Source organism: Pseudomonas sp. GW822-FHT04H02, from assembly GCF_058800645.1.
The window spans coordinates 282009-326997 of sequence record NZ_JBXAMM010000001.1 but is presented as its reverse complement, the minus strand read 5'-3'; the positions used below and the strand labels follow the sequence as shown (position 1 = coordinate 326997).

At 66.1% G+C, this 44989-nt stretch carries 51 protein-coding genes (1 of these 51 running past the window's edge); 19 read left to right on the top strand and 32 right to left on the bottom strand.

Features of this window, described 5'->3' with window-relative positions; all coding sequences use genetic code 11:
• Positions 1-113 precede the first annotated feature (113 nt).
• Positions 114-971 (bottom strand): SDR family NAD(P)-dependent oxidoreductase, encoded by an 858-nt coding sequence (locus AC1RMG_RS01605; protein WP_015635082.1) that lies wholly within the window; start codon positions 969-971, stop codon positions 114-116.
• Between the two features lie 161 nt (positions 972-1132).
• On the opposite strand from AC1RMG_RS01605, the gene AC1RMG_RS01600 reads away from it, so the two are divergent.
• On the top strand, positions 1133-2083 hold the full coding sequence (locus tag AC1RMG_RS01600; RefSeq protein ID WP_493168101.1) for a LysR family transcriptional regulator: 951 nt from the start codon (positions 1133-1135) through the stop codon (positions 2081-2083).
• Here AC1RMG_RS01600 and AC1RMG_RS01595 read toward each other — a convergent pair.
• From AC1RMG_RS01595 to AC1RMG_RS01565, 7 genes are all read right to left on the bottom strand, one after another.
• Positions 2080-4554, bottom strand: a complete 2475-nt coding sequence (locus AC1RMG_RS01595) for a TonB-dependent siderophore receptor (RefSeq protein WP_019094193.1) — start codon at positions 4552-4554, stop codon at positions 2080-2082. The genes AC1RMG_RS01600 and AC1RMG_RS01595 overlap by 4 nt on opposite strands.
• A 103-nt stretch (positions 4555-4657) precedes the next feature.
• Positions 4658-5629 (bottom strand): FecR family protein, encoded by a 972-nt coding sequence (locus AC1RMG_RS01590; protein WP_065363575.1) that lies wholly within the window; start codon positions 5627-5629, stop codon positions 4658-4660.
• Positions 5626-6147 carry a sigma-70 family RNA polymerase sigma factor gene (locus tag AC1RMG_RS01585; protein ID WP_492618268.1) on the bottom strand — a complete coding sequence of 174 codons (522 nt, stop codon included), beginning with the start codon at positions 6145-6147 and terminating at the stop codon, positions 5626-5628. The genes AC1RMG_RS01590 and AC1RMG_RS01585 overlap by 4 nt, the downstream gene beginning before the upstream one ends.
• A gap of 110 nt (positions 6148-6257) precedes the next feature.
• Complete coding sequence (gene hemB / locus AC1RMG_RS01580) at positions 6258-7232, bottom strand: porphobilinogen synthase (protein WP_015635078.1); 975 nt, start codon at positions 7230-7232, stop codon at positions 6258-6260.
• Between the two features lie 286 nt (positions 7233-7518).
• The gene (locus AC1RMG_RS01575) at positions 7519-8115 is read right to left on the bottom strand and encodes a hypothetical protein (protein ID WP_492575814.1); all 597 of its coding nucleotides are present in this window, start codon (positions 8113-8115) and stop codon (positions 7519-7521) included.
• Positions 8112-9014, bottom strand: coding sequence for a PhzF family phenazine biosynthesis protein (locus AC1RMG_RS01570; RefSeq protein WP_125063400.1), 903 nt, complete (start codon positions 9012-9014; stop codon positions 8112-8114). Before AC1RMG_RS01570 ends, AC1RMG_RS01575 begins: the two co-directional genes overlap by 4 nt.
• A gap of 217 nt (positions 9015-9231) precedes the next feature.
• Positions 9232-9936: a glutathione binding-like protein gene (locus AC1RMG_RS01565; RefSeq protein ID WP_401154790.1), complete on the bottom strand. Its 705-nt coding sequence runs from the start codon at positions 9934-9936 to the stop codon at positions 9232-9234.
• A 227-nt stretch (positions 9937-10163) separates the two neighbouring features.
• Here AC1RMG_RS01565 and AC1RMG_RS01560 point away from each other — a divergent pair, with 227 nt between their 5' ends.
• A complete protein-coding gene (locus AC1RMG_RS01560) occupies positions 10164-10838 on the top strand; it encodes a histidine phosphatase family protein (RefSeq protein ID WP_169894142.1) in 675 nt (224 codons plus the stop codon).
• On the opposite strand, the gene AC1RMG_RS01555 is transcribed toward AC1RMG_RS01560, so the two are convergent.
• The 4 genes from AC1RMG_RS01555 to AC1RMG_RS01540 are packed head-to-tail and all read right to left on the bottom strand — an operon-like array spanning position 10839 to position 14355.
• Entirely contained in the window at positions 10839-12128 is a 1290-nt protein-coding gene (locus AC1RMG_RS01555) for an NAD(P)/FAD-dependent oxidoreductase (RefSeq protein WP_493168096.1), read from the bottom strand.
• On the bottom strand, positions 12125-12871 hold the full coding sequence (locus AC1RMG_RS01550; protein ID WP_011060582.1) for an amino acid ABC transporter ATP-binding protein: 747 nt from the start codon (positions 12869-12871) through the stop codon (positions 12125-12127). The genes AC1RMG_RS01555 and AC1RMG_RS01550 overlap by 4 nt, the downstream gene beginning before the upstream one ends.
• Positions 12868-13524, bottom strand: a complete 657-nt coding sequence (locus AC1RMG_RS01545; RefSeq protein ID WP_011060581.1) for an amino acid ABC transporter permease — start codon at positions 13522-13524, stop codon at positions 12868-12870. Before AC1RMG_RS01545 ends, AC1RMG_RS01550 begins: the two co-directional genes overlap by 4 nt.
• 60 nt (positions 13525-13584) lie before the next feature.
• Entirely contained in the window at positions 13585-14355 is a 771-nt protein-coding gene (locus AC1RMG_RS01540) for an ABC transporter substrate-binding protein (RefSeq protein WP_220224129.1), read from the bottom strand.
• Positions 14356-14526: 171 nt separating this feature from the next.
• On the opposite strand from AC1RMG_RS01540, the gene AC1RMG_RS01535 reads away from it, so the two are divergent.
• The 5 genes from AC1RMG_RS01535 to AC1RMG_RS01515 all read left to right on the top strand — a co-directional run bounded on the left by AC1RMG_RS01535 (position 14527) and on the right by AC1RMG_RS01515 (position 18363).
• Positions 14527-15303 carry an IclR family transcriptional regulator gene (locus tag AC1RMG_RS01535; protein WP_011060579.1) on the top strand — a complete coding sequence of 259 codons (777 nt, stop codon included), beginning with the start codon at positions 14527-14529 and terminating at the stop codon, positions 15301-15303.
• A 526-nt stretch (positions 15304-15829) separates the two neighbouring features.
• Positions 15830-16885 carry a permease gene (locus AC1RMG_RS01530; protein ID WP_404673284.1) on the top strand — a complete coding sequence of 352 codons (1056 nt, stop codon included), beginning with the start codon at positions 15830-15832 and terminating at the stop codon, positions 16883-16885.
• A gap of 86 nt (positions 16886-16971) precedes the next feature.
• Positions 16972-17223: a type II toxin-antitoxin system HicA family toxin gene (locus AC1RMG_RS01525; protein ID WP_019094202.1), complete on the top strand. Its 252-nt coding sequence runs from the start codon at positions 16972-16974 to the stop codon at positions 17221-17223.
• On the top strand, positions 17220-17561 hold the full coding sequence (locus AC1RMG_RS01520) for a type II toxin-antitoxin system HicB family antitoxin (protein WP_072451388.1): 342 nt from the start codon (positions 17220-17222) through the stop codon (positions 17559-17561). The genes AC1RMG_RS01525 and AC1RMG_RS01520 overlap by 4 nt, the downstream gene beginning before the upstream one ends.
• Positions 17562-18021: 460 nt before the next feature.
• Entirely contained in the window at positions 18022-18363 is a 342-nt protein-coding gene (locus AC1RMG_RS01515) for a DUF6124 family protein (protein ID WP_053157594.1), read from the top strand.
• Positions 18364-18415: 52 nt separating this feature from the next.
• Here the strand turns inward: AC1RMG_RS01515 and mnmH are convergent, their stop codons facing one another.
• The 3 genes from mnmH to AC1RMG_RS01500 are packed head-to-tail and all read right to left on the bottom strand — an operon-like array spanning position 18416 to position 20995.
• Positions 18416-19516: a tRNA 2-selenouridine(34) synthase MnmH gene (gene mnmH, locus AC1RMG_RS01510; protein WP_493168093.1), complete on the bottom strand. Its 1101-nt coding sequence runs from the start codon at positions 19514-19516 to the stop codon at positions 18416-18418.
• Positions 19516-20550: a selenide, water dikinase SelD gene (gene selD, locus AC1RMG_RS01505; protein ID WP_015635068.1), complete on the bottom strand. Its 1035-nt coding sequence runs from the start codon at positions 20548-20550 to the stop codon at positions 19516-19518. The genes mnmH and selD overlap by 1 nt, the downstream gene beginning before the upstream one ends.
• Before the next feature lie 43 nt (positions 20551-20593).
• Positions 20594-20995, bottom strand: a complete 402-nt coding sequence (locus AC1RMG_RS01500) for a nuclear transport factor 2 family protein (protein WP_493168091.1) — start codon at positions 20993-20995, stop codon at positions 20594-20596.
• Between the two features lie 262 nt (positions 20996-21257).
• Here AC1RMG_RS01500 and AC1RMG_RS01495 point away from each other — a divergent pair, with 262 nt between their 5' ends.
• Positions 21258-22214: a nucleoside-specific channel-forming protein Tsx gene (locus AC1RMG_RS01495; RefSeq protein ID WP_015635066.1), complete on the top strand. Its 957-nt coding sequence runs from the start codon at positions 21258-21260 to the stop codon at positions 22212-22214.
• An 87-nt stretch (positions 22215-22301) separates the two neighbouring features.
• On the top strand, positions 22302-23330 hold the full coding sequence (locus tag AC1RMG_RS01490; protein WP_493168089.1) for a purine-nucleoside phosphorylase: 1029 nt from the start codon (positions 22302-22304) through the stop codon (positions 23328-23330).
• Positions 23331-23707: 377 nt separating this feature from the next.
• Here AC1RMG_RS01490 and AC1RMG_RS01485 read toward each other — a convergent pair whose 3' ends face one another.
• The 3 genes from AC1RMG_RS01485 to AC1RMG_RS01475 form a co-directional block, all read right to left on the bottom strand.
• Entirely contained in the window at positions 23708-24664 is a 957-nt protein-coding gene (locus AC1RMG_RS01485) for a quinone oxidoreductase family protein (RefSeq protein ID WP_053157584.1), read from the bottom strand.
• A gap of 41 nt (positions 24665-24705) precedes the next feature.
• On the bottom strand, positions 24706-24879 hold the full coding sequence (locus AC1RMG_RS01480) for a DUF1427 family protein (RefSeq protein WP_493168087.1): 174 nt from the start codon (positions 24877-24879) through the stop codon (positions 24706-24708).
• 410 nt (positions 24880-25289) lie between these two features.
• Positions 25290-26063, bottom strand: a complete 774-nt coding sequence (locus tag AC1RMG_RS01475) for an AraC family transcriptional regulator (protein ID WP_041117284.1) — start codon at positions 26061-26063, stop codon at positions 25290-25292.
• 224 nt (positions 26064-26287) lie between these two features.
• On the opposite strand from AC1RMG_RS01475, the gene AC1RMG_RS01470 reads away from it, so the two are divergent.
• Complete coding sequence (locus tag AC1RMG_RS01470; protein ID WP_011060569.1) at positions 26288-26515, top strand: DUF6555 family protein; 228 nt, start codon at positions 26288-26290, stop codon at positions 26513-26515.
• Between the two features lie 49 nt (positions 26516-26564).
• Here AC1RMG_RS01470 and AC1RMG_RS01465 read toward each other — a convergent pair whose 3' ends face one another.
• The gene (locus AC1RMG_RS01465) at positions 26565-26735 is read right to left on the bottom strand and encodes a metallothionein (protein WP_041117282.1); all 171 of its coding nucleotides are present in this window, start codon (positions 26733-26735) and stop codon (positions 26565-26567) included.
• Between the two features lie 132 nt (positions 26736-26867).
• Positions 26868-27635, bottom strand: a complete 768-nt coding sequence (gene glcC / locus AC1RMG_RS01460) for a transcriptional regulator GlcC (protein WP_041117280.1) — start codon at positions 27633-27635, stop codon at positions 26868-26870.
• 231 nt (positions 27636-27866) lie between these two features.
• Between glcC and glcD the strand changes: the two genes are divergently transcribed.
• From glcD to AC1RMG_RS01440, 4 genes are read left to right on the top strand one after another with little or no spacing between them, the layout of a single operon-like run.
• Positions 27867-29366, top strand: a complete 1500-nt coding sequence (gene glcD / locus AC1RMG_RS01455; RefSeq protein ID WP_041117278.1) for a glycolate oxidase subunit GlcD — start codon at positions 27867-27869, stop codon at positions 29364-29366.
• Positions 29366-30430, top strand: a complete 1065-nt coding sequence (gene glcE, locus AC1RMG_RS01450; RefSeq protein ID WP_410037522.1) for a glycolate oxidase subunit GlcE — start codon at positions 29366-29368, stop codon at positions 30428-30430. The genes glcD and glcE overlap by 1 nt, the downstream gene beginning before the upstream one ends.
• 3 nt (positions 30431-30433) lie before the next feature.
• Positions 30434-31651 (top strand): glycolate oxidase subunit GlcF, encoded by a 1218-nt coding sequence (gene glcF, locus AC1RMG_RS01445; protein WP_041117273.1) that lies wholly within the window; start codon positions 30434-30436, stop codon positions 31649-31651.
• A 23-nt stretch (positions 31652-31674) separates the two neighbouring features.
• Positions 31675-32082, top strand: a complete 408-nt coding sequence (locus tag AC1RMG_RS01440; protein WP_493168083.1) for a heme-binding protein — start codon at positions 31675-31677, stop codon at positions 32080-32082.
• 7 nt (positions 32083-32089) lie between these two features.
• Here AC1RMG_RS01440 and AC1RMG_RS01435 read toward each other — a convergent pair whose 3' ends face one another.
• Both AC1RMG_RS01435 and AC1RMG_RS01430 read right to left on the bottom strand, forming a co-directional pair.
• Positions 32090-32542, bottom strand: coding sequence for a DMT family transporter (locus AC1RMG_RS01435; protein WP_493168080.1), 453 nt, complete (start codon positions 32540-32542; stop codon positions 32090-32092).
• Positions 32543-32544: 2 nt separating this feature from the next.
• Positions 32545-33048 (bottom strand): DMT family transporter, encoded by a 504-nt coding sequence (locus AC1RMG_RS01430; protein ID WP_015635054.1) that lies wholly within the window; start codon positions 33046-33048, stop codon positions 32545-32547.
• Between the two features lie 113 nt (positions 33049-33161).
• Between AC1RMG_RS01430 and AC1RMG_RS01425 the strand changes: the two genes are divergently transcribed.
• Positions 33162-34106, top strand: coding sequence for a LysR family transcriptional regulator (locus tag AC1RMG_RS01425; protein WP_493168078.1), 945 nt, complete (start codon positions 33162-33164; stop codon positions 34104-34106).
• A gap of 180 nt (positions 34107-34286) precedes the next feature.
• Here AC1RMG_RS01425 and AC1RMG_RS01420 read toward each other — a convergent pair whose 3' ends face one another.
• Complete coding sequence (locus AC1RMG_RS01420; RefSeq protein ID WP_161467262.1) at positions 34287-35585, bottom strand: Nramp family divalent metal transporter; 1299 nt, start codon at positions 35583-35585, stop codon at positions 34287-34289.
• A gap of 178 nt (positions 35586-35763) precedes the next feature.
• Here AC1RMG_RS01420 and AC1RMG_RS01415 point away from each other — a divergent pair, with 178 nt between their 5' ends.
• Complete coding sequence (locus AC1RMG_RS01415) at positions 35764-36219, top strand: thiol-disulfide oxidoreductase DCC family protein (protein ID WP_493168076.1); 456 nt, start codon at positions 35764-35766, stop codon at positions 36217-36219.
• 18 nt (positions 36220-36237) lie between these two features.
• Here AC1RMG_RS01415 and AC1RMG_RS01410 read toward each other — a convergent pair whose 3' ends face one another.
• From AC1RMG_RS01410 to folE, 3 genes are read right to left on the bottom strand one after another with little or no spacing between them, the layout of a single operon-like run.
• The gene (locus tag AC1RMG_RS01410) at positions 36238-36765 is read right to left on the bottom strand and encodes a DUF3833 domain-containing protein (protein ID WP_493168074.1); all 528 of its coding nucleotides are present in this window, start codon (positions 36763-36765) and stop codon (positions 36238-36240) included.
• 24 nt (positions 36766-36789) lie between these two features.
• Positions 36790-37317 carry a chalcone isomerase family protein gene (locus tag AC1RMG_RS01405; protein WP_265578118.1) on the bottom strand — a complete coding sequence of 176 codons (528 nt, stop codon included), beginning with the start codon at positions 37315-37317 and terminating at the stop codon, positions 36790-36792.
• The gene (gene folE / locus AC1RMG_RS01400; protein ID WP_019093528.1) at positions 37318-37878 is read right to left on the bottom strand and encodes a GTP cyclohydrolase I FolE; all 561 of its coding nucleotides are present in this window, start codon (positions 37876-37878) and stop codon (positions 37318-37320) included.
• 421 nt (positions 37879-38299) lie between these two features.
• Between folE and AC1RMG_RS01395 the strand changes: the two genes are divergently transcribed.
• Together AC1RMG_RS01395 and AC1RMG_RS01390 are read left to right on the top strand one after the other, a co-directional pair.
• Entirely contained in the window at positions 38300-39085 is a 786-nt protein-coding gene (locus AC1RMG_RS01395; protein ID WP_019093529.1) for a hypothetical protein, read from the top strand.
• Positions 39086-39239: 154 nt separating this feature from the next.
• Entirely contained in the window at positions 39240-39818 is a 579-nt protein-coding gene (locus AC1RMG_RS01390) for a DcrB/PsbP domain-containing protein (RefSeq protein WP_236187128.1), read from the top strand.
• 13 nt (positions 39819-39831) lie between these two features.
• Here AC1RMG_RS01390 and AC1RMG_RS01385 read toward each other — a convergent pair whose 3' ends face one another.
• The 5 genes from AC1RMG_RS01385 to AC1RMG_RS01365 all read right to left on the bottom strand — a co-directional run bounded on the left by AC1RMG_RS01385 (position 39832) and on the right by AC1RMG_RS01365 (position 43808).
• Positions 39832-40548: an alpha/beta hydrolase gene (locus tag AC1RMG_RS01385; protein WP_053157559.1), complete on the bottom strand. Its 717-nt coding sequence runs from the start codon at positions 40546-40548 to the stop codon at positions 39832-39834.
• Positions 40549-40610: 62 nt separating this feature from the next.
• Positions 40611-40985, bottom strand: coding sequence for a hypothetical protein (locus AC1RMG_RS01380; protein ID WP_173476943.1), 375 nt, complete (start codon positions 40983-40985; stop codon positions 40611-40613).
• A 118-nt stretch (positions 40986-41103) separates the two neighbouring features.
• Complete coding sequence (locus AC1RMG_RS01375; RefSeq protein ID WP_072451401.1) at positions 41104-42216, bottom strand: succinylglutamate desuccinylase/aspartoacylase family protein; 1113 nt, start codon at positions 42214-42216, stop codon at positions 41104-41106.
• A 103-nt stretch (positions 42217-42319) separates the two neighbouring features.
• The gene (locus AC1RMG_RS01370; protein ID WP_011060550.1) at positions 42320-43099 is read right to left on the bottom strand and encodes an ABC transporter substrate-binding protein; all 780 of its coding nucleotides are present in this window, start codon (positions 43097-43099) and stop codon (positions 42320-42322) included.
• A 274-nt stretch (positions 43100-43373) separates the two neighbouring features.
• Complete coding sequence (locus AC1RMG_RS01365) at positions 43374-43808, bottom strand: rhodanese-like domain-containing protein (protein WP_011060549.1); 435 nt, start codon at positions 43806-43808, stop codon at positions 43374-43376.
• 103 nt (positions 43809-43911) lie between these two features.
• Here AC1RMG_RS01365 and ftrA point away from each other — a divergent pair, with 103 nt between their 5' ends.
• On the top strand, positions 43912-44901 hold the full coding sequence (ftrA, locus tag AC1RMG_RS01360) for a transcriptional regulator FtrA (RefSeq protein WP_053150520.1): 990 nt from the start codon (positions 43912-43914) through the stop codon (positions 44899-44901).
• A gap of 45 nt (positions 44902-44946) precedes the next feature.
• Here ftrA and cobF read toward each other — a convergent pair whose 3' ends face one another.
• On the bottom strand, positions 44947-44989 hold the final stretch of the coding sequence (gene cobF, locus AC1RMG_RS01355; RefSeq protein WP_015635042.1) for a precorrin-6A synthase (deacetylating). It continues 719 nt past the right edge of the window; 43 of the gene's 762 nt are visible here — the last part of the coding sequence; the start codon falls outside the window, past its right edge; the stop codon is at positions 44947-44949.

Here is a 44989-nt window from a genome sequence, read left to right as displayed (position 1 = left end):
CCTTCTGCTCCGGAACCCCTGTTTGACCTTGTCCGAGCGCTCGCCCGACCCGCGCGTGCTGGAGCGCTACTTCCGCGAACGGGAGATCTCCCCGCAGAGCGCCGCCCCCTCCCTCAAGCCCCGATGAAAGGCTGCTTGATCTGCCCCCAGCGCCGGGCGAACTGCTCCGGCGTGGCCGCCGCGATCCGCTTCAGGTCCCGGGGGTAATCCACACCGGGGGCCTCCTGGGGGCGCCAGGCACTGAACTGGCCATTGCTGGCCCGCAGGATGTAGCCGCTGTCCTGGCACTGCTCGCTGACCAGAAACAGCACCCCCGGCGTCACCCAGTCCGGCTTGAGTTCCGGCGGCTCCTCGCTGACGCCCCACATGCGGGTCTTGGCCACCGGCGACACCGCGTTGACCCGGATCCCGTGCTCCGCCCCTTCCTGGCCCAGGGCATTCATGATCCCGACCTGGGCCATCTTGCCCGCGCAGTAGGCCAGCAGCCCCGGCTGGGCATATTCCGGGTACAGCGCACGGTCGGAGGTGGTCAACAGCAGCCGCGGTGCGGCGGACTGCCGCAGATGGGGCCAGGCATGCCTGGCCAGCCAGATGGGCGCATACAGGTTGATCCCCAGCATGCGCTCGAGAAACCCGGCGTCGGTCTGCTCCAGCGCCTGGTAGCCAACCCAGCCGGCGTTGTGAATCAGGATATCCAGGCTGCCAAAGGCCTCCAGGGTGCGCTGCACCAGCCCCTGGCAACCGGCCTCGGTGCCCAGGTCGGCGGTGTCGGCCAGCGCCCTGGCACCGCTGGCCCGCAAGGCCCGCACCGCATCATGGGCGACACTGTCATCCGCCCCGCTACCGCTGCCGTCACTCCCGCAATCGCTGATCACCACCTGGGCACCACGACGGGCCAGGGCCCGTGCATAACTCAAGCCCAGGCCGCGCCCGGCGCCGGTGACAATCGCCGTTCTGCCGCTGAAATCCATGCTCTTCCCTCCTGTGTGAATTCCAGGGTAACAGCATGAAAATCAGTGACTTAATACTAAATTCCAGGTTCTGTGAGAGGTTTTTGATATCAATGAATTCGCTGTGAAACCATGAGCCTTGGGGTTTACAGTCCCAAAGCCCCCAGCCAGGAAGCATCGCCATGATCGAAACGCGCCTGTTGCGCCAGTTCATCGCCGTCGCCGAAGAACTGCACTTTCACAAGGCCGCCACGCGCCTGCACATGGCCCAGCCGCCCCTGAGCCAGGCCATCGCCCGCCTGGAGGAAAAACTCGGTTTCAGCCTCCTGCGGCGCAATCGTCGAGGCGTGGCCCTGACCCCGGCCGGGGCGGATTTTCTGCACAGCGCCCGGCGCACCCTGGCTACCCTGGAACAGGGCATCGAGCAGGCGCGCCATATTGCCCAGGGCCTGGCCGGCAGCCTGCGCGTCAGTAGCCTGTCACTGGCCGGCTACCCGAGCTTGCTCGCCAGCCTGCGGGGCTTTCGCCAGGCCTTGCCCGAGGTGCGCCTGGAACTGCGGGAACTGCCTTCGGCCGAGCAGCTCAAGGGCCTGCTCGGCGGCGACATCGACCTGGCGTTCATGCGTGAGCTGCCGCTGCCCGAAGGGCAGATAGCCTCGCGCCTGATCCTCGATGAGCCGATCGTCATCGCCCTGCCCCACGACCACCCCCAGGCCCAGGCGCCAGAGGTGGACCTGCGGGAGCTGGCCAACGACGACTTCGTGTTCACGCCCCAGGCCCTGGGCAGCGGCTACCACAACCAGTTGATGGCGCTGTGCAGCGCGGCCGGGTTCACCCCGAAGGTGGTCCAGGAAGTGGCCCGGGTCCAGACCCAGCTGGGCCTGGTGGGCTGCGGTTTCGGCGTGGCCCTGGTGCCCCGCTCGATGGCCGATGCGGTGCTGCAGGGCAGCGTCGCCTACCGCCCGCTGCGGGCCATGGGCACGCAGCCAGGGCCAAGCATCGGGCTGTACATGAACTGGCACCGGGACAACCCTTCGCCACAGCTGCAGCGTTTCATGGCCTTGCTCGACGCCGGGCTCCCAAAGCCTGAAGCGGCCGTGCAGAAGGCCTGCGCGGCCGCCACCAGGCCTTAGAAGTCGGCCTTGACCGACAGGGTGAGGTTGCGCGGGTCACCGTAGAAATTGCCGAAGCCTTCGGTGCCGATGGTGGTGTAGTAGCGCTTGTCCAGCAGGTTGTTGCCGTTCAGCGCCAGGGACCAGGTGTCGTCGATGCGGTAACCGATGCGGCCGTTCCAGATCGCATAGCCGGCCTGGCGGATGTGGTTGCCGCTGGTGGGCGAGACTCGGTAGTTGTCACTCTGGGCGTTGACCCCGGCCCCCACGGTGAAGCGCTCCAGGGCACCTCCCAGCTGATAGTCGCCCCAGACCCGCAGCAGGTGGCGCGGCACGTAGGTGGTGAACGGCAAGCCGTTGTTGGCGCTGTTGGCATCCTCCAGGGTCTTGGTCTGGGTGTAGGTGTAGCCGGCCAGCACTTGCAGGCGTTCGATCACCTCACCGCTGAGCTCCGCTTCAAAGCCCTGGGCGCGGACCTTGCCCGAGTTCAGCGAGCAGGTACTGTCCGGGCAGGCCGGGTCGTCCTGCTGCGCGTCCTGCTGGATGGTGCGGAACAGGCTGAAGGCGCTGTTGAGGCGGCCATCGAACCACTCGCCCTTGATCCCCAGCTCGTAGCTCTTGCCCACCAGCGGCTTGAGGGAGGCGCCGTCCAGAGTCCGATAGCTGCCCTGGGGGGTGAAGATGCTGGAGTAGCTGGCGTAGGCCGTGAGGTTGTCGTTGAGGTCGTACAGCACCCCGGCGAACGGCGTGACCTCGCCGGTTTCCTTGGATCGGGCACTGCTGGGCGTGCGCGTATCGCGCCAGTAGGCCACCGAATCGTTCTGCGACTTGTACCAGCTGACCCGGCTGCCCATGACCAGGGTCAGCGGGTCGGCCAGCTTCAGGCGCACAGTGGAATACAACCCTTGCTGCTGGATCCGCAGATCAGTGGGGCCGCCCCGGGTGGAATTGCTTTCGTAGTAGCTGTCGTCGGGCTTGGGCAGGTGGTGATCGGGGTCCAGCACATTCTGCCGCTGGGGCAAGCCGGCCACGGCGTAGAAGTCGTCCTTGATCGAGCGGCTGGCGTTGGCGCCGAAGGTCAGCTCGTGCTCCTGGCCAAAGGCCTGGAAGTGCCCGTCGACATAGGCATCGAAGCCGTAGTCCACCTGGTCGTAGTCGTAGATGCTGCCCAGCATCAGGGTGCTGGAACGGCTGGCCCCCACCGGCACCGAACCGCTGGGGAAGGCGTACTCGATATCCTGGGTATTGCGGGTGTAGACCCCGGCCACCTTCAGCGCCCAGTCGTCGTTGAGTTGCTGGCGCAGGTCGGCGAAATAGGTCGCGCGCTTGCTGCGCGAGTTGTTCCAGGCGGTGTTCAGGCAGGTGGAACGGCCCAGCTTGAGGTCGCTGCCGTCGCTGTAGCGCGGCAGGCCGCCCCAGCACGGGCGCGAGTCGACGTCTTCATAGGCCATGCCCAGGCCCAGGGTGGTGGCGTCGCTGAGGTCGAAATCCAGGGCGCCGTAGTAGACCTGGTCCTTGCGATCGCCCAGGTCGTAGAAGTACTGCCGGGTCTGCTGGGTCACCACCGCCCGGCCGCGGACGGTACCGGCATCGTTCAACGGCCCGCCGGTGTCCACCTGGGCCCGGTAGTTGTCCCAGCTGCCGGCGGACATCGTCAGTTCGGTGTGCGGCGTGGCCTGGCCGCGCTTGCGCACGAAGTTCACCGAGCCGGCAGTGCCGCCCGCGCCCTTGAGCATGCCGGCAGCGCCGCGCAGGATCTCCACCCGGTCATAGAAGGCCATGTCGCTGCTGAAGCTGTCGGCCTGTACGTAGCTGCTACCCATGTCCAGGGGCACGCCGTCGTACTGGTACTGGCCGGTCATGCGAAAGCCCCGGGAGTAGAAATACTTGCCGCCCATGGGCGAGTCGTAAAGGGTGATGCCCGGGGTCTTCTCCATCACCTGGTCAATGGTGTTGAGGTTCTGGTCATCGAGCATCTTGCGGGTGATCACGGTCACCGACTGCGGGGTTTCCTTGAGCGAGTGCTGGCCCTTGCCGATGGTGACCGCGCCGGTGGTGTAGGAACCGGAATACTCGGTGGTGGCCCCCAGTTCCTGGCCCTGCACCTGGGTGGTGCCCAGCTCCAGAGCGCCGCTGCCCTGGGGCACGGGGCGCAGCACGAAGCTGCCGTTGCTCTGTGGCTCGGCCTGCCAGCCGCTGCCGGCGAGAATCCGCGCAAAGCCTTCCTGTACCCCGTATTCACCCTTGAGCCCCGCCGAACGCAGGCCGGCGGTCTGCCGGGCATCGAAGGAAATGGCCGCGCCGGCAGCGCTGGCGTAACGGCTCAGCACCTCGGTCAGGTCACCGGCGGCAATATCGAAGCGGCGTACCGCGGTCTGTTCGCTGGCCGCCACTGCGGTCAACGGCAGCAGTGCCGCCCCGTAGACCGCCAGTGCGCCCCAGAGCCCGACCTTGATCGCCTGGGCCAACTTCGACTTGTGAACATCAGACATGCTTTGCCTTCCCCGCTAACGAAAATGAATCCACTGGGGGATAAGCCGGACCAGGAGGGGCAAACATGCAAAGGCCCTTGAATTTTTTTTTCGCCCCGCGGATTCAACCCACGCGGCTATCGGAAACCCGTACCCAGTAGCGGGTGTAGCGCTTGATCTGCAGGGAGAAACCGCTTTCCAGCGCCGCCAGGGCGCGGTCGGTGTCATCGATGGGGAAGGCCCCGGAGATCTTCAGCCCGGCAATCTGCGGATCGCACTGCACAACCCCGCGGCGGTAGCGCGACAGGTCGGCCAGCAATTCCCCCAGGGGCCGGTCGATGGCGATGATGCTGCCCTGGCGCCAGGCACCCACCGCGGCATCGTTGGGCCGCAGCGCGGCAAAGCCCCCGGCGCTGAACGCCAGTTGCTGGCCGGCCTCGACCCGACGCGGCGCAAGGCCTGCGCCCAGGCTGACCTGCACCGCGTGCTCCAGCACCGCCACCTGCTCCTCACGCTCATCGCTGCGCAGCACGAAGCGAGTGCCCAGGGCCAGCACCTCGGCGTCCCGGGTGAAGACCCGGAACGGCCGCTGCAAGGGATCGGCAGCGGTGCTGACCAGCATCTCGCCCCACAACAGCTGCACCTTGCGTTGCTGACTGTCGAACTGCACGTTGATCGAGGTGTTGGTATTGAGCAGCAGCGAAGTGCCGTCCGCCAGGCGCACTTGCCGGCGCTCGCCGATCTGGGTCCGGTAGTCCGCCAGCAGTTGCTGGGCGCTGTCGCTGCGCCAGCCCAGCCAGCCCAGGGAACCGGCCGAGGCCAGCACCACCAGGTTGCGCATCAGCTCGCGGCGCGAGCGCCCTGCCCCGCGCAAGGTGGAACCGGCCAGGCCGCCGGGCAGTGCCGACATCTGCTCGCCCAGTTGCTGCATGCGTTCCCACGCCTGGCGGTGCAAGGGGTCGGCGGCCAGCCATTCGCGCCAGGCGGCCTGCTCCTGCTCGCTGGCGCTGCCGGAGCGCAGTTGCGCGTACCAGCGTGCCGCTCCGCTGATGGCCTGGCGCTCGCCGACGCTCAGTTGCAGGCCGGCGAAACTCATGACAGCTGCATCCGCATCTGCATCAGGCAGCAATGCTCCATGGCCTTGGCCATGTAGTTGCTCACGCTGCGCACGGAAATCTGCAGGCGCTCGGCGATCTGCTCGTAGGTCAGGCCGTCGCACTGGGACAGCAGGAAAGCCTGTTTCACCTTGGGCCCCAGGCCATCCAGCAGCCGGTCGATTTCCATCAGCGCCTGGAACAGCGCGCTCTGCTCCTCCGGCGACGGATGCTCGCCCTCGGGCACCAGGGCCAGGGCTTCGAGGTAGGCCTGCTCCAGGGAACGCCGGCGAAACAGATCGATCAGCAGGCCCCGGGCAATGCGCGACAGGTAGGGCCGCGGCTCACGGATCTCCACTGCATTGCGCGCCTTGAGCACCCGCACGAAGGTGTCCTGGGCCAGGTCGGCGGCATCGAAGGCGTTGCCCAGGCGCTGGCGCAACCAGCCCTGCAGCCAGCCATGGTGATGGGTGTAGAGGTCGGTGACGGCACAGCGCAGGGATAAGTCGTCGGCGGGCATGACAGTAAGGATTCATATTTGATAATGAATCGCATTGTCATGTAGAGGCGGAAGTCTTGGCAATAGCCACGAACGCCGGGCGACGTTCGTGGCAGTACTGCGGGGCCTAATCAGATCCCGGCCAGGGCCAGGTCCATGGCGAAGTAGGTGAAGATCAGATCGGCGCCGGCGCGCTTGATCGAACCCAGGGTTTCGCGCACCACTCGCTGCTCGTCGATGGCGCCGGCCTGGGCGCCGAACTTGATCATCGCGTACTCGCCGCTGACCTGGTACGCCGCCACCGGCAGGCGCGAGGCCTCGCGGATGTCGCGGATGATGTCCAGGTAGGCCCCGGCGGGCTTGACCATCAGCGAGTCGGCGCCTTCCTGCTCGTCCAGCAAGGACTCGCGCACCGCTTCGCGGCGGTTCATCGGGTTCATCTGGTAGCTCTTGCGATCGCCCTTGAGCGCGCTGCCGCCGGCTTCACGGAACGGGCCATAGAGCGCCGAGGCGAACTTGGTGGAATAGGCCATGATCGGCGTCTGGGTGAAGCCGGCGGCATCCAGGGCGCGGCGGATGGCCTGGACCTGACCGTCCATGGCCGCCGACGGCGCGATCACATCGGCGCCGGCACGGGCCGCGGCCACCGCCTGCTTGCCGAGGTTGAGCAGGGTCTGGTCGTTGTCCACTTCATGGCCGTGCATGACCCCGCAGTGGCCGTGATCGGTGTATTCGCAGAAGCAGGTGTCGGACATCACGATCATCTCCGGCACCGCATCCTTGGCGATGCGCGACATGCGCGACACCAGGCCGTTTTCCTTCCAGGTATCGCTGCCGTCGCAGTCCAGGTGGTGGGAGACGCCGAAGGTCATCACCGACTTGATCCCGGCGCGGGCGTAACGCTCGATCTCGCCGGCCAGCCTGGATTCGGGAATGCGCATCACCCCGGGCATGCTCTTGATCGGCACGAAATCGTCGATTTCTTCCTCGACGAAAATCGGCAGCACCAGGTCGTTGAGGGTGAATTCGGTTTCCTGGAACAGGCTGCGCAGTTGTTCGGAGCGACGCAGGCGACGCGGACGGGCTTCTGGGAACTGGCTGGACATGATTTTTCCTAAGGCTGAGCGCGAAACAACACGAGCTATGGCGAAAAAAGGCTGAAAGCTTATGCCCACCGCCGCCCCGGTACAAACCCGCACGGCTCAAGAGAGTCTTGCCCAAGCCGTAACAATGCCCTTGAGGCCCCGCGATCCAGGGGGTATCGGCCACTCGACGCGGCCAGCCTGCGACCATCTGACGCAACAGCGGCAGCCGCCATTGAAAAACCTGCGTGCGACAAATTCGGCGGTTGGCCGCTTGCAGCAGCTCCTGGCTCCCGCACGGGTGTGCACACTACGGCGGCTCGCTGCCCTGCAAATTGAGGGTGTAGTCCTTCAGAGGCGTTTTGAAGTAGGCCATGCCGGTATCGTCAACCTTTCCCCTGAGCACGATCTTCTTGATCCTGTCGGCAATTTCATCGGCAGCGTTTTCGGACTGAATCGTCGCCTCGATGCACTCGCCAGGCCGGTAACCCACAGTTCGAACGATCAGATTGAGATCGACGTAATGGTCAGCCTCGCGGCCCACCACGCGACGATTTTCCGGGCCCTGGGTCCAATATATCTCCACGACTTTGCCGGCCGATGGCTTGACCGGCAGGTTGCACGTGGCATTCACCGCCACGCCCTTGTCCCCTGGCGTGGCCGCCACGCTGGCGGATGCCGCGGATTCGCTCCCCGGTGTATTACCAGGCAAGGTTGCCGGGCCGGGCGGTTGTTTGACCGCCGTGGTTTGTGCAATGCAAAGCAGTGGATCAAGCGCCAGCAAACCCAGCAGGCCTGCCCGCAGCATCCAGCCCTTACAGGACACAACCTGGGCCCAGGCGCACAGGAGCCGTGCCTGCCTGTGCGTGCCGGTGCCTGCAAAATCGCCAGGCGCCAGCGCGCTCATGGATGCCTCGGTCCAGTGGGCGAAGGTGTATTCCCGCACGCTTGCTCACTGGTTTGGAGAAGCCGCAGGTGTCCCTCAATGCAGGTTCGCACCGTGCCGCCGATCCAGATTTCATCGCCGATCTGTTCCACGTCAATCCGCCCTGCCCGCCCCATGCTCAGGCCCTGGCTGACCCGGTAGCGAGCCGGTGCCAGCCCGGCGCCCAGCAACCACTGGGCGATGCCGGCATTGAGGCTGCCGGTGGCCGGGTCTTCGGGCATGCCATCACCGGCGATAAAGGCCCGTACCTCGAACTGCGCGTCGCTGTCATCACGCTCGGGGTCACAGGGCGCGATCACCCCGACCGCCAGACCGATCAGCGCCGGGTAGTCCGGTTGCAGGTCCAGCACCTGCTGGCGTTCGCCGAGCATCACCGCCAGCCAGCCGGCGCCGTTGTCGACCCACTGCGCCTGCACGATGTCCCCGGGCGTAAGGCGCAGGCCACGGCGCACCTGCTCCAGCACCTGGGGCTCCACCGGGCCGGCCTTGAGCAGCGGCGGCGCGAGAAAGGCCAGCTGATCGCCCTGGCGGCGGATGCGCACCAGGCCCACTTCGCACTCCTGGATGATCTCCTCGCCCCGGGGCACGCCGCCGGCTTCGAGCCAGGCGTGGCAACTGCCCAGGGTCGGGTGGCCGGCGAAGGGCAATTCCTGGGTGGTGGTGAAAATCCGCAGGCGGTAGTCGGCCCGGGGATCGCGGGGCTGGAGCAGAAAGGTGGTTTCGCTGAGGTTGGTCCAGTTGGCGAAGGTGGCCATGCGCTCGGTGCTGAGCTCGTCAGCGTTGAATACCACGGCCAAGGGGTTGCCTTTGAGGGGAGTCGAGCTGAAGACATCGACTTGCTTGAAACTTAAGGGGGGCATGCAAAAATTCCTGTTTCTTAATAAGGCCCAGCGTTATGAGGCACAACGTTGGCTGTAGCCGCTGCCGAGCCAGGGCGAGGCTGCGAAAGAGCGGGCTGCGTTCGGTACCCAGGCCCTGACTGGGCGCCCCCAGACACACCCCTGGCATTCTTGGGATCGCCGCCACCGCTGCGCGCTCGTGCACAGCCTGCGGCAGCGGCTACAGGGCGTGCGTGCGTCAAGAAACCTTGGGAATCTCCAACCCGCGGATCACCGCCGGGCGCGCCACGAATTTGGCCAGCACTCGCTTGACCTCGGGGAAGTTGTCGATGCCCACCAACTCGCCCGCCTCATAGAACCCGATCAGATTGCGAACCCACGGAAAGGTCGCGATATCAGCAATGGTGTAGCGCTCGCCCATGATCCACTCGCGCCCCCCCAGGTGCTTGTCCAGCACCCCCAGCAGACGCTTGGCCTCGTTCACGTAGCGCTCCAGCGGCCGCTTGTCCTCGTACTCCCTGCCGGCAAACTTGTTGAAGAACCCCACCTGCCCGAACATCGGGCCGATGCCGCCCATCTGGAACATCAGCCATTGGATGGTTTCATAACGCGCCGCCGACTCCTGGGCCAGCAGTTGCCCGCTCTTGTCCGCCAGGTAGATCAGGATCGCCCCCGACTCGAACAGCGCCAGCGGCTGGTCCCCCGGGCCGTGGGGGTCGAGAATCGCCGGGATCTTGTTGTTCGGGCTGACACTGAGGAACTCCGGGGTCATCTGATCCTGGGTCTCGAAGCTGACCCGGTGCGCCTCGTAGGGCAGGCCGATCTCTTCGAGCATGATCGAGACCTTGACCCCGTTGGGGGTCGGCAAGGAATACAACTGAATCCACTCAGGGAATTGCGCAGGCCATTTCTGGGTGACGGCAAAGGCGGAAAGATCGCTCATGACAGGCTTCCAGTCTCAATCAAAGGGGGGCGGCGCCACGGATGGGCAACGGCGGGGAATTATCCGCCGGGTTTTCTTAAATCGGCAACATGCAGCGCTTAAGCTGCCTGCAATCGAACCAAAAGCCGTTCAGGGACTCATAAGCAACGGCCCGATCAGGCCATGAGCAACGACAGGGAACACGGGTTTGTCAGCCTCACGCATCGCACTTGAAGAATGACCGCACCATGAACCTGCCCCGCCGCCTTGCCCGCCACTTCAAGCACCGCCGCTACCTGCCGTTGCCGGCCCTGTTGCTGGGCGGCGCCCTGTGCCTGTCCCTGGAATCCAGCGCCAGCCGCGCGCAACCGGTGGACGGCACCCAGACCCTGGTGTTCCTGCGCCACGCGGAAAAGCCCGCCGGCGGCCTCGGCCAGCTCAACTGCCAGGGCCTGAACCGGGCCATCGACCTGGCCTCGCTGCTGCCGGAGAAATTCGGCAAGGCGCAGTACGTGTTCGCCGCCGACCCCACGCGCAACGTCGAGGAAGGCGAGCTGGACAACTCCTACAGCTACATCCGCCCGCTGATGACCATCAGCCCCAGCGCCATCAAGCTCGGCCTGCCGGTGAACATCGATTTTGCCGCCAATGACACCAGCGACCTGGCGGACGAGCTGCTGCATGACCGCTACCACAACTCGATCATCTACACCGCCTGGTCCCACGGCTACCTGCCGGAGCTGATCAACAAGGTCGCCGAAGAAGCCGTGGGCGAACGGCAGCCGATCACCGAAGACTGGGCCTCCAGCGACTTCGACTCGCTGTACGTGCTGACCCTGACCTGGCGCAACGGCAAGGCCAGCCTGCACAGCCAGAGCTACAAACAGGGCCTGGACGGCGGCGAGCAGGATTGCCCGAGCTGATCAGCCCAGGGCGTCGAGCAACCGGTACCAGGCAATCCCCGCCCCCAGGTAGAGGCGTTGCAGGCCGTGCAGCGGAATCGGCCGCAACGGCGTGACCGGGAAAGGAAAACCCTGCCCCGCTCCCGTCAGCCGCGCCGCCAGGTGCCTGCCCAGCAGGGTCGACAAGGCAATGCCGCGCCCGTTGTAGCCCAGCAGGATCGACAGCCCCGGCGCCGGCTCGTGCAACTGCGGCAGAAAACTCGGGGTCAGGGCCACGCGCCCGCTCCAGCGATACTCGATGGGGACCCCCGCCAATTGCGGAAACAGGTTCAGCAACGAACGCTCCAGGTGGTTCCAGTCGGCATCCCGGCGCGGCTCGGAAAACGGCCCGCGCCCACCCAGCAGCAGGCGCCCCTGGGCGTCCTGCTTGAAATACAGCAGCAGGCGCCGGGCATCGGAACACACCTCGCCGCCCGGCAGGATGCTCTGGCGCAGCTCGGCAGGCAGCGGCCGGGTGGCGATGATGAAACTGTTGGCGGCGATCACCGTCTGGCGCAACCCCGGCCACAAGTCGTCGGTGTAGCCATTGGTCGCCAGCAGCACCTTCGAGGCACGCACCCGGGCGCCGCGGTCGGTCTCCAGGGTCCAGCGCCCGCCATCGCGCTGCAGCTGCCGGACCCGGCTCTGGCCGTGAATGCTCACCCCCAGCCCCATCGCCACCCGGGCCAGGCCCCGGGCGTAGTTCAGCGGGTGCAGGCTGCCGGCCCGCGGGTCGACCCAGCCGCCCAGGTACTGCGGGCTGCCGATGCGCTGGCTCACCGCTGCCTTGTCCAGCAACTCCACGGCTACGCCGCGCTGGCGCCACTGCTCGGCGCGCTGCTCCAGGGTGTGCATCGCCGCGCCGGAAAACGCCGGCTGAATCCAGCCCTTGCGGGTGGCGTCGCAGCGAATGCCGTGTTCCTTGATCAGCTCGAACACTTCATCGGCCGCGCCACCCACGGCATCGACCAGCGCCTCGCCCTGTACCGAGCCGAACTTGGCCAGCAGTTGCTCGGGGTCGAACTTGAGCCCGGGGATCACCTGCCCACCGTTGCGCCCGGAGGCGCCCCAGCCGGGCTCGCCGGCATCCAGCACACAGACGCTGGCACCGCTCTGGGCCAGGCGCAGGGCGCTCACCAACCCGGTGTAGCCGGCGCCGACAATCGCCACATCGACCTCCCGGTCCTCGGCCAGTGCCGGGGTGTGCTCGGCCGGCATGGCCGTGGCCGCCCACAGCGAGGGCGGCATGCGCAGGGGCTCGGATGCGCTCATGCCTGCACCTCCGCGCCCTGGTTGAGCAAGCGCCGCAGGAAGTCCTGGGTGCGCGGGTGGCTCGGGGTACTGAGCACGGTTCGGGCCGGGCCGGCCTCGACGATGCGCCCGCTGTGGAGGAAGCACACCTGGTCTGCCACGTCCTGGGCAAAGCCCATTTCATGGGTGACCACGATCATGGTCATGCCCTCGTCGGCCAGCTTGCGCATCACCGCCAGCACCTCGCCCACCAGTTCCGGGTCCAGCGCCGAAGTCGGTTCGTCGAAAAGAATCGCCTCCGGGTCCATGGCCAGCGCCCGGGCAATGGCCACCCGTTGCTGCTGGCCGCCGGAGAGCTCGTCCGGGTAGGCGTGCATGCGATGGGCCAGGCCGACCTTTTCCAGCAGCGCCTCGGCCCGCAGGCGTGCTTGCCGGGGGTCCTGTTTCTTGACGTAGATCGGCCCCTCGGTGACGTTCTGCAAGGCCGTGCGATGGGGGAACAGGTTGAAGCGCTGGAACACCATGGCCACCCGGGTACGCAGTTCATGGATGCTCTTGGCCTGCCGGTCGACCCGCGCCCCGCTCACCAGGATGTCGCCCTGCTCGTAGCTTTCCAGGCCGTTGATGCAGCGCAGCAGGGTCGACTTGCCGGACCCCGAGGGCCCGATCAGGCACACCACTTCACCGCTGTGCACCTGTAGGTCGATGCCTTCGAGCACCGCCACGTTGCCAAAGCTCTTGTGTACGCCCTTGATCTGGATCATGGCTTTCTCCGGGTGCTGATGCGCGCCTCCAGGCGGCGCAGGGCAAAGGACAGCGGCAGGCTCAGGGCCAGGTAGAGCAAGGCCACCAGGGTGTAGACGGTCATGTTCTCGAAGGTCGAGGAAGCGATCAGTTGCCCGGCCCGGGTCATTTCGGCCACGGTGATGGTGGACACCAGGGACGAGTCCTTGAGCATCATCACCAGGGTGTTGCCATAGGGCGGCAAGGCGATGCGCAGGGCCTGGGGCAGCACCACCCGACGCATGATCATCGGCCCGCGCATGCCGATGGATTCGGCGGCCTCGATCTGCCCCTGGTGAATGGCCTGGATACCGGCGCGGAAGTTTTCCGCCTGGTACGCCGAGTAGGCGATGCCCAGGCCGATCACCCCGGCCTGCATGGCGGTGAGCTGGATGCCGAAATCCGGCAGCACGAAGTAGATGTAAAACAGCTGGACGATGATCGGCAACCCGCGAATAACGTTGACCACGCCGATGGCGAACAACGCCACCGAGCGCACCTTGGACACCATCATCAAGGCGAAGACCAGGCCGATCAGCGAGCTGAGCACGAAGGAGCCAACGGTGACCTGCAGGGTGACCACTGCGCCTTTCAACAGAATGGGCAGGAAGTCCAGAGCGTTCTGGAGAAACATGGAGAGACCCGTTTAATCAGCAGGAAAGGGACCCGGGCCAGGCGCCGGGCCGCGACTGGATCAGTTGAGCTTCCAGTGCTCGATGATGCGGTCCAGGGTGCCGTCGGCCTTGATCGCGGCGATCCCGCGATTGACCTCGGCCAGTGTCTGGGCATCGCCCTTGCGCACGATCAGGCAGACATCGCCCATGACCACCGGCTGGTAGCCCTTGACCAGCCGCACCTTGTTCTGGGTGCCCTGGGCCAGTTGGTAGGCGAGGATCGGCCGGTCGGCGAAACCGGCCTTGATCCGCCCCAGGGCCAGGTCGCGCATCAGATCGGGAATCGAGTCATAGCCGCGCACTTCCTTGAAGATCCCGCGCTTGTTCAACTCGTCGATAAACACCGTGCCGACCTGGGCGCCGACGGTTTCCCCGGCCAGGTCCTCCATGCGGCGGTAGTCGCTGGCGTCGTCGGCCTTGACGATCAGGCCCTCGCCGTAGCTGAACACCGGGTCGGAGTACTGCACCACTTTCTCGCGCACCGGGGTGCGCAGCATGGCAGCGGAAATGATGTCGATCTTGTTCGAGGTCAGTGAGGGGATCAGTGCGGCGAAGGTGGTCTGCTGGATGTCCACGGCGAAACCGCCGGCCTTGCCCACGGCCCGGGCGGCATCGATCATCATGCCCTCGATGCTCTGGCTCTTGACGTCAAGGAAGGTGAAGGGAATGCCGGTGGCGGTGGCCCCGACCTTGTACAGCGGCTCGGCCTGGGCCGACGTCGAAAGGCCCAGGCCAAGGGCGCAACAGAATGCGAAAACAGCGGGTGCAAGGACGCGAGTGCGGGTATGCATGGCGAATCTCCCATTGGACGGTTTTATTGTTTGAAGTCCGTGATGGATAGCCTCTGTTGTGGAAGGCAGGAGGCATGAGACCGACTATAAACAATTTACAAAAATCGTAAAGAGATTTATAAATATCGAATATCGATATTCAAAACACAAAATAACCTGAAAGGACTGGTCATGAGCGATAACAACAACTCCCTTTTCAACCAGTCATTGGAGAAGGGCCTGGCGGTGCTGCGGGCCTTCAACGCCGCGCAACGGACCATGAACCTGGCGGAAATCGCCACGGCCGCCGACATCAACAAAAGCTCGGCGCAGCGCATGATCCACACCCTGGAACAGCTGGGCTACGTGCGTAAGCACCCGCAGACCAAGCGCTTCCAGCTGACCCCGCGGGTGATGGAGATCGGCTACAACTACCTGGCCGCCGACACCCTGGTGGACGTGGCCAACCCCTTCCTCGCCGAGCTGGCCCAGGTCACCGGGGAAACCACCAACCTCACCGAGCCCGATGGCCTGGACATGGTCTATGTAGCGCGATTCGTGGCGCCCAAGTTCATCCCCATCCACATGCCCATCGGCAGTCGTATCCCGATGTACTGCACCGGCTCGGGCCGCGCCTACCTCAGCGCCCTGCCCGCCGCCGAGGCCTTGCAGATCCTCCAGGCCAGCGACCGCAAGGCCCACACCCGACACACCCGCACCGACCTGGACGAGATCCAGCGCGAGATCGACGCCACCCAGCGCCGCGGCTATGCCCTGAACCCGGAAGAACTGTTCCTGGGCGACATGGCGATAGCCGCGCCCATCCTCGATGGCAAGGGCTTGCCGGTGGCCGCGGTGCACGTGGTGGTGCCCAGCAGCCGCTGGACCCTGGAAGAAGCCGAACGCAAGCTCGCGCCCTCGGTGATCGAATGTGCCCGGGCCATCCGCACCTCGATTCGCACCCTCTGAAAATCGCTCCCCTGTAGCCGCTGCCGCAGGCTCGGGCCGCGTTCGGACGAACGGCTCGCAGGGACGCGGCGTTCTCAAGGCCGACAGAATTCCGACGGGGGATCGCCAGGCAAGGCCTTGCGGGCCTTTGCGCAGCCTCGCTGACGCTCGGCAGCGGCTACAGGGCCAGTGCCGATCCAAGATTGGTGTAGCCGCTGCCGCAGGCTGCGAACGGCCCGTAGGGACGCAGCGTTCTCAAGCCCGACAGCGCTCCGACGGGAGATCGCCAGGCAAGGCCCTGCGGGCCTTTGCGCAGCCTCGCTGACGCTCGGCAGCGGCTACAGGGCCAGTGCCGATCAGGGATTTGTGTAGCCGCTGCTGCAGGCTCGGGCCGCGTTCGGACGAACGGCTCGCAGGACGCGGCGTTCTCAAGGCCGATGAGCTCCCGACGGGGGATCGCCAGACAAGGCCGGACGAGATCGGTTCGCAGCGCGCCGGCGCCAGCGGCTACAATTCGCGCTTATTGTCCTCGTGCGGAATACCTTTCATGTCCAACCTCGCCTCCACCCAGCCCAACCGCGGCTGGGCGTTCTGGTGCAAACCCCTGCTGTTCCTGCTAGTCGCCGCCATCGGCCTGTATTACGTGAAGTGGTCGCCCTACTACCTCAAGGCCTTTGTCGCCGCCGACAGCCACAGCATCGGCGCCTCGATCCTCAACGATCAGCAGAGCTCGCCCTGGAGCGCCGCCCTGGCCTATTCCCAGGTGTACTTCCTGGCCATCTGGAAGGCTGCGGTGCTGGCGGTGATCCTGGGTTCCCTGCTGCAGGTGCTGATTCCCCGGGACTGGCTGCTGCGCCTGTTCGGCCGTGCCGGCTTCGGCTCGACCCTGCGCGGCGGGCTGTTCGCCCTTCCGGGCATGATGTGTTCCTGCTGCGCCGCGCCGGTGGCTGCTGGCCTGCGCCGGCAGAAGGTTTCGGTGGGTGCGGCCCTGGCGTTCTGGATCGCCAACCCGGTGCTCAACCCGGCCACCCTGGTGTTCATGGGCTTTGTCCTGGGCTGGGGCTTTTCCGCCCTGCGCCTGGTGGCGGGCATTGTCCTGGTGTTGGGCGTTTCCCTGGTGGCGCAGCGTGTCGCCGGCCCCGAGCAACTGCCCGAAGCCGCGGTGGATGCGGTGGTGGAAGCCAGCACGGTGAACGACCAGCCGTTCCTGCTGCGCTGGGGCAAGACCCTGTGGCAACTGTTCTGGAGCACCATTCCGATCTACGTACTGGCGGTACTGGTGCTGGGCGCGGCGCGGGTCTGGCTGTTTCCGCATATCGACGGTGCCATGGGTGACAGCCTGTGGTGGCTGGTGCCGCTGGCGATCGCCGGGACCCTGTTCGTGATCCCCACGGCGGCAGAGATTCCCATCGTCCAGACCATGATGACCCTGGGCCTGGGCACCGGGTCGGCGGTGGCCCTGCTGATGACCCTGCCGAGCATCAGCCTGCCGTCGCTGCTGATGCTGCGCAAGGATTTCGATGCCCGGGTGCTGGTGACCGTGGCCGTGCTGACCATGCTGGTGGGGATTGTCTGCGGGTTGATTGGTGCGGCGTTGTTGTAGAGCCCTGGTGGTCGAAGCTTATAAGTGACTCACATTGACACCCTTGAATCATGCAACTAAATTTAGTCGCAAAAAAAGAGGATGCTGTGTCCAAGAACGATAAGCTTCTCGCCAAGTTACTCAACGACCGAGGGACCTTTTCCTGGCAGGAACTGGTCACTCTCCTAAAGCGCCTGGGCTACACACCGTTGGAGGGCTCGGGCAGCCGGGTAAAATTCGACAATGGTGATCCAGGCGCAATGATCAACCTGCACAAACCGCACCCCGGTAATGAGCTGAAGGCCTACATACGCCGCCAAGTGATCGAGCAACTGAAATCGGGAGGTCTCATACCGTGAACAACCTACTGCAGCACAAGGGCTATTACGGCTCTATCGAGGTCAGTACCGAGGACAATTGCCTCTTTGGCAAACTTCAGTTCATAAGGGCCTTGGTTAGCTATGAGGGGCAGACTGTGGCTGAACTCGAAGCGGCCTTCAAAGAGGCAGTAGACGACTATCTGGATACCTGTGAGCAATCGGGTACAGCACCCGAAATCCCTTGCAAAGGCTCGTTCAACGTTCGGGTAGGCCACGATCTTCATCTAGCGGCTGCCGTGGCCGCCACCCGGCAGAATGTATCGTTGAACGATCTGACTCGTCAGGCCCTGAATGAATACCTGCAACATCACGGCTGATTGGTGTCTCGTGGAGGACAAGGCACTCATAAAATGCTGGCCTCCAATGGAAATTTCCACAGGCCCCGCCGCATCGTCTTGAAACACATTGGTCAGGGAATGCCGCTCCCGAAACCAGAGTTTTCGCTTTGTTTTGTAAGGCTTGTCCGAGAGAATCGCCAACGCCTTTGAGCGGCTTGTGCCCTTGGTGTTCGTCAGGCAGTCTCCCCCGGTCGCTGCACAATCAGCGACTCGGATGTGGAAGTCCGGAAGGGTCATAGGTACAACGCTTCAACGCGCCTGCCGACGCTTTGCGCCTGCGGAGACGTGTTATGGCGGCCATGCGTGGGGCACCTTCGGGTGCGCCGGGTTTTGGGTACCAAAAGACTCCCCGGTCTTCCACACCCACGCACGGCTGCCACCCTCTCGTGTGGAAGCGAGACCGGCGGCTCTACTTAACCTTAGAGTCGTAGGTACCCCAATGAAAAAGCTCGTCCCCGATCCACCCCGCCCACTGCGCGACCCCGAACTGGATCGCGCCAACGCCAACCTGCTCAGCGCACTGAAACCTACCCAGGCACGCCCGTTCGGCCTGCGCGATGCCCTGGGCAATACCCTGTTCAGCGTGCAAGCCGGAGTCAACGCCGAAGAGGCCTTGAGGCACGTCGCCCTGCTGCTCAAGTGCGCCGAGGAGGTGTCCGATGAAATCACCGAGCGCGCCAGCGGCATCGAACGCGGCCTGATCTGGTCCATGGTGCATTCCGTGGAAATGGCCCGGGCCGTGGTCGAGGCCTTGCTCGACCGTCCACGCCCTGCCGGCTGACGCCCGCGCACACCGCGCGCTCAGGTGCTGCGAGCGCGCGGATTATTGAGCGCTAGCGCGATGGCGGCTGGCGCTGGCGCAGGTAATTGAGCACGGCGCCGTGCTCGCCGCTGAACTCGATCCGCGCGCCCTTGCTCTCGCGCTGGAAGGCGTACATCGGGTCGTAGTATTCACCCAGCAAGCCTTCGATCCAGGCCCGGTGCAGCTCCACGTCACCGCTGCGGGCCTGTTCCGCCAGCGCGGCTTCCATCAGCAGGAACAGCCGCTGGTGACGCTCGCCACCGAGGCGCTTGTGGATCTTGTTCAGGCTTTCCAGCAGGCGCTCGGCGAACAGCGCGAAGCCCTGTTCGCCATGCACCGCCACAAACTCGGCGCAGAGGTTGACCACGTAGTCGTCGAGGATCCTTTGCACCCGGTTGGCCAGGCGGTCCTCCAGCCAGACCATGGGCAAGCCCTGCATGCTCTGGTACAGCGGCAGCGGCAAGGCGCAACTGCCGATCATGCGGTTCTCGTCTTCCAGGACAAAGCTCTGCACGCCGCGCTCACGCTTTTTCAGCAGGTCCACCGCCAGGCAGTTTTCGAAGTCGATGTTGCTCGGCTGGCCGGTGGCGCGGCGGCCGAAGCTGGAGCCGCGGTGGTTGGCGTGGCCTTCCAGGTCCAGGGCGTTGTCCAGCTGGCCCAGCACTTGGGTCTTGCCGGTGCCGGTCATGCCCCCCAGGAGGACGAAATCGCACTGCTGCAGGGCCTGTTCGGTGGTGTCCAGAAGGAAGGTACGCATGGCCTTGTAACCGCCACCAACCCGCGGGTAGTCAATGCCCGCTTCCCTGAGCCACTGCTGGACGATCTGCGAGCGCAGGCCGCCACGGAAGCAGTACAGCAGGCCGTCGGGATGGGCTCGGGCGAAATCGGCCCAGGCCTGGACGCGCTGCTCCTTGATCGCGCCGGACACCAGTTGATGCCCCAGGACAATCGCCGCCTGCTGGCCCTGCTGCTTGTAGCAGGTGCCGACCCGTTGGCGCTCCTGGTCGGTCATCAGGGGCAAGTTGAGCACCCCGGGAAAGGCGCCCTTGGTGAATTCGATCGGCGCGCGGGTGTCCATCATCGGCCGGTCGTTGAGGAAGATCTCGCGGTAGTCGGTGCAGTCCAGAGACATCAGAACACCTCGACCGCGTGGCTCTGTCGCTCTACCAGCTCGCCAATCGGCGCCAGTTCCAGGCCCAGTTCCGCCGCCAGGGCCAGGAATTCGGCATTGCCTTGCGGGGTTACCGCCACCAGCAGCCCGCCACTGGTCTGCGGGTCGCAGAGCACGCGCTTGTGCAGTTCCTGCACTCGCCCGACCTTGTCGGCGTAGCTGCTGTAGTTGCGCAAGGTGCCACCGGGCACACAGCCCTGGTCCAGGTAGTATTCGACCCCCGGCAGGCGCGGTACGCGGTCGTAGTGAATGCGCGCGGTCAGGCCACTGCCGTCGGCCATTTCCACCAGGTGCCCGAGCAGGCCGAAACCGGTGACGTCGGTCATCGCGGTCACCCCTTCGAGCTTGCCGAAACGGCTGCCGGGCTTGTTCAGGGTGCACATCCAGTCCCGGGCCAGGCCGATGTCGGCGCTGCGCAGCTTGCCCTTTTTCTCGGCGGTGGTGAGCACGCCGATGCCCAGGGGCTTGGTCAGGTACAGCAGGCAACCGGCGGTGGCGGTGTCGTTGCGCTTCATGAAGCGCTTTTCCACCAGCCCGGTGACCGCCAGGCCGAAGATCGGCTCCGGCGCATCGATGGAGTGCCCGCCCGCAAGAGGAATGCCCGCGGCGTCGCACACCGCGCGGCCGCCGCGGATCACCTCCCGGGCGATTTCCGGGGCCAGCACGTTCACCGGCCAGCCGAGAATGGCAATCGCCATCAGCGGGTCGCCGCCCATGGCGTAGATGTCGCTGATGGCGTTGGTGGCGGCGATGCGGCCGAAGTCGAAGGGGTCGTCGACGATAGGCATGAAGAAGTCGGTGGTGGAGACCACGCCGCGCTCTTCATCGATGGCGTACACCGCCGCGTCATCGCGCGAGGCGTTGCCGACCCAGAGCTTGGGGTCGAGGTTCTGCGCCCCGCTGCCGGCCAGGATCACCTCCAGTACCTGGGGGGAAATCTTGCAGCCGCAACCGGCTCCGTGGCTGTACTGGGTCAGGCGAATCGGCTCGCTCATGGGGCACCTCGTCAAGTCTGGGACCGGGATTCTAGCAGAGCCCTCAGGCACTTGGCCGCGGCGTGCCCTGATGGAACAGCATCTGCCAGCGCCCCTCCTGGCAGCGCCACAGCGAGCTGCGCCAGGCACTGCTGGCCGCCCGCCCGGGCGCTGCGGCGTTATGGCACAGGTAGGTGACCTGGGCCAGGTCGGGCGCCAGGCGCTGCACGGCGAATTCGCTGATACGCCGTTCGATGAACACCTGCTGCGGCAGGCTGGCCAGCACCTGGGCCTTGTCCCAGCGCCCGCCGCTGGCGCCGAACTCAAGAAAGTCATCGGCCAGCAAGGCCTCCAGCGCCTGGCGATCGGCACGCACTTCGGCCTGTTGCAACTGGCGTTCAAGCATCAGCAGGTGGTCGGACAGCTCCATGGTCACTCCCGAGGTGGTGGCGGGTAAGTGGCGCACTCTAGCATTGCGCGCCTGCACCAGCGCCGGGCCTGGGGGCCGGGCATTGCCCAGGCCTGCAGCGCCCGGCCCTCCCCGCCATCGGCACGCACCCCGCCCCAAGCGCCAATCCCGCGGCCATTCACGCCTTTGTCGCAAGCCGCTGTTTCAAGTTGGTACGCCATATGCAAACGTTTGCGAGTTGTAATTTTGTGGGTGTTCGCCGCCTTCTTTCGAAGTGTCGAGCACAAGGGACTTCACACTGCAAGAACAGGGACTTTCCATGCTCAACCCTCTGCGACGCCATGCGTCCTGCCGTACCCTGGCTGTTTCGTTGTGGCTGGCCGGCGTTACGGGTCTACCCAGCGCCTTCGCCCAGCCCCCCGCCGCCCCGGCGGACGACTCGGCCCAGGGCGAAAGCCTGAGCGCCGATGTGCAACCGGCCAAACAGGGCGCCTACCTCTCCGACTGGTACAACCAGGACCTGATGCTCATCGGCAGCAAGGACATCAGCTTCGGCCCGCGCCCGGCAGACGACATCTACCTGGAATACGAATACTTCGGGCGCAAGGGCCCCTTCGAGCTGTACGGCTACATCGACCTGCCGAAGATCCTCGACATCGGCAACAGCCACGACAAGGGCATCTGGGACCACGGCTCGCCGCTGTTCATGGAGCACGAGCCGCGAATCTCCATCGACTACCTGGCCGGCCGCAGCCTGGCCATCGGCCCGTTCAAGGAGTGGTACGTGGCCTTCGACTGGATCTACGACCACGGCAGCCGCACCGCCAACCGGGCCAACACCCTGTACAGCGGCCTGGGCACCGACATCGACACCCATTCGCGGGTCAACCTCTCGGCCAACTTCTACGGCCGCTACCAGTGGGAAAACTACGGCGCCAGCAACGAATACTCCTGGGACGGCTACCGCGCCCAGCTGAAATACATCGTGCCCATCGACAGCTTCAGCAACGGTGCCTCGCTGACCTACATCGGCTTCACCAACTTCGATTTCGGCTCCGACCTGCACAAGGACAACCCGGCCCGCACCGCCAATGCCACGGTGGCCACCAACGTGCTGCTCTATTCCTTCACCCACCTGCGCTTCACCCTGGTGGGCCGCTACTTCCACAACGGCGGCAACTGGGAGGATGGCAGCGTGCTGAATTTCGGCGACGGCGAATTCCGCGCCCGCTCCAATGGCTGGGGCTATTACGCCGGGGTTGGCTATCAGTTTTAAAGCAGCGGCAAGACAAGAACGGGTGCGATGAGTTGCAACCTGGATCAGGCAGGATAAGCGCCGGTTAACGGCAGTCATGGAGGTTGTATGCGTGGGATTCAAAAGATTTCGTGGGGACTGGGCTTGAGTGTTGCGCTCGCCGGCGGCGCCTGGGCCGATGAGGCGCCGATCAAGCCAAAGGTGGTGCTGATCAGCATGTTCGCGCCGGAAGCGCAGCACTGGATCGAGCGCCTGGAGCTCAAGCGCGAGATTCGCGTGCCGGGGCTGGCGGCGGAGTACCCGAGCATTCGCTGCAATGACCGGGACGTGTGCCTGTTGACCACCGGCATGGGCCAGACCAACGCCGCGGCGTCAACCCTGGCGCTGGCCCTGTCGCCGAAGTTCGACCTGCGCAAAAGCTATTTCCTGATTGCCGGGATCGCCGGCATCAGCCCGCACCAGGGCACCATCGGCACGGCCGCCTGGGCTCATTACCTGGTGGAGTTCGGCACCCAATGGGAACTCGACTCCCGGGATGCGCCCAAGGACTGGCCCACCGGCTACCTGGGGATCAACACCAAGGGCCCCAACGAAAAACCGCCCCTGGACTACAAGACCGAAGTCTTCGAGCTGAACCCCAAGCTCCAGGCCAAGGCCTTCGCCCTGAGCCGCAACGTGGCCCTGAGCGAGAGCAAGGAGTCGGCGGCCTGGCGCCTGAAATACCCCAAGGCCCCGGCCAACCAGCCACCGGTGGTGACCCGCTGCGACACCCTGGCGGGCAACACCTGGTTTTCCGGCACCCGCCTGAGCGAACGCGCGGAGGTCTGGACCCGCTTGCTGACCGACAACAAAGGCACCTATTGCACCACCCAGCAGGAAGACAACTCCACCTACGAAGCCTTGCTGCGGGCCAGCCGCGAGGGCCTGCTGGACATCCAGCGCCTGGCGGTGGTGCGCGCCGGTTCCGACTTCGACCGCCCGGCCCCGGGGGCCAGCGAAGTGGACAACCTGCTCAAGTACGCCGACCAGGGCGGCTTTGTCCCGGCCCTGGAAAACCTCTACCGGGCGGGCAACCCCCTGGTGCAGGACATCCTCGGCAACTGGTCGGCCTGGGAAAAGGGCGTGCCCGAGACCTGATTTCTCTCCCGGGAGCGGCCAGGCGGCGTTCCGCTTGCCGGCGATGGAGGTCTCAAGGCCCTCTTCGCCAGCAAGCTGGCTCCTACGCAGGACACACAGCGCGCGCATCCCCCGTAGGAGCCGGCTTGCCGGCGAAAGCGATCTCAAGGGCCTATTCGCCAGCAAGCTGGCTCCTACACAGGACACACGGCGCACGCATCCCCCGTAGGAGCCGGCTTGCCGGCGAAGGCGATCTCTGGGCCCTCTTCGCCAGCAAGCTGGCTCCTACACAGGACACGCAGCGCACGCATCCCCCGTAGGAGCCGGCTTGCCGGCGAAAGCGATCTCAAGGCCCCTTCGCCAGCAAGCTGGCTCCTACGCAGGGATGGCCGCTGCGCTCAGGGGATGAGGATGATTTTTTCGCCGCGCCCCTGGTTCACTTCGGCATAACGCTCCAGCCCCCGCTCCAGCGGCGATTCCACCAGGCCTTCCGGCAGCGGCAGCAGGCCTTCATCGAAATAGCGGCCGAACTGCTCCAGCATCGCCGCGCACGCCTCTACGCCATACAACAGCGAGTTGATCCCCACCACCGAGCCACCCTTGCGGTACAGCGCCAGGGCCGGCAGTTGCACATGGCCGTCCACCGGGGCGGCGATGATGGCGATGCGGCCAAAGGTGGCCAGGGCCGGCACCGAGGCCGGCAGCCAGAAGCCGGTGGTGTCGAAGATCACCTCGGCACCGCCGGCATAGACTTCGGCCACCTGGGCCGCCAGGGTTTCCGGCTGCTGCAGGTGCAGGGTCGGGTAGCCCTGGGCTTCAAGCGCCTGGACCTGCTCCACCCGGCGCGCCGCCGCCAGCACCCGGGCCCCGCGCACCTTGGCCAGGGCCAGGGCCGCCGAGGCCACCGCGCCGCCGCCGATCACCAGCAGCCGGGTGCCACGGGCTACGCCACTGCGCTCAAGGGCATCCCAGGCCGTGGTGTAGGGCACCCCGAGGCTTGCGGCCTGGGCAAAGCTCAGGTGCCGTGGCTTGCGGGCCACGCCCTGGGCGGACAGCACCACGTACTGGGCATGGCTGCCGTCGGCGAAGAAGCCCAGCTCCTTACCGGTGCCCCAGACTTCCTGGCCCAGCAGTTGCGCCGGCCCCTGCTCCACCACCCCGGCAAAGTCCCGCCCGGGCACCCGCGGCAGTGTGGTGTAGGGAAAGCGCCCGAGGACGTTCTTCACATCACTGGGGTTGAGGCCCGCGGCCTTGATGCGCACCAGCACCTGGCCAGCACCCGGCACCGGGGTGGGCAGGTCCACTACGTGCAGGGCCGCGAGGTCGCCGGTGGCGGAAAATTGCAGTGCTTTCATCGTCGGTTCCATGAGTCGGGGGAGAAAGGAAAAATGCCTGTTCAGGACAGCCATCTGCCGAGCAACTGGCGCCCCAGGGGCCACAACTGCTCACCGCCGAGCATGCCCAAGAGGCCGACCAGGGCGATTGCCGGCGGCGCCGGAGAACGCACCTGCAAGGCGCCGTAAAGCAGGCCGACCAACAGGCCGGCGGCCAGGGAAATCAGGTAGTTCATGCTGCGCTCCAGAGGCCGTGCGGCTCATGCCGGGGTGAAGTGGCGTGTGCGGCACAGTCTAGGTGGCACGGTCCCGCGGCATCGGCCAAGTGCTTCAGGATTTCGGCCAATGCCGAAACCCTGGCGGTCGCTTGGCTGGCGTCCGCCTGATGCACATCCGGCGCTCTCCGGATCTTCACGTCTCCTGCGACGGAGTGCCGCCCAGAGCGTTCGTCCGAACGCGGCCCGAGCCTGCGGCAGCGGCTACACGACGCCAGGCAGTCCCTGTAGCCGCTGCTGAGCCTGCGAAGCTGCGAAAAGGACCGAAGGGCCTTGCTTGGCGATATCCCGACGAACCTATGGCGGCTTTGAGATTGCCGCGTCTGCTATGGAGCCGTTCGTCCGAACGCGGCCCGAGCCTGTGGCAGCGGCTACACCTGGCTGGCGCTGGCGTACTGGGAAGGCGCGACCCCCAGTTCCCGGCGGAACATGTCGCTGAAGCTGCTGGGGGAATAACCCAGCTCTCGGGCAATGCGGCTCACCGGTACACCCTGGATCAGCTCCGCGGCAGCGGTGGCCAGTTGCACCTGGCGCCGCCATTCGGCAAAGCCCACGCCCAACTGCTCCTTGAACAGCCGCGCCAGGGTGCGCACGCTGGCCCCCGCCGCATCGGCGTGCTGTTCAAAGGAGATGGCCAGGGACGGCGCCGCCATCACCGCCTGGCACAGGCTGCCCAGGCGCCGGTCGGAGGCGTCCGGCAGGGCTATCTTCAATTGCGAGCGGCGAGCCCGGCGCAGTTCCAGCAGGGCCAGCCCCACCAGCGCCTCGTAGTACTCCGGCTGCGGCGGGTCGAGTTCCACCAGGCGCACGATCAATTCGCGCAGCAGGTTGTCCACCTGCAGCACCTGGACGCTGGGGTCCAGGGTCGCCGCCAGGGACGGGCGCAGGTAGATGTTGCGCATCTGCAGGTCGCTGACCACGCGAATCCCGTGGCTCACCCCCGGCGGCAACCACACCGCGCGCTGGGGCGGCACCACCAGGGCTTCATGGGGCGTCTCGACCCACATCACCCCGCTCATGGCGTAGAGCAACTGGCCCCAATCGTGTTCATGGGGCTCGATGAACAAGCCCCGCGGATAGGTGCGGGCCAGGGGTTGCACCGGGATCGCGGGGTCGCTGAGGTCGGGGGGTGCGGCTAGGGCCATGGCAAGGTCGCAGCAGGTCGGCGGGCGCCCATGGTAACCAGCCCCCCGGGGCGCCGCCAACCGCTACCGCGCCCATCCGGATGAAGGCCTGGGCGCCGCTCGGGAATCCATTCGGATAGAGCGGCTGGCGGCCCATGACCGTCGGTAGCCCGGACGGACAATCAGAGTGAATTTTTCCGCCGCGCCAGGATCACTAAAAGATCACAGGGAGGAACAAAGGCTTTATGAACAACGCAAAACTTTTCGTCATCGAATACACCCTCCACGGCGCCCCCAAGTCCTTCATCATCCGCCAGGAAAAGATGGACAACGCCGAGGCCTGGCACTGGGCCAGTTGCGACGCTGGAGTGGGTCGGATAGGACGTTTCGGCCGCGAACGGGTGAAGAAGACCAGCAAGCCCATGGCCGAAAAGTTCGGTATCGAAAACGTCACCTGGCGCCCTTCGGTCTAGGACGCAGCAACGCGGGTGGAGCCGCACGGCCCCACCCGCCGAACCCCTCTCAGCCGTGGGCGCCCTTGGCGCATTTGCAGCCTTCGGTGGAAGCGCAAGGCTCGCCGTGGGCGTGATGGTCGGCACACGCCTGGCAGCAGTAGTGCTTGCCGTGACGGACGATGGCATGGGCGCCCAGCTTGCAGGTGCAGGCCGGGCAGGCACAGGTTTCAGTAGACATGGCATGGCTCCTCGGGTTCAAGGCTCGGCCCTTTGGGCAGGCGCTTGATCGAGCGCCCCGCTCGGGCCGAGTCCCCACAGGTTAGGCCAAGACACCGCCCGGCCAGGGCGCACGCGACTGATGGTCGGCCCCTCACTCCCAGCCCTGCAAACGCAAGGTAGCGCGCACCAGCCGCTGTTCTTCGTCCTCGATGTCCCTGAGGTTGCGGGCAATGCCCTGGATATGCGCCAGCGCCGCCTTGCGCGCCTGTTCCGGCAGGCGCCCGGTGACTGCGTTGTACAGCCGCGCATGCTGGCGGTCGATCTGGCGCTTGGGCGCCGGGCGGTGATAGAGGTTGTTGACCGAGGCGAACACCGAGTTCAGCAGCAGGTCGGTGAGCGAGCCCAGGGTCTGCACCAGCACCGGGTTGTGCGAGGCCTCGCAGATCGCCAGGTGAAAGGCGTGGTCCAGGCGCGCCAGGGCGGCGGGCTCCAGGGCCTGTTCATGGGCCTGCAGCAGGGCCTGGTAGGCGCGCTCGATCAGCACGAAATCCGCTTCGGTGCCGCGCAGGGCCGCCAGCCGCGCCGACTCGCCTTCAAGCAGGCTGCGCACTTCCAGCAGGTCGTAGAGGGTGCGGGGCTGGGAGCTGAACAGATGCATCAGCGGCGACTGCGCCGCCGGGGCCGACAGTTGCGCCACCTGGGAGCCGCGGCCCTGTCGAGTGTCGATGATGCCCCGCGCCCGCAGCAGTTTCAGGCCCTCGCGCAGGGCCGTGCGCGAAACCCCGAGCTTGGCCGTCAGGCGCCGTTCCGAGGGCAGCAACTGGCCGGTCTTGAATACCCCGTCGACGATCAGCCGCTCGATCCGTGCACAGACCAGGTCCGCCACCTGGGGCCGACGCCCCGCTTGCGTGTCCTGCATGCTTCCTCCCACTGGTATGACCAGCCCTGTACCATTTGTCCGGCTATTCCTGCGCGCCCGCCAAACTTTTGAAAAACCTGATCTTTCGGAAAAACCCCGGCCTGTCCTGGAAAACAAAGTGGTTCGACCACTGCCAACGCACATGGACACTAAAGCCCGCCGGGCCAATCATGCAAGGCAGCCGTACAGCATTCGCGACCTGATAAAAACCACACAAGGTCCTTAGCCGCCATGACGATTCTCTACGACGAACGCCTCGATGGCGCCCTGCCCGACGTCGACCGCCAGGCCCTGATCCAGGCCCTGCGCCAGCAGCTACCGGAGCTGGAGCTGCTGGACCAGGAGCAACAGCTCAAACCCTACGAATGCGATGGCCTGAGCGCCTACCGCAGCACGCCGATGCTGGTGGCCCTGCCCCGGCACCTGGACCAGGTGCAGCGCATCCTGCAGATCTGCCACGCCCACCGGGTGCCGGTGGTGGCCCGGGGCGCCGGCACGGGCCTGTCCGGTGGCGCCCTGCCCCTGGAAAAGGGCCTGCTGCTGGTGATGGCGCGCTTCAAGGAAATCCTCCAGATCGACCCCGCCGCCCGTTGCGCCCGGCTCCAGCCCGGGGTGCGCAACCTGGCGATCTCCCAGGCCGCCGCGCCTTGGGGCCTGTACTACGCTCCCGACCCCTCTTCGCAGATCGCCTGTTCGATTGGCGGCAATGTCGCGGAAAACGCCGGCGGCGTGCATTGCCTGAAATACGGCCTGACCGTGCACAACCTGCTCAAGGTCCAGATGCTCAGCGTCGAGGGCCAGCCCCTGACCCTGGGCAGCGAGGCCCTGGACGCGCCGGGCTTCGACCTGCTGGCGCTGTTCACCGGCTCCGAAGGCCTGCTGGGGGTGATCACCGAAGTCACGGTCAAGCTGCTGCCCAAGCCGCAGATCGCCAAGGTGCTGCTGGCGGCCTTCGACTCGGTGGAAGCCGCCGGCCGCGCCGTGGCCGACATCATTGCCGCGGGCATCATCCCCGGCGGCCTGGAGATGATGGACAACCTGGCGATCCGCGCCGCCGAGGATTTCATCCATGCCGGCTACCCGGTGGACGCCGAGGCCATCCTGCTGTGCGAGCTGGACGGCGTGGAAGCCGATGTCCACGACGATTGCGAGCGGGTGCGCCAGGTGCTGGAACGGGCCGGCGCCAGCGAGGTGCGCCTGGCCCGGGACGAGGCCGAGCGCGTGCGTTTCTGGGCCGGGCGCAAGAACGCCTTCCCGGCGGTGGGGCGCTTGTCCCCGGACTACTACTGCATGGACGGCACCATTCCCCGCCGCGAGCTGCCGGGGGTGCTGCGGGGCATCGCCCGCCTGGCCGACGAACACCAGCTGCGGGTGGCCAACGTGTTCCATGCCGGCGACGGCAACATGCACCCCTTGATCCTGTTCGACGCCAACCAGCCCGGCGAGCTTGAGCGGGCCGAGGCCCTGGGGGGCAAGATCCTCGAACTGTGCGTGGCGGTGGGCGGCAGCATCACCGGCGAACACGGGGTGGGCCGGGAGAAAATCAACCAGATGTGCGCCCAGTTCAACCACCACGAGCTGACCCTGTTCCACGCCATCAAGGCGGCCTTCGACCCCAGCGGCCTGCTCAACCCGGGGAAAAACATCCCGACCCTGCACCGCTGCGCCGAATTTGGCGCCATGCACATCCACCACGGGCAACTGCCCTTCCCCGAACTGGAGCGATTCTGATGAACGTGGCCAGCGATTTCGACGCCGCCAAGACCTTGCTGGAACAGGTGCGCGATGCCTTGGCGAGCGACACCGCGCTGCGCATCCAGGGCTCCAACAGCAAGGCCTTTCTCGGCCGCGAGAGTGCCGGGGAAATACTCGATACCCGCAGCCATCGCGGCATCGTCAGCTACGACCCCACAGAGCTGGTGATCAGCGCCCGGGCCGGCACGCCGCTCGCCGAGCTGCACGCCACCCTGGACGCCGCCGGGCAGATGCTGCCCTGCGAACCGCCGTCCTTCGGCGCCGGCGCCACCCTGGGCGGCATGCTCGCCAGCGGCCTGTCCGGGCCGCGCCGGCCCTGGGCCGGGGCGGTGCGCGATTTCGTCCTCGGCACCCGGGTCATCAGCGGCAGCGGCCAGCACCTGCGCTTTGGCGGCGAAGTGATGAAGAACGTCGCCGGCTATGACCTGTCGCGGCTGATGGCCGGCAGCTACGGCTGCCTGGGGCTGGTCACCGAGGTCTCGCTGAAGGTCCTGCCCAAGCCCCGGCAATGCCTGAGCCTGAGCCTGGAAATGGACCGCCAGCGGGCCCTCGCCCAGCTTGCCGAATGGGGCCAGCAGCCCTTGCCCATCAGCGCCGCCTGCCATGACGGCGAACGCCTGCACCTGCGCCTGGAGGGCGGTGAAGGCTCGGTGGCGGCGGCCCATGACCGGCTCGGCGGCGAGCCCCTGGATTCGGGCTACTGGGCCTTGCTCAACGAGCAGCAACTGGATTTTTTCAACCCCGGCCTGCCGCTGTGGCGCCTGTCGGTGCCGCACAACACCCCGCTGCTGCCCCTGCCCGGCGAACAACTGCTGGACTGGGGCGGCGCCCAGCGCTGGCTGAAGACCGATGCCACGGCCGCCGACATCCGCGCCGTTGTCAGCGCCGTTGGCGGCCACGCCAGTTGCTACAGCCACGGCCTGCTGGACAGCCCGTTCCAGCCCCTGGCGCCGACCCTGCTGCACTACCACCAGCGCCTCAAGGCCCAACTGGACCCGCAAGGGATCTTCAACCCCGGCCGACTCTACGCGGAGCTCTAGACCATGCAGACCACCCTCAGCCCCGAGGCCCGGCAACTGCCCCGGGCCGCCGAAGCCGAGCGCATCCTGCGCAGTTGCGTGCATTGCGGCTTCTGCAACGCCACCTGCCCCACCTACCAGTTGCAGGGCGATGAGCTGGACGGCCCGCGGGGGCGCATCTACCTGATCAAGCAGGTGCTCGAAGGCGCCCCGGCCACCGCCCAGACGCAGCAGCACCTGGACCGCTGCCTGTCGTGCCGCAACTGCGAAAGCACCTGCCCTTCCGGGGTCGACTACCACAACCTGCTGGACATCGGCCGCGCCGCGGTGGATGCCGCCCTGCCCCGGCCCGCCGGCCAACAATTGTTGCGCCGCGGCCTGCGGGCGCTGAGCGCCAACCCGCAGCTGTTCAAGGCCCTGATCCATGGCGGCAGCCGCCTGCGCCCGCTGCTGCCCCAGGCCCTGCAGGACAAGCTGCCGCGCCAGGTGCCCAGCGCCAAACCGCGTCCGCCCCTGCGCCATGCACGGCGCGTGCTGCTGCTCGAAGGCTGCGTGCAGCCGGGGCTGTCACCCAATACCAACGCCGCCGCAGCGCGGGTCCTGGATCGCCTGGGCATCAGCGTGCAACCGGTCAGCGAGGCCGGCTGCTGCGGCGCGGTGGACTATCACCTGGATGCCCAGCAAGCCGGTCTGCAGCGCGCCCGGCGCAATATCGACGCCTGGTGGCCGCACCTGCAACTGGGGGCCGAAGCCATCGTCCAGACCGCCAGCGGCTGCGGCGCCTTCATCAAGGATTACCAGCACCTGCTGGCCCATGACCCGGCCTACCGCAGCAAGGCCCAGCGCGTCAGTGCCCTGGCCCGGGACCTGGTGGAAGTGCTGCGGGACGAACCCCTGGAACAGCTCGGCGCCCACAGCGACCAGCGCCTGGCCTTCCACTGCCCCTGCACCCTGCAGCACGCGCAGAAGCTCGGCGGTGCCGTGGAAAGCCTGCTGCAACGCCTGGGCTTTCACCTCACCGCGGTGCCCGACAGCCACCTGTGTTGCGGTTCGGCGGGCACCTATTCGCTGACCCAGCCGGCGCTGGCGCGGCAATTGCGGGACGACAAGCTGCAGGCCCTGGAAAGCGGCCAGCCGGACCTCATTGCCACCGCCAACATCGGCTGCCAGAGCCACCTCGACGGCGCCGGCCGGACCCCGGTACGGCACTGGATCGAAGTGCTGGAAGCCGCCCTGCCCTGAACCTCACGCCCCTGGAGCTCGCCATGCAGCACAAAGCCGTACTGGGTCAAGACGAAGCCCGCCGCATCCTCGCCGCCGCCCGCGCCGAGGCCCAGCGCCATCGGTGGGCGGTGAGCATCGCCGTGGTCGACGACGGCGGCCATCCCCTGGCCCTGGAGCGCCTCGACGGCTGCGCGCCGATCAGTGCCTATATCGCCACCGAAAAGGCCCGCACCGCGGCCCTCGGCCGGCGCGAAACCAAGGCCTACGAGGACATGATCAATGGCGGGCGCAGCGCCTTTCTCTCGGCGCCGCTGCTCACCTCCCTGGAAGGCGGCGTGCCGATCCGCGTCGGCGGCCAGGTGGTCGGCGCGGTGGGGGTTTCCGGGGTCAAGTCCGGTGAAGACGCCCAGGTGGCACTGGCTGGCGCCGCGTGCCTGGAGCGCGATTGAAGCGGGTTCAGGCGCGGCGCACGCTGCTGCGGTACATGAACAGCAGCGCCAGGGCCAGGCACAGCATCGCCAGCAGGCGGCTGGGCGACAGTTCGATGGCCGGGTTGCCGAACCAGCCGAAGTTGTCGATCAGCATGCCCATGCCCAACTGCCCGAGAATCACCGCCACCGTGGCCACCGCAGTGCCGACCCGGGGCACGGCCCCCACCATCACCAGCATGTAGACCACGCCGAACAACGCGCCGGTCAGTTGCCATTTCGGCGCCTGCAGCAGGCTCATGGCCTGGGGCGGCTGGAAAAACACGATCAGCAGCGCGGTGATCAGGGCACCCACGGCAAAGGTCAGCAGGCTGCTGCGCAACACACCGACGCTTTCCCCCAGGCGGCCATTGATCGCCGCCTGCACACTCAGCACCGCACCGGCGGCCACCACCACAACCAGCAATAGAAACAGATTCATCTTCAACCTCGGGCAATCAGGATCAGGGCCAGCACAATCAGCGCCAGGGCCAGCCAGCGTTCGGCATTGACCGGCTTGCGGGCGCTGCCGAACCAGCCGAAATGGTCGATCAACACGCTTTTGCCCACCTGCCCGGAAAGGATCGCGATCATGGTCATGGCAATGCCGATATGGGGCGTGGCCAACGTCAGCACCACCACGTAGATCGGCCCCAGCACCCCGCCCAGCAACTGCCAGCGCGGCAACTGGCTGAAGGCCGGGCCGGGCTGCGGGCCGCTGAACAACAGCAGCAGCAACAGCAGCGCCGTGCCCACGCCGAAGATGCTCAGGGTCGCCCACAGATGGCCCACCTGGCTCCCCAGCGGGCCCAGCAGACCGGCCTCCACCGACAGGCCCATGCCCGCCAGGATCACCAGCGGCAACAGCATCAGACGCTGCCAGCCGGCAGCGGGTACAGCGTTCGCCACCGGGTTGGGCAGCGGTACTTCTATGGTTTCAGAGGACATGCAACACCTGCTCGACATCAAGGAATGGCCGGCATTATCGATTGCGCAAGCTTTGCGATAAATGGGAGCATGCCGACAACACCTTTGCGCAAAACGCACAGCAGGATCGACCCATGCACGGCTTCAACGACCTCGGTTTCAAGGCCCTGCGCCTATTTATCGCCGTGCTCGACCAGGGCAGTTTTTCTGCCGTGGCGCGCCGCGAGGGGCTGGCGCCCTCGTCCATTTCACGGCAGATCCAACTGATGGAACAGGCCCTGGGCCAGCAGTTGCTCTACCGCCACACCCGCGCCGTCAGCCCCACCGAGGCCGGGCGCCTGTTGGGGCACCACGCGCGGCGGGTGCTGGCGCAGTGGGAGGAAGCCGAACAGGCGTTGCAGGAACAGCAAGACGAGCCGGCCGGGCTGGTGCGGATCAACGCCCCGGTGGTCTTTGGCCAGCGCCACCTGTCGCCCTGGCTCGGTGAACTGCACGGGCGCTACCCGAAGCTGCAGCTGGATATCCAGCAGACCGACCGCTACATCGACCCCTTGCAGGACGGCACTGACCTGCTGTTTCGCATCGGCACCCTGGAAGACTCCTCGATGCAGGCGCGCCTGCTGGCCCCGCAGCGCTACCGGGTAGCGGCCAGCCCGGCGTACCTGGCCCGGCACGGCACCCCGCAGCACCCGGAGCAACTGCAGCGGCACCAGTGCCTGGCCTACAAGGGCGAGACTGGCCAGCAGCGCTGGTTCTTCCGCCAGGGCCAGGCAGACTGGACGCCCTACAGCGTCAAGGGCCCGCTGACCGGCAACCACGCCGACACCCTGACCCAGGCCGCCGAACAGGGCCTGGGGCTGGTGATGTTCCCTTCCTGGCTGATTGGCGAAGCCCTGCACCAGGGCCGGCTGGTGGCGCTGTTCGAAGACTTCGACGTGGCCACCAGCCTCGAACCGCAACAGATCGCCGCCCTCTGGCCCGGCAGCCGACGGCTGTCAGTGAAAGTGCGCACGGTGATCGACTTCTTCGTCGAGAAATTCGGCCCCGAGCCCTACTGGGACCGCCGCCCCGCCCCGTAGGAGCTGGCTTGCCAGCGAAGGCGGCAGCAAGGCTTGTGCAGGATCCAAGGGCCCCTTCGCCGGCAAGCCGGCTCCTACAAGAGCACGCAATTCACCCGCCCCGTAGGAGCTGGCTTGCCAGCGAAGGCAGCGGCAAGACTTGTGCAGAGTCCAAGGGCCCCTTCGCCGGCAAGCCGGCTCCTACAGGGCCATTTGCAGGATCAGCCAGGCATTGGCCGCGCTGATGATGGCGAACAGGCTCCAGGCGAGGATCCGGGTCGGCCAGCGGTTGACGAACTCGCCCATCAGGCGCCGGTCGTTGGTCATGCGGATCAGCGGGTACAGGGCGAACGGCAGTTGCAGGCTGAGCACCACCTGGCTCAGCACCAGCAACTGGCCCACGGCGCCGTCACCCAGCAGCCAGACGCCGATGAACGCCGGGATCAGGGCCAGCCCACGGGTAATCAGGCGCCGCTGCCAGCAGGGAATCCGCAGGTTCAGGTAACCCTCCATGATCACTTGCCCGGCAATGGTCCCGGTGAAGGTCGAGCTCTGCCCCGAAGCCAGCAGCGCCACGCCGAACAGCACGCTGGCCAGGGCCCCGCCCACCAGCGGGTCGAGCAGGTGGTAGGCGTCCTGGATCTCCACCACATCGCTGTGGCCGGTGTTGTGGAAGGCCGCGGCGGCGAGGATCAGGATCGCCGCGTTCACCAGCAGCGCCAGGGCCAGCGAGCCGATGGTGTCGATCCGCGCCAGCTTGATGGCGTCGGCGCGGCTGGCGCGGTCGTTGCCCACCAGCCGGGTTTGCACGACGGAGGTGTGCAGGTAGAGGTTGTGGGGCATGACCGTGGCGCCGAGGATGCCGATGGCCAGGTACAGCGGCGCGGCGTCGCCGATGGCCGAGAGCGAGGGTACAAAGCCCCGGGCCACGTCCGGCCAGTAGGGCTTGATCAGCAGCAGCTCGATGAAGAAGCACACGCCAATGGTCGCCACCAGCGCCAGCATGATCGCCTCCAGCCGGCGGAAGCCGCGGTTCTGCAGGGCCAGCACCAGCAGGGTGTCGAAGGCGGTGATGACGATCCCGGTGCTCAGGGACACCCCCAGCAGCAGGTGGAACGCCAGGGCGCAGCCCAGCACTTCGGCCAGGTCGGTGGCGATGATCGAAACCTCTGCCAGCAGCCACTGGGTGCGCGCCGAACGGGTGCTGTAGCGCTCGCGGCAGAGCTGGGCCAGGTCGCGCCCGGTGGCGATCCCCAGGCGTGAACACAGGCACTGCACCGCCATCCCCGCCAGGCTCGCCAGCAGTACCACGAACAGCAGGTTGTAGCCGTAGCGCGAGCCGGCCTCGATGGCCGTGGCCCAGTTGCCGGGGTCCATGTAGCCGATGGAAATCAGCAGCCCGGGGCCGGCAAAGCGCAGCAGGCGGCGCCACAGGGAAGCGCCGGGGTCGACGGCGACGGAACCCGCCACCTCCGGCGGGCAAAAGGGCGCGGTGGCGATTTTCGGCAAGCTGAATTTCACGGATATTTCCCAGGCGGATTGGCGCAGGGGCCCAGCTTAGACGTTTCAATGCGGGCACCCAAGCCTGAATTTACCCCGCCAAGGCGAGTATGCTGCGCAGGTTGTGCCCTGCGCCGAACCCTTCGGCAGTGGGTATTTTCTGGCCCAAGGTAGCCCTGTGAACAGCACTGCGACGCCCCCCGAACCTCTGCCCCCTTTCCTGCAACCCGGCGACCGGGTCCTGCTGTTCGATGGCGTGTGCAAGCTGTGCAATGCCTCGGTGCGCTTCGTCATCCGCCACGACAGCCAGCGGCGGATCAAGCTGGCCTCGGTGCAATCGCCCCAGGGCCAGGCGCTGCTGGCCTGGTTCGGCCTGTCCACCGAGCAGTTCGACAGCGTGGTGCTGATCGAGGAAGGCCGGCTGTCCCAGCGCTCCGATGCGTTTATCCGCCTGATGGCGCAACTGCCGGCGCCCTGGCGCTGGCTGCGGCTGTTGCGCGGGGTTCCCCGGCCGCTGCGGGATTGGGTCTACGACCTTATTGCGCGCAATCGCTATCGGTTGTTCGGCCGTCTCGACGTCTGTTTACTGCCGAGCCCGGATCACCAGGGGCGCTTTCTCGACGACCCGTCCTGAGGCCGCGACCCGGCCCGATCAGCCGGGCTGACGCCGGAAGAACAGCGTCACCTGCCCGAGCTCGAAGCCGAACTTGGTCATGTAGGAACGATTGGCCAGGGTGTTTTCGTCCAACAGGTACATCCAGTCGTCGAAGTGCACCTGGTAGGTCTTGCCATCCACCGGCAGGTTGAGCACGTAGCGCCAGCGCAGGGCATTGCCGGCGACCTCACCCCGGGCCTCGCCGATCACATCGTCGGCGGTCCCGCGCCACAGGCCGGCCCCCGCGGGGACCAGGGTCCATACCCGGGTCTGGCGGGTGCCGTCGCTGTAGGTGAAGTCTTCGTGCATGATGAATTTCTCGCCTTCGCTGCGGCTGTCGATCTGCACATGAAAGCGCTTGATCACCTCGCCGGAGCGCTTCTGGAACAGGCCCCAGGCCTCGACACGACCCTTGAAGAACTGCCGCAGTTCCAGCTCGGGCTTCTGGTCACGGTACTGCTTGACGTCGGTGTCGCTGCATGCGACCAGGCCGAGGCACAGCACTAGCAAGTATTGCTTGAGCATGGAATATCTCCTGTGCTGCGCCCGCTATTGGCCCAGCAGTTGTGCGCGCAACTGCGGATTGCGCGTGCGCGGGTCGAGCCAGATGGCGAAAAACGCTCGGGCGAAGGCTTCGTCCTCGACCCTGTACTGCAAGCGCTGGTCGACAAAGAACTGCACCCCGCGCCCGGGCAGGAACACCCCGGTGATGCGCTGGCCCGGTTCGACATCGACGAAGGCGCGCTGCATCTGCGCCTGCCAGTCCTTGAGTTGCGCCGGGCTCACCGCGCTGCCGGACAGGCGCTGGATCTCGTCGAGGCTGGACTGCACCAGATCGCCGCGGCTGATCGTGCGCCGGTAGGTCAGTTCCAGGGCGAAGGGGCTATCGGCCGTCAATGGCAACGTCGTGCCCCAGAGCCGCGCGGTGTAGACCTTGAAGCCGAACCAGCTGAACTCGCCGCTGCCCAGCAGACGAGCATGGGGCAACGACTCTTGCCAACCGGCACTGGCCGTAGCGCTGAGCAGCACCAGCAGCCACAGCAACCGGGCCACGCCCACTCGCCGCCTGCGTTTCATTCAAGGCTGCCTGCGCAACAGCTGAAGAAACTCCTGGCGGGTGCTGGCCGACTCGCGAAAGGCCCCCAGCATTACCGAGGTGTTCATCAGCGAGTTCTGCTTCTCGACCCCGCGCATCATCATGCACATGTGCCGCGCTTCGATGACCACCGCCACCCCGGCCGCCCGGGTCACTTCCTGGATCGCCTCGGCAATCTGCCGCGTGAGGGTCTCCTGGATCTGCAGGCGTCGCGCATACATGTCGACGATCCGCGCCACCTTGGACAGGCCCAGCACTTTGCCGGTGGGGATGTAAGCCACATGAGCCTGACCAATGAACGGCAGCAAATGGTGCTCGCACAGGGAATACAACTCGATGTTCTGGACCATCACCATCTCGTCGCTGGTGGAGCTGAACAACGCACCGTTGACCAGTTCTTCAAGGCTGGTTTCGTAACCGTGGCACAGATAACGCAAGGCTTTTGAGGCTCGCTGCGGGGTGTCCCGCAAGCCCTCGCGGGTCGGGTCTTCACCCAACCCCTGCAAAATGCCGTGAAAGTGCTGGGAGAGAGGATCGTGCATGGCGCATGGCTTCCGAAAGGCTGGCAGGGCGGGCAATTCCTTGCACGTGCCAAGGAAAAAAGGCCTCCGAGGTGGTCGACCACCTAACTGACCCAGCCCCGGTTCCACCCGGGCCTGACCTCGGAGCCCAAAAAGCGTGGGCAGCGACCGCCGCCCCTTGAAAAACTGAGCAGCTATCGGCACATCCCACACCTTAAAAACCTATACGACAATTTAATTTTTGTACAATTTTTATCGGCTAAAAATGCCTTTTAAGCCAAAATACTTGTACAAATAAGCCTTTAATCGATTCAATACTTTTTATCTGTACAAGAAAAAACGACCCTGCACTTCACTCCCGGCCACTTTCCTGCCTGCAGATACGCGCCAATCGCTTCGTTGGATGCTAGCGTGGCGCACCGTTCATCCGCCGAGTGCGCCCATGCTGCTGTTGAAACTGCTGACCGTTCCCGGATTTCTGTGGTTGATCTCCCTGGCGAGCAAGCGCTGGGGCCCGAATGTCGCTGGCTGGCTGGCAGGGTTTCCCGTGGTGGTGGGGCCGATCCTGCTGTTCCTGGCCCTGGAGCAGGGCCAGGTGTTCGCCACCCATGCCGCGGTGGCGGCCCTGTCGGCGGTGTTCGCGATGATCGCCTTCAGCGTCGCCTATACCCATGCCGCGCAGCGCTTCTCCTGGCCCGGGGCCCTGGCCATTGCGACCCTGGTGTGGGCCTTGCTGGCCACGGTCATCGCCCAGGTGCCGCCATCCCTGGGTTTTTCCAGCCTCTGCGCCGCCAGCGCCCTGCTCCTGGCCCCACGGCTGTTTCCGCCGGTGGGCGAACTGCCCGCCAGCCCTGGGCCGCGCTCCGACAAACTGCCCTACCGGATGCTCGCCGGGGCCCTGTTGACCCTGGCCGTGACCCTGTTGGCCAGCACCGTCGGCGAACGCTGGAGCGGCATGCTCGCGGTGTTCCCGGTGCTTGGCAGCGTCCTTGCGGTGTTCTCCCATCAGAGTCGTGGCGTGGCCTTCACCACCGTCCTGCTGCGCTCCCTGACCACCGGCCTGTACGCCTTTGCCGCCTTCTGCCTGGCCCTGGCACTGGCTCTGCCCCCGCTGGGCATGCTCGCCTTCGCGGTGGCGCTGGCAGCGTCGATGCTGGTCCTGGGGCTGAGCAAGCGGCTGTTGCGAGCCACTGTGCAGGAGCCGGCTGGCCGGCGCAGGGGCCCTTGAGTCTTGCACCGGGCTGGCGGAAGTTTTCGCTGGCCAGCCAGCTCCTACGAGCCTTGGCTGGCCGTCATCGGAGCCGCGCTGAAAAATCCTTGTGGAGCAGGCCGCGACGGCCGTGGGATGATGCGCGCCTTTGATCACTGCCCGGAGATTGCGCATGTCATCTTTCGCTAGAAAAGCCCTGGTCCTGGTGTTCGCCGCCGTGGCGGGCCTGGGCGCGCTGAACGCGGTCGCCGCCAGCAAATCCGCGGCCAGGCAGGCCTCGGGAGAGAAGGTCGCAGTCCTCGACGGCAAGCTCACCTTCACCCTGCCCAAGGGGTTCAGCGCTTCGGTACTGCCGGCCGGCAGCGAGGCCAATGGCACCGAGGGCGCCAGCGGCACCCTGTATTCCAACGCCACCACCCGTACCGTGGTGATCGCGGCGCAGAACACCATCCCCCATGGGGCCAAGGTCCAGGACAACGACGCCGCCTTTCTCGATGACGCGGTCAGCGGCTTTCTCGCGCAACAGGCCGCGGCGCTGCCGGATTTCAGCAAGCAGAGCGAAAAGAACATGACCCTCAAGGGCCTTGGCGTGCGCCAGATCGACAGCACCGCCACCATGGGCGGCGGCCTGACCCTGAACTCCACCCTGATTGCCGGCTCCGGCACACGCATGGCGGTGATCCAGATAATTTCCCGGGCCACCGACAAGGCCGGCCACACCGCGCTGATGAAGCAGATCCTCGGTCAGTAGACCCCGTGCCGGCTCAGGGGTTGAGCCCCTGCAGCCAGCCCTTGAGGTCGTCGATCTCGGCGTCGCTGATGCTGTGCCCCAGGCCCGGGTAGGCATGGAACTGCGGTTGCAGTGACAACCCCTGCAGCAAGCGCTGGGCATCCACCGCATCGCTGTAGGGCAGGCGCTGGTCAAGGGTGCCATGGCCGATGAAGATGCCCAGGCGCTGCAGGCTCGGGTTGTTCTTCACCTGCGCTGCCAGCACCGGCAGGATCTTCCCGCTCAAGGCGGCGATGCCCCGCACCGACTGCGGATGGCGCAGGCCCACTTCATAGGCCATCACCGCGCCCTGGCTGAACCCCACCAGCACCACCTTGTCCGGCTGGGTCTGGTACTTGGCCAGCGCCGCGCGGACAAACTGGCCGATCAGCTCGGCGCCGCTGGCCAGCTCGCTGGTCACACCGTCGTAGGGGCCCTGGCCCTTGCGGTGGAACCACTGGTAGCTGCCCTCCTCCAGGGTCTGCGGTGCCCGCACCGACACATAGGTGTAGCTCGCCGGCAGGCGCTGGCGAAGGCCGAACAGGTCGGCCTCGTTGCTGCCGTAGCCATGCAGGAAAATCACCAGCGGCTGGTTGCGCGGCTCGGCCGGGGCCTGCTCCAGGTACTTGAGCGGCAGGTCATCGTGCAGTGCATCGGCGGCCTGCACCCAAGGCGCGGCCAGTAGCGCCAACAGCGCCAGGTAGCGGATCATGTGTAGCTCCTTGAAGGGGTAAAAACGGGTCGCCAGAGCCTAGCACTGCCAGCCCCGAGCGTTCATCTGCCCAGCCCGCGCCAGGCCAGCGGCAAGCACAGCAGCACCGCCAGCGCAAACCCCACCTGGGACAGGTAGAAGGTCTCCAGCCACTGGCCATGGGCCGCCACGTAGAGGCTGTTGTGCAGCACATCCAGCAGGATGATTGCCAGGGTCAGCAGCAGGCCCCAGCGCGGGCGCACCAACAGCAGCAGCGCCGCCAGCGGATCGAACAGCGTCAGGGAGCCCCAGAAGGCCCGGCTGAGCAGGGGCGTGGCGGCGCCGTAGCCATAATCCCAGAGCAGGCCATGCTCGAAGGCGGCGCGCAGGTGATTGAACGTCGCCGCCAGCAGACACAGGGCGAACAGCAGGCGGATGCACAGCGACACTCGGGGCATGGGCACATCTGTCATAGGAGCCGGCTGGCCGGCGCAGGGCGTGACGCCGGATCAAGGGGTGGGCGCGCTGCAGCTTGCGCTGGCCAGCCAACGCCCGATCGCCCCCTGCGGTGGTGGTTCAGTCGTTGATCAGCTTGCCTTCACGAATCGCCTCGCGGCCGGCCACCTTGGCCAGCCAGATGCCCGGCTGGGTGTAGCGCCCACGGTCCAGGGCAAAGAGCACACCGCTGGTGCCGGCACACACGGTGCTGACGCGATCGCTCAAGGGGTCCACCACTTCGAACAATGCATCGCCACGCTCCACCCACTCTCCGGCATCGCGCAGGAAACTGACCACGCCATGGTGGGGGGCGAACAGGTACTGGGTGCCTTCGAAGGGCATGCCTTCACAGCACTGCTGCGGAGCGGCCGGCCACTCGCCGCTGATCAGCCCCTGTTCGGCGAGAAACCCCAGGATGGCTTCGCAGTTGGCCCGGGCCTGCTGCACCCGGGTGTCGCCCATGCTGCCCAGCTCCAGGGTGGCGGCCAGGTTTGCCGGGGGAATCGCCGCCCGCGGAAAGTCCCGGGCCAGGCGCAGCCAGGGCGCGGAACAGGATTCGTCGAAAGAGCTGCCGCCGGAGTCTTCGCACAACAGCGCCACCCCGGCCTTGAGCCGCGCCGCCAGGGACTGCCAGCGAGGCCAGTGCTGGGGCAAGGCATAGAGGTGGATCGCCGCTTCGAAATCGCAATGCAGGTCGAGGGTGATGTCGGCGTCGCAGGCATGGCGCAACAGCAAGCGATGCAGGGCTTGCAGCTGCGAATCAGCCGCTGGCAGCTCATCCAGCACCTGGACCATGGCCCGGCGGATCAGGGCGATATTGGCCGTGGCGTCGTCCCCCAGTTGCTTGCCGATCAAGTCGCCCACCGGGCCGCTGAGCTCGACGAAGGCGCGATTGAAATTCTTGCCGCTGCCCAGCTCGAAACGCCCCAGGTGGCTGCCCTGCACCTGCTGGTCGAGGCCGATGGGATTGGCCACCGGCACCAGCTCGACCACTGCCTGCAGGCGCCCCTGGTTCTCCAGCTGCGCCAGGCGCTGCTTGAGCTCCCAGGCAGTGCGCATGCCGGGCAGTTCGTCGGCGTGCAGGCTGGCCTGGATGTACACCTTGCGCGGGCCGCTGCCAAAGCGGAACACACTGAGCTGGCGCTGGGTGCCCAGGTGGCCCCAGGGCAAGGAATGGTCGATGCGTTGCATGGCAACTCCGGAGATCAGAAAAAGGCGTGGCGCAGAATAAAACAGTGGCGCACAAAAAAGGTGGCTGCCGGCCCCCGGCAACCACCTTTTTCAACGCCCGGGCTTACTCGCCGTAGACGTCGAAATCGAAGTACTTGTCCTGCACTTGCTTGTACTTGCCGTTGGCACGGATCTCGGTGATGGCCTTGTTGAATTTCCCGGCCAGTTCCTGATCCCCCTTGCGCACGGCAATGCCGGCACCGCCGCCGAAGTATTTCGGATCGTTGTACTCAGGGCCCACGAAGGCGAAGCCCTTGCCAGCGTCGGTTTTCAGGAAGCCATCGTCGAGGTTCACCGAATCCGCCAGCAGCGCGTCGACGCGGCCGGAGACCATGTCCAGGTTGGCTTCCTGCTGGGAGCCGTAGCGCACCAGGTCGATGCCCGCCGGCACCAGCACTTCGGTGGCGAAGCGGTCATGGGTACTGGCCCGCAGCACACCGACTTTCTTGCCCTTGAGCTCGGTCAGCGGGTCCTTGATGCTGGTGCCGGCCTTCATCACGAAGCGCGCCGGGGTGTGGTAGTACTTGATGGTGAAATCGACGTTCTTCTTGCGGTCGTCGGTGATGGTCATGGACGACAGGATGGCGTCGATCTTCTTCACCTTCAGCGCCGGGATCAGGCCGTCGAACTCCTGCTCGACCCAGGTGCACTTGGCCTGCATCTGCTCGCACAGGGCGTTGCCCAGGTCGACATCGAAACCGGTGAGCTTGCCGTCGGGGGTCTTCATCGAGAACGGCGGGTAGCCGGCTTCGATACCGATACGGATCGGCTTGGCCTCGTCGGCCGAAGCGGTAAAGGAAAACAGCGACAGTGCCAGGGCACCGAACAGCGCAAACTTGTTCATTTATAACTCCAGGAGACGGAGGCTTTTATTGGCTGGTTTCGATTGGGGGGCAAATCGAAGTGGCCAGCAGTCTAGAGCGGCTCCCGGGATGCAAATTGTGTTTATGCGACAAATACTTATAAAAAATATGCGCCCGCGATCCTCTACCTCCTCCCTCGCCCCGGCATGATGCGTTTGTCCCTGAAAATCCCGACGTTCGCCTCAGAACGGGCCATTTTTACCGACACATCCCCGCTAGCCGCAGCCCAAGGCCGCTACCAGCGGAGTCAGCCCTTCAGCAGGCGCAGGACAGATCCGCTCCCTCGCGGCGCGGTTGCCCGGTGCTGAGCTGGAAGCCCTCATCGAGCCAGCCGGTGACACCGCCGATCATCTCCTTGACCGAGTATTCCAGGGCCGCCAGCTTGACCGCCGCCTTGTTCGCGCCATTGCAGTGAGGGCCGGCGCAATACACCACGAACAGGGTGTCGCGAGGATAACCGGCCAGGTGTTCGGCGGTGAGCAAGCGCCCGGGCAGATTGATCGCCCCGGGGACATGGCCACGGGCAAAGGCTTCGGGGCCACGCACATCCACCAGGACAAAATCCACTTCACCGGCCTCCTGGCTGCTGTGGACGTCGGAACAGTCGGTTTCAAAGGTCAGGCGGTTGCAAAAATGCATCAGGGCAATGGCCGAAGGGGCGGCGGCAGTGCTGCGGACCAGGCTGGTCATGGGCGTCTCCAGAAACTTGCGATTAAGGTGGGAAGGACTTTATAGGCCCTGCCCCACCACGCTAAAGTGGCGACCCGGACACTGACTGGTAACTTTCCGCCAAATGCACAATCACCCCGGACTGGTGGCGATTCTCGCCTACGACGGCCTTTGCACCTTCGAGTTCGGCATTGCCGTGGAGATTTTCGGCCTGGCCCGGCCGGAGTTCGATTTCCCCTGGTACCGGCAAACCATCGCCGCCGTGGACCCCGGCCCGATGCGTGCCCTGGGCGGGATCCAGGTGCTGGCCGACGGGGGCCTGGAGCTGCTGGAGCAGGCGCGGACCATCATCATTCCCGGCTGGCGCAGCCGCGAGCAGGCGCCGCCGCCGAAGTTGCTGGAAGCGCTGCGCCAGGCCCACCAACGCGGTGCGCGGCTGCTGTCGATCTGCTCCGGGGTGTTCGTTCTGGCGGCGACCGGGCTGCTGGATGGTTGTAGCGCCACCACTCACTGGCGCTACGCCCGCGAGCTGGCAGAGGGTTTCCCGAATATCCGGGTGGACCCGGATGTGCTTTATGTCGATGCCGGGCAGCTGATCACTTCCGCCGGCAGCGCCGCCGGTATCGATGCCTGCCTGCACCTGGTGGCCCGGGATTTCGGCACCCAGGTGGCCAACAGCGTGGCCCGGCGCCTGGTGATGTCGCCGCAACGCACCGGCGGCCAGGCGCAGTTCATTCCCGCACCGGTCAGCCGTACCCCGCGCAGCGACCTGTCGCGAGTCATGCAATGGGCCCGGGAGCGCCTGCATCAACCGCTGAGCGTGAGCGAACTGGCGGCCCGGGCGCTGATGAGCGAACGCACCTTCCTGCGGCGTTTCCACGACGCCACTGGCGCCTCGCCCAAGGCCTGGCTGCAGCATGAACGGCTGGCCCGGGCCAGGGAACTGCTGGAAAGCGGCAGCGAGAGTACCGAAAGCATTGCCCTGCGCTGCGGTTATCGCTCGGTGGAGAGCTTTCGCGTGGCCTTTCGCGGCCTGGTGGGCGTACCGCCGTCGGTGTACCGCGAACGCTTCGGCCGCGGCCTGGAAAGCACCACACCACCGCGCCCGTCGTAGGAGCCGGCTTGCCGGCGAAGGGGGCGACGCTGGTCCGGCGGGGCGTCAGTCCTGGGGTTTGCGCAGCAGGTAGGTGTCCATGATCCAG

What these genes read in the sequence shown, in the direction of transcription:
- AC1RMG_RS01375 (WP_072451401.1), bottom strand. Translation starts at nt 42,216, where the DNA reads ATGCAACGCATCGACCATTCCTTGCCCTGGGGCCACCTGGGCACCCAG.
- AC1RMG_RS01435 (WP_493168080.1), bottom strand. Translation starts at nt 32,542, where the DNA reads ATGAATCTGTTTCTATTGCTGGTTGTGGTGGTGGCCGCCGGTGCGGTG.
- AC1RMG_RS01585 (WP_492618268.1), bottom strand. Translation starts at nt 6,147, where the DNA reads ATGCCCGCCGACGACTTATCCCTGCGCTGTGCCGTCACCGACCTCTAC.
- AC1RMG_RS01405 (WP_265578118.1), bottom strand. Translation starts at nt 37,317, where the DNA reads ATGAAACGCAGGCGGCGAGTGGGCGTGGCCCGGTTGCTGTGGCTGCTG.
- AC1RMG_RS01530 (WP_404673284.1), top strand. Translation starts at nt 15,830, where the DNA reads ATGTCCAACCTCGCCTCCACCCAGCCCAACCGCGGCTGGGCGTTCTGG.
- AC1RMG_RS01575 (WP_492575814.1), bottom strand. Translation starts at nt 8,115, where the DNA reads ATGAGCGCGCTGGCGCCTGGCGATTTTGCAGGCACCGGCACGCACAGG.
- AC1RMG_RS01480 (WP_493168087.1), bottom strand. Translation starts at nt 24,879, where the DNA reads ATGAACTACCTGATTTCCCTGGCCGCCGGCCTGTTGGTCGGCCTGCTT.
- AC1RMG_RS01485 (WP_053157584.1), bottom strand. Translation starts at nt 24,664, where the DNA reads ATGAAAGCACTGCAATTTTCCGCCACCGGCGACCTCGCGGCCCTGCAC.
- AC1RMG_RS01380 (WP_173476943.1), bottom strand. Translation starts at nt 40,985, where the DNA reads ATGCCCCGAGTGTCGCTGTGCATCCGCCTGCTGTTCGCCCTGTGTCTG.
- AC1RMG_RS01540 (WP_220224129.1), bottom strand. Translation starts at nt 14,355, where the DNA reads ATGCATACCCGCACTCGCGTCCTTGCACCCGCTGTTTTCGCATTCTGT.
- AC1RMG_RS01595 (WP_019094193.1), bottom strand. Translation starts at nt 4,554, where the DNA reads ATGTCTGATGTTCACAAGTCGAAGTTGGCCCAGGCGATCAAGGTCGGG.
- AC1RMG_RS01385 (WP_053157559.1), bottom strand. Translation starts at nt 40,548, where the DNA reads ATGATCCGCTACCTGGCGCTGTTGGCGCTACTGGCCGCGCCTTGGGTG.
- AC1RMG_RS01440 (WP_493168083.1), top strand. Translation starts at nt 31,675, where the DNA reads ATGCAGCACAAAGCCGTACTGGGTCAAGACGAAGCCCGCCGCATCCTC.
- glcC (WP_041117280.1), bottom strand. Translation starts at nt 27,635, where the DNA reads ATGCAGGACACGCAAGCGGGGCGTCGGCCCCAGGTGGCGGACCTGGTC.
- AC1RMG_RS01465 (WP_041117282.1), bottom strand. Translation starts at nt 26,735, where the DNA reads ATGTCTACTGAAACCTGTGCCTGCCCGGCCTGCACCTGCAAGCTGGGC.
- AC1RMG_RS01395 (WP_019093529.1), top strand. Translation starts at nt 38,300, where the DNA reads ATGCTGCTGTTGAAACTGCTGACCGTTCCCGGATTTCTGTGGTTGATC.
- glcD (WP_041117278.1), top strand. Translation starts at nt 27,867, where the DNA reads ATGACGATTCTCTACGACGAACGCCTCGATGGCGCCCTGCCCGACGTC.
- AC1RMG_RS01560 (WP_169894142.1), top strand. Translation starts at nt 10,164, where the DNA reads ATGAACCTGCCCCGCCGCCTTGCCCGCCACTTCAAGCACCGCCGCTAC.
- AC1RMG_RS01590 (WP_065363575.1), bottom strand. Translation starts at nt 5,629, where the DNA reads ATGAGTTTCGCCGGCCTGCAACTGAGCGTCGGCGAGCGCCAGGCCATC.
- AC1RMG_RS01600 (WP_493168101.1), top strand. Translation starts at nt 1,133, where the DNA reads ATGATCGAAACGCGCCTGTTGCGCCAGTTCATCGCCGTCGCCGAAGAA.
- AC1RMG_RS01490 (WP_493168089.1), top strand. Translation starts at nt 22,302, where the DNA reads ATGCGTGGGATTCAAAAGATTTCGTGGGGACTGGGCTTGAGTGTTGCG.
- AC1RMG_RS01495 (WP_015635066.1), top strand. Translation starts at nt 21,258, where the DNA reads ATGCTCAACCCTCTGCGACGCCATGCGTCCTGCCGTACCCTGGCTGTT.
- AC1RMG_RS01475 (WP_041117284.1), bottom strand. Translation starts at nt 26,063, where the DNA reads ATGGCCCTAGCCGCACCCCCCGACCTCAGCGACCCCGCGATCCCGGTG.
- AC1RMG_RS01365 (WP_011060549.1), bottom strand. Translation starts at nt 43,808, where the DNA reads ATGACCAGCCTGGTCCGCAGCACTGCCGCCGCCCCTTCGGCCATTGCC.
- glcE (WP_410037522.1), top strand. Translation starts at nt 29,366, where the DNA reads ATGAACGTGGCCAGCGATTTCGACGCCGCCAAGACCTTGCTGGAACAG.
- glcF (WP_041117273.1), top strand. Translation starts at nt 30,434, where the DNA reads ATGCAGACCACCCTCAGCCCCGAGGCCCGGCAACTGCCCCGGGCCGCC.
- selD (WP_015635068.1), bottom strand. Translation starts at nt 20,550, where the DNA reads ATGAGCGAGCCGATTCGCCTGACCCAGTACAGCCACGGAGCCGGTTGC.
- AC1RMG_RS01555 (WP_493168096.1), bottom strand. Translation starts at nt 12,128, where the DNA reads ATGAGCGCATCCGAGCCCCTGCGCATGCCGCCCTCGCTGTGGGCGGCC.
- AC1RMG_RS01370 (WP_011060550.1), bottom strand. Translation starts at nt 43,099, where the DNA reads ATGAACAAGTTTGCGCTGTTCGGTGCCCTGGCACTGTCGCTGTTTTCC.
- AC1RMG_RS01570 (WP_125063400.1), bottom strand. Translation starts at nt 9,014, where the DNA reads ATGCCCCCCTTAAGTTTCAAGCAAGTCGATGTCTTCAGCTCGACTCCC.
- AC1RMG_RS01545 (WP_011060581.1), bottom strand. Translation starts at nt 13,524, where the DNA reads ATGTTTCTCCAGAACGCTCTGGACTTCCTGCCCATTCTGTTGAAAGGC.
- hemB (WP_015635078.1), bottom strand. Translation starts at nt 7,232, where the DNA reads ATGTCCAGCCAGTTCCCAGAAGCCCGTCCGCGTCGCCTGCGTCGCTCC.
- AC1RMG_RS01515 (WP_053157594.1), top strand. Translation starts at nt 18,022, where the DNA reads ATGAAAAAGCTCGTCCCCGATCCACCCCGCCCACTGCGCGACCCCGAA.
- mnmH (WP_493168093.1), bottom strand. Translation starts at nt 19,516, where the DNA reads ATGTCTCTGGACTGCACCGACTACCGCGAGATCTTCCTCAACGACCGG.
- AC1RMG_RS01410 (WP_493168074.1), bottom strand. Translation starts at nt 36,765, where the DNA reads ATGCTCAAGCAATACTTGCTAGTGCTGTGCCTCGGCCTGGTCGCATGC.
- AC1RMG_RS01605 (WP_015635082.1), bottom strand. Translation starts at nt 971, where the DNA reads ATGGATTTCAGCGGCAGAACGGCGATTGTCACCGGCGCCGGGCGCGGC.
- ftrA (WP_053150520.1), top strand. Translation starts at nt 43,912, where the DNA reads ATGCACAATCACCCCGGACTGGTGGCGATTCTCGCCTACGACGGCCTT.
- AC1RMG_RS01565 (WP_401154790.1), bottom strand. Translation starts at nt 9,936, where the DNA reads ATGAGCGATCTTTCCGCCTTTGCCGTCACCCAGAAATGGCCTGCGCAA.
- AC1RMG_RS01425 (WP_493168078.1), top strand. Translation starts at nt 33,162, where the DNA reads ATGCACGGCTTCAACGACCTCGGTTTCAAGGCCCTGCGCCTATTTATC.
- AC1RMG_RS01470 (WP_011060569.1), top strand. Translation starts at nt 26,288, where the DNA reads ATGAACAACGCAAAACTTTTCGTCATCGAATACACCCTCCACGGCGCC.
- folE (WP_019093528.1), bottom strand. Translation starts at nt 37,878, where the DNA reads ATGCACGATCCTCTCTCCCAGCACTTTCACGGCATTTTGCAGGGGTTG.
- AC1RMG_RS01390 (WP_236187128.1), top strand. Translation starts at nt 39,240, where the DNA reads ATGTCATCTTTCGCTAGAAAAGCCCTGGTCCTGGTGTTCGCCGCCGTG.
- AC1RMG_RS01535 (WP_011060579.1), top strand. Translation starts at nt 14,527, where the DNA reads ATGAGCGATAACAACAACTCCCTTTTCAACCAGTCATTGGAGAAGGGC.
- AC1RMG_RS01430 (WP_015635054.1), bottom strand. Translation starts at nt 33,048, where the DNA reads ATGTCCTCTGAAACCATAGAAGTACCGCTGCCCAACCCGGTGGCGAAC.
- AC1RMG_RS01550 (WP_011060582.1), bottom strand. Translation starts at nt 12,871, where the DNA reads ATGATCCAGATCAAGGGCGTACACAAGAGCTTTGGCAACGTGGCGGTG.